35 protein-coding genes (1 of these 35 running past the window's edge) are annotated in these 57671 nt (G+C 68.1%); 7 read left to right on the top strand and 28 right to left on the bottom strand.

The window, feature by feature from the left end:
• The 25 genes from ABD017_RS16290 to lptF form a co-directional block, all read right to left on the bottom strand.
• On the bottom strand, positions 1 to 8061 hold an 8061-nt coding region (locus tag ABD017_RS16290), incomplete at its 3' end, for a two-partner secretion domain-containing protein (RefSeq protein ID WP_343883867.1).
• Positions 8062 to 8072: 11 nt separating this feature from the next.
• The gene (locus tag ABD017_RS16295) at positions 8073 to 10079 is read right to left on the bottom strand and encodes a ShlB/FhaC/HecB family hemolysin secretion/activation protein (protein WP_343883927.1); all 2007 of its coding nucleotides are present in this window, start codon (positions 10077 to 10079) and stop codon (positions 8073 to 8075) included.
• 159 nt (positions 10080 to 10238) lie between these two features.
• The gene (locus tag ABD017_RS16300) at positions 10239 to 10568 is read right to left on the bottom strand and encodes a hypothetical protein (protein ID WP_343883868.1); all 330 of its coding nucleotides are present in this window, start codon (positions 10566 to 10568) and stop codon (positions 10239 to 10241) included.
• On the bottom strand, positions 10565 to 14239 hold the full coding sequence (locus ABD017_RS16305; RefSeq protein WP_343883870.1) for a protein kinase domain-containing protein: 3675 nt from the start codon (positions 14237 to 14239) through the stop codon (positions 10565 to 10567). Before ABD017_RS16305 ends, ABD017_RS16300 begins: the two co-directional genes overlap by 4 nt.
• A 13-nt stretch (positions 14240 to 14252) precedes the next feature.
• Positions 14253 to 14972 carry a PP2C family protein-serine/threonine phosphatase gene (locus ABD017_RS16310; RefSeq protein ID WP_343883871.1) on the bottom strand — a complete coding sequence of 240 codons (720 nt, stop codon included), beginning with the start codon at positions 14970 to 14972 and terminating at the stop codon, positions 14253 to 14255.
• Entirely contained in the window at positions 14969 to 16555 is a 1587-nt protein-coding gene (tagF, locus tag ABD017_RS16315; protein ID WP_343883872.1) for a type VI secretion system-associated protein TagF, read from the bottom strand. Before tagF ends, ABD017_RS16310 begins: the two co-directional genes overlap by 4 nt.
• Before the next feature lie 4 nt (positions 16556 to 16559).
• Positions 16560 to 20060, bottom strand: a complete 3501-nt coding sequence (gene tssM / locus ABD017_RS16320; RefSeq protein ID WP_343883873.1) for a type VI secretion system membrane subunit TssM — start codon at positions 20058 to 20060, stop codon at positions 16560 to 16562.
• A 16-nt stretch (positions 20061 to 20076) separates the two neighbouring features.
• On the bottom strand, positions 20077 to 21384 hold the full coding sequence (gene icmH, locus ABD017_RS16325) for a type IVB secretion system protein IcmH/DotU (RefSeq protein WP_425543759.1): 1308 nt from the start codon (positions 21382 to 21384) through the stop codon (positions 20077 to 20079).
• Positions 21385 to 21424: 40 nt separating this feature from the next.
• Entirely contained in the window at positions 21425 to 22762 is a 1338-nt protein-coding gene (gene tssK, locus ABD017_RS16330) for a type VI secretion system baseplate subunit TssK (protein WP_343883875.1), read from the bottom strand.
• 137 nt (positions 22763 to 22899) lie between these two features.
• Positions 22900 to 24222 carry a type VI secretion system-associated FHA domain protein TagH gene (gene tagH, locus ABD017_RS16335; RefSeq protein ID WP_343883876.1) on the bottom strand — a complete coding sequence of 441 codons (1323 nt, stop codon included), beginning with the start codon at positions 24220 to 24222 and terminating at the stop codon, positions 22900 to 22902.
• Between the two features lie 125 nt (positions 24223 to 24347).
• Entirely contained in the window at positions 24348 to 24878 is a 531-nt protein-coding gene (locus ABD017_RS16340) for a DUF6931 family protein (RefSeq protein ID WP_343883877.1), read from the bottom strand.
• Between the two features lie 28 nt (positions 24879 to 24906).
• A complete protein-coding gene (locus tag ABD017_RS16345; protein WP_343883879.1) occupies positions 24907 to 26946 on the bottom strand; it encodes a type VI secretion system Vgr family protein in 2040 nt (679 codons plus the stop codon).
• A gap of 82 nt (positions 26947 to 27028) precedes the next feature.
• Entirely contained in the window at positions 27029 to 28321 is a 1293-nt protein-coding gene (locus tag ABD017_RS16350; RefSeq protein WP_425543760.1) for a tetratricopeptide repeat protein, read from the bottom strand.
• A 98-nt stretch (positions 28322 to 28419) separates the two neighbouring features.
• A complete protein-coding gene (locus ABD017_RS16355) occupies positions 28420 to 28707 on the bottom strand; it encodes a PAAR domain-containing protein (protein ID WP_343883881.1) in 288 nt (95 codons plus the stop codon).
• A 98-nt stretch (positions 28708 to 28805) separates the two neighbouring features.
• A complete protein-coding gene (locus ABD017_RS16360; protein WP_343883882.1) occupies positions 28806 to 29888 on the bottom strand; it encodes a phosphatidylinositol-specific phospholipase C domain-containing protein in 1083 nt (360 codons plus the stop codon).
• 52 nt (positions 29889 to 29940) lie between these two features.
• Positions 29941 to 32688, bottom strand: coding sequence for a type VI secretion system ATPase TssH (tssH, locus tag ABD017_RS16365; RefSeq protein WP_343883883.1), 2748 nt, complete (start codon positions 32686 to 32688; stop codon positions 29941 to 29943).
• 97 nt (positions 32689 to 32785) lie between these two features.
• Complete coding sequence (gene tssG, locus ABD017_RS16370; protein WP_343883884.1) at positions 32786 to 33808, bottom strand: type VI secretion system baseplate subunit TssG; 1023 nt, start codon at positions 33806 to 33808, stop codon at positions 32786 to 32788.
• Positions 33772 to 35655, bottom strand: coding sequence for a type VI secretion system baseplate subunit TssF (tssF, locus tag ABD017_RS16375; RefSeq protein ID WP_343883885.1), 1884 nt, complete (start codon positions 35653 to 35655; stop codon positions 33772 to 33774). Before tssF ends, tssG begins: the two co-directional genes overlap by 37 nt.
• A 5-nt stretch (positions 35656 to 35660) precedes the next feature.
• Positions 35661 to 36164, bottom strand: a complete 504-nt coding sequence (tssE, locus tag ABD017_RS16380; protein ID WP_343883886.1) for a type VI secretion system baseplate subunit TssE — start codon at positions 36162 to 36164, stop codon at positions 35661 to 35663.
• Between the two features lie 16 nt (positions 36165 to 36180).
• On the bottom strand, positions 36181 to 36978 hold the full coding sequence (locus tag ABD017_RS16385) for a type VI secretion system accessory protein TagJ (RefSeq protein WP_343883887.1): 798 nt from the start codon (positions 36976 to 36978) through the stop codon (positions 36181 to 36183).
• Positions 36979 to 37058: 80 nt separating this feature from the next.
• Positions 37059 to 37559: an Hcp family type VI secretion system effector gene (locus tag ABD017_RS16390; protein ID WP_343883888.1), complete on the bottom strand. Its 501-nt coding sequence runs from the start codon at positions 37557 to 37559 to the stop codon at positions 37059 to 37061.
• Between the two features lie 119 nt (positions 37560 to 37678).
• The gene (gene tssC / locus ABD017_RS16395; RefSeq protein ID WP_343883889.1) at positions 37679 to 39172 is read right to left on the bottom strand and encodes a type VI secretion system contractile sheath large subunit; all 1494 of its coding nucleotides are present in this window, start codon (positions 39170 to 39172) and stop codon (positions 37679 to 37681) included.
• Positions 39173 to 39176: 4 nt separating this feature from the next.
• Positions 39177 to 39689 carry a type VI secretion system contractile sheath small subunit gene (gene tssB / locus ABD017_RS16400; protein ID WP_343883890.1) on the bottom strand — a complete coding sequence of 171 codons (513 nt, stop codon included), beginning with the start codon at positions 39687 to 39689 and terminating at the stop codon, positions 39177 to 39179.
• A gap of 383 nt (positions 39690 to 40072) precedes the next feature.
• Positions 40073 to 41164 carry an LPS export ABC transporter permease LptG gene (lptG, locus tag ABD017_RS16405; RefSeq protein WP_343883891.1) on the bottom strand — a complete coding sequence of 364 codons (1092 nt, stop codon included), beginning with the start codon at positions 41162 to 41164 and terminating at the stop codon, positions 40073 to 40075.
• Positions 41161 to 42276, bottom strand: coding sequence for an LPS export ABC transporter permease LptF (lptF, locus tag ABD017_RS16410; protein ID WP_343883892.1), 1116 nt, complete (start codon positions 42274 to 42276; stop codon positions 41161 to 41163). The genes lptG and lptF overlap by 4 nt, the downstream gene beginning before the upstream one ends.
• A gap of 97 nt (positions 42277 to 42373) precedes the next feature.
• On the opposite strand from lptF, the gene ABD017_RS16415 reads away from it, so the two are divergent.
• Entirely contained in the window at positions 42374 to 43861 is a 1488-nt protein-coding gene (locus ABD017_RS16415) for a leucyl aminopeptidase (RefSeq protein ID WP_343883893.1), read from the top strand.
• Between the two features lie 82 nt (positions 43862 to 43943).
• A complete protein-coding gene (locus ABD017_RS16420; RefSeq protein ID WP_343883894.1) occupies positions 43944 to 44363 on the top strand; it encodes a DNA polymerase III subunit chi in 420 nt (139 codons plus the stop codon).
• Between the two features lie 13 nt (positions 44364 to 44376).
• Here ABD017_RS16420 and ABD017_RS16425 read toward each other — a convergent pair whose 3' ends face one another.
• Positions 44377 to 47973 carry a hybrid sensor histidine kinase/response regulator gene (locus ABD017_RS16425; protein WP_343883895.1) on the bottom strand — a complete coding sequence of 1199 codons (3597 nt, stop codon included), beginning with the start codon at positions 47971 to 47973 and terminating at the stop codon, positions 44377 to 44379.
• A gap of 91 nt (positions 47974 to 48064) precedes the next feature.
• Between ABD017_RS16425 and ABD017_RS16430 the strand changes: the two genes are divergently transcribed.
• The 4 genes from ABD017_RS16430 (at position 48065) to ABD017_RS16445 (ending at position 52233) form a co-directional block, all read left to right on the top strand.
• The gene (locus ABD017_RS16430; protein WP_343883896.1) at positions 48065 to 49534 is read left to right on the top strand and encodes a GTPase; all 1470 of its coding nucleotides are present in this window, start codon (positions 48065 to 48067) and stop codon (positions 49532 to 49534) included.
• Positions 49535 to 49726: 192 nt separating this feature from the next.
• Positions 49727 to 50308: a cytochrome b gene (locus ABD017_RS16435; RefSeq protein ID WP_343883897.1), complete on the top strand. Its 582-nt coding sequence runs from the start codon at positions 49727 to 49729 to the stop codon at positions 50306 to 50308.
• Positions 50305 to 50850, top strand: coding sequence for a YceI family protein (locus ABD017_RS16440; protein ID WP_343883898.1), 546 nt, complete (start codon positions 50305 to 50307; stop codon positions 50848 to 50850). The genes ABD017_RS16435 and ABD017_RS16440 overlap by 4 nt, the downstream gene beginning before the upstream one ends.
• Before the next feature lie 12 nt (positions 50851 to 50862).
• Positions 50863 to 52233, top strand: a complete 1371-nt coding sequence (locus ABD017_RS16445) for a DUF697 domain-containing protein (RefSeq protein WP_343883899.1) — start codon at positions 50863 to 50865, stop codon at positions 52231 to 52233.
• A gap of 92 nt (positions 52234 to 52325) precedes the next feature.
• On the opposite strand, the gene hrpA is transcribed toward ABD017_RS16445, so the two are convergent.
• A complete protein-coding gene (hrpA, locus tag ABD017_RS16450; protein ID WP_343883928.1) occupies positions 52326 to 56405 on the bottom strand; it encodes an ATP-dependent RNA helicase HrpA in 4080 nt (1359 codons plus the stop codon).
• Positions 56406 to 56541: 136 nt separating this feature from the next.
• Here hrpA and ABD017_RS16455 point away from each other — a divergent pair, with 136 nt between their 5' ends.
• Positions 56542 to 57009, top strand: a complete 468-nt coding sequence (locus ABD017_RS16455) for a Dps family protein (RefSeq protein ID WP_343883900.1) — start codon at positions 56542 to 56544, stop codon at positions 57007 to 57009.
• Between the two features lie 53 nt (positions 57010 to 57062).
• Here ABD017_RS16455 and ABD017_RS16460 read toward each other — a convergent pair whose 3' ends face one another.
• A protein-coding gene (locus ABD017_RS16460) for an LTA synthase family protein (RefSeq protein WP_343883901.1) crosses the window boundary here: on the bottom strand, positions 57063 to 57671 show its 3' end. Its footprint extends 1383 nt past the window's final position; only the last 609 of its 1992 coding nucleotides appear in the window; its start codon lies beyond the right edge, outside the window; the stop codon is at positions 57063 to 57065.

The raw sequence follows: 57671 nt of genomic DNA on the forward strand, positions 1-57671 counted from the left end.
TGCGCTCAGCACCGAATTGACCTTCAGTATCCCCGCCGTCGTCTTGAGGCTGACGCCGCCACTGGGGCTGGTGATCTGCAGCGGGCCGTTGACGGACAACCCCGCGGCATTGACCAGGCTGAAGTTGCTCGCCTTGAAACTGCCCAGCGTGCCGACCAGGTTGGCGCCGCCCAGGGTGGTGGTGCCGGTGGACTGGCCGGTCAACGTGCCGGCCGTGATGACGCCGCTGCTCTGGCTGATATCGCCGCCCGCGGCCAACGCCACCACGGAGGCATCGATAGCGTGGGCCAGCGCCAGATCGTCGGCCGAATCCAGCGTGACGGCTGATGCCGTCAGGTCGCTGTTCACGCCCAGGGTGCCGCTGCTGGTCTTCAGACTGATGCCGCCGGCGCCGCCGGCCGTCGTCAGCGCACCGTTCACCGCCAGGTCCTGCGCGTTGACGAAGCTGAAGTTGGCCGCGTCGAAATTGCCCAGCGCGTCGACCCGGTTGGCGCCGCCCAGCACGGTGTTGCCCTGCGATGTGCCGGTCAGCGTGGCCGCCTCGATCACGCCGGTGGCGCCTTCGCCGATCGCGCCGGCGGAGGTGAGCGTGACGGTCGTGCCGCGGAGCGTACCGTTGATCGTGAGGTCGCCGGCCTGCGTGGTCAGCGCGGTGCTGCCACCGCCGTCGACCACACCGCTCACGGCCAGGGCGGCGCCGTTGGTCAGGCTGAACCCATCGGCGTCGAAATTGCCCAGCGCCGCCAGCTGGTTGAGCTGGCCCAGCGCGACACTGTCCGCGGCACTGCCGCTCAACGTGCCGGCCGTGATGATGCCTGCACTCTGGCTGATGCCGCCGCCGGAAGAAATCAGCTCGACCGTGGTACCGGTGATGTCCTTGGCCAGCGCGAGGCTGTCGGCCGAATCCAGCGAAATGGCACCACCGCTCAGGTTGCTGCCAAGGCTCAGGGCACCGCTGCTCGTGGTCAGGCTGATGCTGCCGGTGCCGCCGGTCGTCGTCAGCGCGCCGGTCGTCGCCAGGCCCTGCGCGTTGACCAGGGTGAAGTTGGCCGCGCTGAAATTGTCGAGCGTGTCGACCAGGTTGGCACCATCAAGCACGGTGTCGCCCTGCGAACTGCCCTTCAGCGTGGTCGCGTCGATCACCCCGGTGGTGTCTTCGCCGATCGCGCCCGCGGAGGTGAGCGTGACCGTCGTGCCCTTGAGCGTGCCGTCGATCGTCAGGTCGCCGCTGGTGGTGGTCAGCGCCGTGCTGGCGCCGCCGTCGACCACGCCGGTGACCGACAGCCCCTGGCTGTTGGTCAGGCTGAAACCATTGGCCGTGAAATTGCCCAGGCTGGCGATATGGTTGGTGCCGTCGAGCTGTGTGCTGTCGACTGAACTGCCGGTGAGCTCCGCGGCCGTGAGGCTGCCGGCCTCTTGTTTGATCAGCCCGCCAAGGCTGGTCAGGCTCAAGGTTCCCGTGGCCGTCACGGCATCGCTCAGGGTGATATCGCCTTGACCGCTGAGCGTTACGTTGGCGCCGCTCAGCGCACCGGGCGCGGTCAATGTGCCGCCGTTGGCCGCCAGCGTCAGATCAGCAGTGCCGGTGTCGATCGCACCGGTGGGCAGCAGCAGCGCACCGCCGGCGATCAGGCTCACGGTGCCGTTGCTGCCGTTGTTCAAGGCATCGATCGTGAGGTCGTTGGTGTCGGTGATCGACACCCCGGTACCCGTTGCCGTAACGCCAGCCTGGAAATCATTGTCGGTGTTGTCCAGCGTGATCTGATGCCCGTTCATGGCGGTGAAGTTCGACGTCCCCGCCACCGTGAACGCACCCGTACCGCCTTGAGTGATGTCGCCAGCCTGGGTGGTGACCGCCAGGCCACCACTGCCGATGTTCAGCGCGTTCGCGCTGAAGCTGCCCGCGGTGACGGTAAGGCCGGTCAGGGCCGTGCTGGCGCCCACCGCGCCACCCAGCGTGACCACGCCCGCCGTCCCGGCGTCCAGGGTCAGGCCGGAGGCGCCGTCCAGCGCGCCGTCGAAAGTGATCGCCGCGCCTGTCGTCGCACCGCCTCCGGTCGTATGGATGCCGGTGGTGGACGAACCCAGGGTCACCGGGCCGGACAAGGTGATCGCGCCACCACTCGTGGTGAGGTCGCCGGCCAGGGTCGTTTGGCCGCTGCCCTCCAGGCTGAAGGCACCACTGCCCAGCGTGGAGGTGCCCAGGGTCAACGCGTGGGTACCGTTATCCAGCGTGACGTCGTTGGCGCCGCTGTTGTTGAGGCTTACTGCACCGGTAAGCGTGTTGGCGTTGCCCAGTTGCAGCACCCCGGCCCCGGCATTGAATTGCGCCGCACCCGCACCCGCCGCCTGGGTGATAGCGCTGCCGGCCGCTTGCGTGATACCGACGCCCGATACCGTCAGCGTGCCGCTGCCTACCTGCACGTCACCCAGTACCAGCGCGTTGCTGCCATTGTCGAGCGTGACGTTGTTGGCGCCGCTGTTGGCGAGGCTCACCGCGCCGGTGAAATGATTGCCGGTATTGGCCAGCGTGATGGCATGCGCGCCCGCATCGAAACTCGACGCGCCGCTGACCGTGAACGCGCCGCCCTGCGTGATGTCGCCGGCCTGGGTCGTGACCGCCAGGCCGCCGCTGCCGATGTTCAGCGCTTTCGCGCTGAAGCTGCCTGCCGTCACATCGAGACCAGTCAGGGCCGTGGTGGCGCCAACGGCGCCGTCCAGCGTGACCGCGCCTGCCGTGCCGGCATTCAACGTCAGCGTGGACGCACCATCCACCGTGCCGCTGAAGGTGATCGCCGCGCCCGTCGTCGCGCCGCCACCGGTCGTGTTGATGCCGGTGCTGGCCGCGCCCAACGTCACCGGGCCGGACAAGGTGATCGCGCCGCCGCTGGTAGTGAGGTTGCCCGCCAGCGTGGTCGGCCCGGTGTCGGTGAGGTTGAACGTGCCGCTGCCCAGCGTGGACGTGCCCAGCGTCAACGCGTTGCTGCCGTTGTTGAGGGTGACGTTGTTGGCACCGCTGTTGGCGAGGCTTACCGCACCGGTGAGGGTATTGGCATTGTCCAGTTGCAGCACGCCGGCCCCGGCATTGAATTGCGCCGCACCCGCACTCGCCGCCTGGGTGACCGCCGTGCCGGTCGCTTGCGTGATCCCCACGCCCGACACCGACAGCGTGCCGCTGCCTACCTGCACGTCGCCCAGCACCAGCGCGTTGGAACCGTTGTCGAGCGTGACGCCGTTGGCGCCGCTGTTGGTGAGGCTTACTGCACCGGTGAGGGTGTTGGTGTTGTCCAGTTGCAGCACGCCGGCTCCGGCGTCGAACTGCGCCGCACCCGCACCCGCGGTTTGGGTGACTGCCGTGCCGGTCGCTTGCGTGATCCCCACGCCCGATACCGTCAGCGTGCCGCTGCCTACCTGCACGTCGCCCAGCACCAACGCATTGCTGCCATTGTCGAGCGTGACGTTGTTGGCGCCGCTGTTGGCGAGGCTCACCGCGCCGGTGAAATGATTGCCGGCATTGTCCAGCGTGATGGCATGTGCGCCCGCGTCGAAACTCGAGGTGCCCGCGACCGTGAACGCGCCGCCCTGCGTGATGTCGCCGGCCTGGGTCGTGACCGCCAGGCCGCCGCTGCCGATGTTCAGCGCTTTCGCGCTGAAGCTGCCTGCCGTCACATCGAGACCAGTCAGGGCCGTGGTGGCGCCAACGGCGCCGTCCAGCGTGACCGCGCCTGCCGTGCCGGCATTCAACGTCAGCGTGGACGCACCATCCACCGTGCCGCTGAAGGTGATCGCCGCGCCCGTCGTCGCGCCGCCACCGGTCGTGTTGATGCCGGTGCTGGCCGCGCCCAACGTCACCGGGCCGGACAAGGTGATCGCGCCGCCGCTGGTAGTGAGGTTGCCCGCCAGCGTGGTCGGCCCGGTGCCGGCGAGGTTGAACGTGCCGCTGCCCAGCGTGGACGTGCCCAGCGTCAACGCGTTGCTGCCGTTGTTGAGGGTGACGTTGTTGGCACCGCTGTTGGCGAGGCTTACCGCCCCGGTGAGCGTGTTGGCATTGCCCAGCTGCAGCGCGCCGGCCCCGGCGTCGAACTGCGCCGCGCCCGCAGTCGCCGCCTGGGTGATCGCGGTGCTGGCCGCCTGCGTGATGCCCTTGCCCGAGACCGTCAGCGTGCCGCTGCCTACCTGCAGGTTGCCCAGCACCAGCGCGTTGCTGCCGTTGTCCAGCGTGACATCGTGGGCGCCGCTGTTGGTGAGGCTTACCGCACCAGTGAAGTGGTTGCTTGTGTTGTCCAGCGTGATGGCATGCGCGCCCGCGTCCAAGTGCGAGGTACCGCTGATGAGCAGCGCATCGCTTGCACCACCCAGCTGGGTGATGTCGCCGGCGGCGCTCACCTCCATGTTCGCGGCATCGATCTGGCCGAGTTGCACACCGCCGGTGGCGTTCAGCGTGACATCGGTGGCGGTGATGCTGCCTGCGGTCTGCTTGATGGAGCCATCCACGCCATCGACGCTGCCATTGTCGGCGATCAGGGTCACCGTGGCACCCGTCACGTCGCCACCCAGCGTCAGATCGCCGGCTGCGGTGGACAGACTGACCGCGCCGCTGCCGGCGTCGAGCGTGCCGTCCAGGATCAAGGTGGAGCCTGGACCCGTGGCACTGCCGGTGATGGAAATATCGCCGCCATTGCTGGCCAGGCTGCTGCTTGCGCTCTGCGTGATGACGCCGCCGGAACTCAGCGTGATATTGCCAGGCACCACCGGCGTGCCGCCCGCATCGCCAGCAACAATGTTGCCCGCGATCGTGAGCAACGTGCTGTTGGCCACCCAGATATTCGCCGCGCTGAAATCGTCCAGCGCGGCGATGACGTTGGTGGACCGGTTGAGTGTGAGGTCGCCCGAGGCACTGCCGGTGAGCACCGCCGCCGTGATGAGGCCGTCGGTTTGCGTGATTCCGCCGCCGGTGGCGTTCATGGTCACCGTGTCGCCGGTGATGTCCTGCACCGACAAGCCGCCGGCGCTGCTGGTCAGGCTAACGTCGCCGGTGGTGTCCGGATTGCTGGCGTCCAGTGTGCCATTCAAGGTCACGGCGCTGCCTGTGACGGAGATGTCGCCACCATTGCTCGCCAGGCTGCTGCCGGCGTCCTGCGTGATGACCCCGCCGGCACTCAGGGTGATGTTGCCCGCCACCGCCGGCGTAGCGCCCGCATCGCCGGCAACGATATTGCCCGCGAGGGTCAGCGCCGTACTGTTGGCCAGCGAGATATTGGCCGCGCTGAAACCATCCAGCTTGGCAATCACGTTGGTGGAGCGGTTGAGCGTGGCATCGCCCGCGGCGCTGCCGGTGAGCGTGGCCGCCGTGATGACACCGTCGGTTTGCGTGATTCCGCCGCCGGTGGCGTTCATGGTCACCGTGTCGCCGGTGATGTCCTGCACCGACAAGCCGCCGCCGCCGCTGGTCAAGGTCACATCACCGGTAATGTCCGGATTGCTGGCGTCCAGCGTGCCGCTCAAGGTCACGGCATTGCCGGTGAGGGAAATATCGCCACCGTTGCTGACCAGGCTGGTGCCGGCGTTTTGCGTGATGACGCCGCCGGCACTCAGCGTGATGTTGCCCGGCACCACCGGTGTGCCGGCCGCGTCGCCGGCAACGATGTTGCCCGCAAGGGTGAGCCCGGTGCTGTTGGCCACCCAGATATTGGCCGCGCTGAAATCGTCCAGTGTGGCAATGGCGTTGGTGGAGCGGTTGAGGGTGACGTCGCCCGTGGCGCTGCCGGTGAGCGTGGCCGCCGTGATGAGGCCGTCCGTTTGCGTTATCCCACCGCCCGTGGCATTCAGGCTCACCGTATCACCGGTGATGTCCTGCACCGACAAGCCGCCGGCGGTGCTGGCCAGGCTCACGTCGCCGGTGGTGTCCGAATTGCTGGCGTCGAGCGTGCCGCTCAAGCTCATCGCACTGCCGGTGAGCGAGATATCGCCACCGTTGCTGGTCAGGCTGCTGCCGGTGCCCTGCGTGAGGGCGCCGGTGGCACTCAGCGTGATGTTGCCCGCGGTGGGTGGCACCACCGGATCGGCGCCCGCATCGCCGGGGTCGCCCGCGACGATGTCGCCCGCGATGGTCAGCGCGGCGCCATTGGTCAGCGAGAAACTGGCCGCGCTGAAATCGCCCAGCGCATCGACGGCGTTGGTTCCATCCAGCGTGGTCGCGCCCACGGAGCTGCCGGTCAGCGTGCCCGCGGTGATGACACCACCGGTCTGGCTGATCGCATCGCTCGAGTCCAGCGTGACCGTGCCCGCGCCGGCATCGAGTGCGCCATCGAGCGTGAACGCGCCGCCGTTGACGGCCAGGTCACCGCCGTTGGTGATGAAGCTGGAGCCAGCCTCGAAAACGACGCCGCCGGTTCCCGTCAGATCGCCGCCCAGCGTGTGCGTGCCGCCGGTTCCTCCGGTGGACTGGATGACGGCACCGTTCTTGAACGTCAGCGTGCCGAAGGCATCCAGCGTCAATGTGCGGTCGTTGTCGCCGTTGTAGGTGAAACCGTTGACGACGGTGATATCGCCGTCGGTCGTCTTGATGTTGACGTCGCTGCTGCCCAGCTGGGTGACGATGGTTGCCGTGTTGATGGTGGACGCGGCGGTGGCATCCCCTGGCGTGAAGGCACCGCTGGCGTCGAAGCCGCCCGGTGCCACCGGGTTGGCATCGACATCATCACTGATGGTGATGTCGTTCGGATCCAGCAGCAGCGTGCCCCACGCGCCGTGCGGTGCACGCAGGTCGGCGAAGCCGTCGAAGGCCAGGTAGCCAAGGCTGGACACTTCGGCCATGCCGCCGTTGCCGCCGGCTGCTCCGCCACGGGCGCTAATGCTGCCCTTGAAGCCGGTCGCGGTATTCGACCACAGCACCACCGAACCGCCATTGCCGGAATCCACCGCGTCGGCGTTCAAGCTCGCGCCCGGGCCGACGTACGTGACCGCCGCGGCCTGCAACCCTTCCCCACCCTGGTAGCCGCCACCCACGCGGATGCTGCCACCGCCATGGCTGCCGGAGGCATCGACATGGCCGGTGACGCTGACGTTCTGGTCCGAGAGCAACTGCACGCTGCCGCCCTGCGCGCCGGACACGTTGATGGCACCGCTGTTTTCCGTGTTGCCGCCCGCCGCCACCAGCCGCACCACGCCGCCCTGGGTGCTGATGCCGCCGGCGTCGATCACGCCGCTGTTGTTGACCAGGTTGGTGAACAGGTCTTTCGCGGCCGAGGCTTGCAGCACCACGGTGCCGCTATCGGCCTTCAGCGTGCCGCGGTTGGATACCGCCGCCTCGCTGCCGTCCAGCCGTTGTTTCAGCGCGCCGGTGACCTGGATGTTGATCAGGCCGTTGCCGTCGAAATCGAGCACAGCGCGATCGGCGCCGTCGAGGTTGATGCGGCCGTAGTTGGCCAGGATCACGCCGTCGTTGGCGACGCTGCCGCCGACCAGGCTCACCGAGCCGCCGCTGGCCGCCTGGATCAGGCCGTGGTTGACGATGCCGGCGCGCTCGCCGTGCGCGTCGAGGTTGTAGCGGCTGGCGAGAAAGTCCTTGGGCGTGAGGTCGAGCGTGCTGGCCATCAGGCCGCCCACGTTCAGCTGCGCGCTGGCGCCGAAGATGATGCCGTGGGTGTTGATCAGGAACACCTGGCCGTTGGAGCTGACGTGGCCGAAGATCTGGCTGGGGTTCTGGTCCAGGATGCGGTTCAGCGCCACCGCGTTGAACGACGGCTGGTTGAACTTCACCGAGGCATCCTTGCCCACGTTGAAGGTCTGCCAGTCCAGCGCCAGCCTGGCCGAGTTCTGGTTGATGACGGTGTTGGCGCCGTTCTGCACGATGCTGCCGATGCCGCCCACCACGGTGCCGCCGGTGGGGCCGGTGGTGGCGCCCACGGCGGCAGCCATCGCTTCGCCACCGAACACGAACGGGCTGGCCAGCAGCAGCGACAGGCTCACCGGCAACAGCTTGCGCCGCAGCCGCGCGGCGTGCGGCGGCAAGCTGGCGGCGTGCGGGGTGCGGGTCTTCGCGTCGATAGTGTTGTTCATGGTGTCACCCGTCAAAACGTGAAGCCGAAGCGCGAATAGATGTGGTAGCCGTTGTCGTCGGAGGCGCGCTGCCGACTCGTCGGCACCGAGCCGTCGAGGTGGAATTCGAACTGGTGGAATTGCGGCAGGCGGAAGATCAGCCCCGCGCCCACGCCGTTGAGGGTTACCGAGCGCGTGTTGTTGTGGCGGTTGGCGCCGGCGGGATAACCCTTGCCGTAGTCGACGAAGGCCTCGAACTCCAGCAATTCCCGCCACGGCCGGCCGTAGAACGGCGACACCTTGTCACCGAAGCCGGGCGCATCGACGTGGTATTCCAGCGAGCTGAAATAGCCGCGATCGGCCAGCCCTTCGGAGATCGGGTAGGCGCGCACGCTGTCGGGGCCGCCCAGGCCGAATTGCTCCAGCGGTATCAGCGCGTCATTGCTGAACTGGCCGGCCAGCTTGAAATACAGCCGCTGCCGATCGGTAAGAAACTGCAGGCGGGTATAGGAGAGCCTGGCGCTGAGGAAGCTGCTGGCGTGATCCGGGCTGACCAGGTCGGGCTGGCGCGAACGATCCTTCACCGACTTGCGCACGGCCAGCTGCAGCAGGTCGATGCCGTGGAAGCGCTGGTCGGTGTGGTTCATGCCGAAGCCGAGCTCGGCCACGTCGAAGCGCTCGTCGGACAGTGTCATGCCCACGCTGCTGAGCCTGGATTGCTCCTTGATGTAGCGCAGCGTGCCCTGCAGCTTCAGCGTGTCGGTGTTGACGAAGGCCCAGTCCGCGCCGCCGAAATACAGCGAGCTGGGGCCTTTCACGCCCAGCGCGGTGAAGCTGCCGGTGTTGATCTGCATCGCGCTGCGGGTGGCGCCGACCACGGCGCTGAGCCCCGGCACCACCACGGTGGGCGCGCGGTAGACCAGCGAGCCGTAGACGTTGTTGCGCGGGTTGAAAGCGTAGTCGACGTTCGCGGCCAGGCTGTCGCCGATGCCCAGCGGGCTCAGCCAGGTGGCGCCCAGCTGCGCGCGGTAGCGCCCGGTCAGCTCGTTGCCGTAGTTGTTGGCGCCGGTGGTGAAGGTGAACGGCCGTTTCGCCTCGCGCGCCACCATCACCAGGTCGGTTTCGCCGGTTTGCGCGCCCGGCTGGAAGGTGGAGGTCACCGACACGCCGGGCAGGTCGCGGTCGTACAGCAAGGCGGTGTCGACGGCGCTCTTGAGCAGCGGCTTGCCGCGCAGCTTCTCCGCCGGCGCGGCGATCACGCCGGGGCGGTAACGCTTGGCGCCCTTGACGATGATCTTGCCGATGGTGCCCTCCAGCACCCGGATCTCGATGAGCTGGTCGTCGCCCACGGTCTGCGCGGGCAGGAACGCCGTGGCCACGATGAAGCCGGCGCTGCGGTAGCGCGCGGTGATCTTGTCCGCCACCTCCTGCAGCTGGGTGAAATCCAGCTGTGCCGGCGCGCCCTCGCCGCCGCCCAGCGCCTTGAACTGGGCGTCGGCCAGCGCCTGGATCGACGCGGGCGTGATCTCGTTGTCGGGGTGGCTGCCGACACCTTGCACGCGGAAGCCGCGCACGGCGATCCGTTGCGACATGGCCGCGTCGGTGTCGCGCTCACGCACCGGCGGCACCACCTTGTCCGCCGGCGGCGCAGCGGTGGGAGCGGTTTGCGCCGCCGCGGCCGGCGCATGCGGGCGAAACGCCACCAGTTGGCTGGCCAGGTAGGCGCGGGCGCCGGGGTGGCCAGCCTGCTGCAGGACGGCAGTCACCTTGTCGGCCACCATTTGCCATTGCGCGGGGTTGAGGGTGGTGGCACCAGCGGCGGCCAGGGCGTTCCGGTACTCGGTGTCGATGGCCTGTTGCGCGGCCGCGGCGGCGGCCGCATCGCCGGGTGCGATGCCGCTGACCAGGATCTGCGGCGCGGCCATGTCCGGGGAGGCGGCGCCCGCGCCATCCTGCGGCGCCGTGACCGGCGGCGCCGTATCCTGCGCCCGCACCGTGCCGCTCAAGGCCAGCGCCAACGCCCCTGCCAGGCAAGCAATCCGCACGACATTCCCCTTGTAATCGTTGATCCTGGCAGCCTGATGGCCAGAAACTGCCATGCCCTCGTGGTACATCCGGGCCGTTTTCTGCTAATGCGTCAAACGGCGGAAAATTCGGTCAGCGGCCGTGCTGCGCCGCCACAAATCCACTGCACCGCGTCATTTCCCGTGCAGCAACGCATACAGCAGCAACGCGCAGACCACCGCACCCACGGCCAGGGCGATCAGGTATTTACGGGTCTGGCTCGAGCGTGCCGGAAACAGCATGTTCAGCGCCTCGCCGGGCGCCGTGGTGTCTGCGGCCTGGCGCCGCGCGCCGGCCGGCGGCGGCGCGATGGCGTTGCGCGCGGTGACCCCATTGCTGTCGCACAGGGCGCCGAGCACCTGGCGGCGACGCGCGCGGTAGTCCTCGCGGGTGATCCGCCCCAGCCGGTGCGCCTCGTCGAGCGCATGCAGCTCCTGGTTGGCCCTTCGTTCCTGCTCGGTCATTTCAATTCCCTGACAATCCGGAAACCCACGTCTTTCGCCGCCGCGCCCGCATCCTGGCGGTGGCTGGCCACCGTGCAGTCGGACCAGTAGCTGGTGAAACTGCCGCCACGCACCATGGTGCTGCCGCCGCTGCTCACCCATTCCCACACGTTGCCGGTCAGGTTGACCAGGCCCCAAGGGTTGGGCTCGCGCCCGCGCGCCGAGATCGGGCCGGCGGTGCCATCGTCGCTGGCGCCCGGCGGCACGCAGTTGCTGTCCGGCGCCTGCTTCCAGCCCGCGCCCGCCTCCGCGGCATGCATCCACTCGGCATCGGTGGGCAGCCGATAGACGTAGCCGCTGGCGCTGCCCAGCCACGCGGCATAAGCGCGGGCCTGCGCCAGCGTGATGTTGCTGACCGGCAGGTTGCCGCTCTCGCGATCGGCCACCGCGATGGCCGCGCACTTGCCGCTGGCCGCGCAGAAGCGGTTGAACTCGTTGACGGTGATCTCGGTGCGCGAGATCGCGTAGGGCTTGCCGCCGCCGACGCCGCTGACCACCACCAGGCTGGGGCCGCGCTTGCCGGCGATCGGGTCGAAACAGCTGCGCCCCTGCCCGACCAGCGCGGGCTGGCCGCAGGGGTCGGCGCTGGCCGGTGCCGATCCGGGCACCGCGGTGGCCGTACCGGCCACGGGCGCCTTGGCCGCGGCGACCGCCGGCGTGGTGTCTTTGCGGGGCGCGGCGGCGGGCGTGGCGGCGGTCGGCGCCGGTGCCGATACCACCGCGGTGCCGGGCGCGGCGCCAGGAGCGGGTACTGGTGACGGCGCCGTGGCGCCGGTCTTCAAGGCGTCGAGTGCGCGCGACAGGCTGCCCTCGGGCAGCTGGCCGCGCAGTTTCATGTCCGCTTCCAGCTGGTCCAGCCCGTCGGCATCGACGCGGCGCAGCTCGGCCAGCTGGCCGCCCAGACGCTGGGCATCGGCCGCCGCGACGGTCTTGCCGCGCGCCTTGGCCAGGGCCGAGGCCAGCGCGTAGCGGGCACTGGCATGGCGCAGGTCGGCGCGATCACCCAGGGCCTGGGTGGCCTGGGCCAGTACCGAGGTGGCGGTGCTGTCGCGGCCCTTGCGAAACGCCTCGCGCGCCTTGCCGAGGTAGGCATCGGCGACCAGTTGCGGGCCGTCGTGCTTGAGGAAGGCGTTGTCCGGTTGCAGCGCCTGGATCCGCGCCAGCGACTCCTGCGCCTTGGCCGTATCCCCGGCCGCGGCCGCGCGCTTGAGCGATTCGATGCGCGAGGTGACCTCGGCCGCCACGCTTTCCTGGTCGAGTTGCGCCTGCTGCTGGTGCTGCAACGCCTCGATGCGATCGCGCTGCGCCAGCAGCGGCTTGGCATCCGGCGCGTAGCGCAGGCCAAAGGCCACCAGTTCGCCGGCGCGGGCCAGGTGCAGCGGGTCGCTCTGGCGGGCGGTGGCGGTGGCGATGGCGTCGGCCAGCGCGTCAACCAGCCGCCGGGTTTCGGGGGCGTTGTCGTTTTTCAGCGTGACCATCGCGTCGGCGACAGCGGCCTGCCACTGGCCATCCATGGTCGGCTTGGCCAGCAGATCGGCCAGCGCCTGGCGTGCCTGCGGCACGGTCTGCGCGACGTGGCTGGTCGACGCGGCGGCGGCCGCGGCGGCGGTCTGGTTCAGGCTGGCCAGTTGCGCCTGGCGCCGCTGCAGCCGCGCCGAGGCGGGAAACAGCTGGCTGGCCAGCTTCAGCCGCGCGCCGGCCTCGTCGAGCCGGCCGGCCGCCAACGACTGGCCGATGGCGCTGTCGTACTTCAACTCCAGCTCGCCGTTCTTCAGCAGGCTGCTGTCGGGATCGATGGCGCGGATCTGCTTCAGCGTGGCCACCGCGCTGTCGGGCTGGTCATCGAAGATCGCGCCCTGGTCGATGCGCTGGGACAGCTGCGTGTCCAGCGTATTCAGCAGGGCGTTCTTCTGCTCCTCGATGGTGTTGCGCTTCAGGTCGAGCGCGGGCGAGTACAGCTTCAGCCGGTCGCGCAGCTCGAATACGTGCAGTGCGCGGGCGTAGGCGTAGCGGCCCTGGTCGGGGTTCCAGTACGCATCGACGCGACTCAGCAGGAAGTTCTGGATCGCATCGCCCTGGTCGGCCACGATGCGCAGGCGGTCGTCGTCGCCGAGGCGGTCGAACGCGGTGAGCGCCTGGTCTTCGTTGAGGTAATGCTGCGGATCGGTGATGGTGAAGCCGGCGATCACCCGGCGCACCTGCTGTTCGTGCAGGTAGCGCGCGACGCCCCAGCCACCGGCGGCCAGCAGCACGACAGCGACGCCGCCATAGGCCAGGTACGGCCCCAGCCGTTCGCGCCAGCCCACCTCGCGCAGGCCCTCGATGAGGTCGCTGGCGCTCTTCAGGCGCTGTTCGCTATGGAAGGCGACGGCGTCGCACAGCGTCTTGTACTGGCGCCGGCTGAGCCCCGGTACCGGCGGTGGCTTGCGGCCTTCCTTCAGCGCCACCTCGGCGCTGACCTTGTCGAACGGGTGCTTGCCGGTGAGCAGCTCGAACACCACGCAGCCCAGCGCGTAGATGTCGTCGGTGGGCGTCGGCTCGGCGCCGCGGATCATCTCCAGGCTGGCGTAGGCCGGGGTCAGCGCGCCCAGCGTGCCGGCGTCGAACACGGTCTGCTCGCCGACCGCGTCGCCCATGTGCTTGCCGGCGCGGGCGATGCCGAAGTCGAACACCTTGGGCACGCCGTCGCGGGTGACCATGACGTTGCCGGGCTTGAAGTCCGAGTGCACCACGCCGGCCGAATGCGCGCGCTTGAGCGCCCACGCCATGCCCTCGATCAGCGGCCGCACCTCGGCCAGCGGCAGGCCGTTGTAGGCGCGCTCGCGGATCAGCGTCTTCAGGTCGCTGCCGTCGATGTACTCCATCGTCATGAAGACGATGGTGCGGTCCTTGTCGAAGTCGTAGACGCGCACGATGTTGTCGTGCGCCAGCGATTGCGAGCGGCGCGATTCGCGCTGCAGCGAAATCAGCGAATCGGGGTGGCGGCGGAACTCGTCGTTCAGCACCTTCACCGCCACGTACGGATCGCGGTCGCGCGCCTCGACCTTGCGCTCGTCGCGCGCCAGGAACACCACGCCCATGCCGCCGCGGCCGATCTCGCGCTCCAACAGGAAGCGGCCTTTCAGCAGCATGCCCACGGTGGCGTAGTCACCGCCCTCGGCGTCGGCCACGCGCTGCCAGGTGTCGGCATTGAAGGTGCTGTTGGAGTGCGTGCCGGTGCCGGTGCGGCCTTGGGTGCCGGTCTGCGAGCCGTCCTGCGGTGGCGACCACGAGGCCGGCTTCACCACGGTGGCATCGTCGTAGGGCGGGGCGGCGGGGCGCGAGGCGGGCTGCACCACGGTGGCATCGTCGGCCACGGGTGGCCGCGAGGCGGGCTTGATCACGGTGGCGTCGTCGCTGGCCTCGGCCTCGGCGGCGGCCGGCGGCGATTGCAGCTTGACCAGCCTGGCCACCAGCGCGCGGGCGATGTCCGCTTCCAGCGTGCCGTCCGCTTCCATCTGCTCGACCAGCGCGACCTCGGCGCGGTGGTCGTCCTCCGCCTGCGGGCCGCGCGCCGCCACGGCGTTGAACAACGCCAGCAGTTTCAGCGTGCCGGCCTGGTAGGCGGCGATCAGTTCGGCAAGGGCTTTCATGGATACGTCTTCGTCAATCCTGGAGCCGTACGGCGACGGCGGAAATGTTGTCGCGGGCGGCGCGGCTGGTGGCCAGCTCCATCAGGCGCGCGGCCAGTTCGGGCGGGGCCAGCTGGCGGCGGCATTCGGCGTCGATCTCGGCATCGGACATTTCCTTGTTGATGCCGTCCGAGCACAGCACGAACTGCATGCCGGGGCGGCTGCCGGCCACGACCCAGTCGATGAACAGGTGATCCTCGGCGCCCACCGCGCGGGTCAGCGCGCCGGCGCCGGGCTGCGGCTGCGCCGGGGTGTTGCCGAACTGGGTAACGTCCTCCTTCATGCCATGCACGTGATCGCTGGTGATCTGGCGCAGGCGGCCGTCCTCGAAGCAGTACACACGGCTGTCGCCGACCCAGCCGCACAGCATGAAATCGCTGTGGTGCACCAGCACCACGACGGTGGAGCCGATGATGTCCACGCCACGGGTCACGGCGGTGCGGATCAGGTCAGTGTTGACCTGCACCAGCGTGTCCTCGATCGATTCGATGAAGTCGTACACGCTGCCCGGACGCGGCAAGGCGCCCAGCCGTTCGATGATCAGCGCGCTGGCGTAGTCACCGGCCGAATGGCCGCCCATGCCATCGGCCACCACCCACAGGCCGACGTCCTCGCGCACCAGGATGGCGTCCTCGTTGTGCTTGCGGATCTTGCCGGTCACGGTGTAGCCGGCGGATTGGTGGCGCATCGTCATGGCGTGATCTCGATGATGGCCAATGGCCAGTGGACCGGCGGCGAGCGGAAACCGGCCGCCGCGGCGATGCGCGCACGCGCGCCGTCGATGGAGGGCAAGGCCAGCGCCTCGGCCAGCAGTTCCGGCGGCAGCCGCACCAGCGCCTGCGTCGCCATCAGCAGCAGGCGGTCGCCGGGGGCCACCACGCAAGCCGCCTCCTCGCAGACCGGGCCGCCCACGGCGCCCAGACCGGGCGCGGCGGCGCTGACGCGGCCGAACAGCAAGTCATCGAACTCGCCGCCGTGGCCGAGGCTTTCGTCGTCGGCGGCCGCTTCGCCGGCGAACAACGCCTGCAGCTGGCCGTGGCGGCAATGCCACACGCCGGCGCTGCCGATGCGCAGCGCGGCGGCGTGGCGTTGGTTCAATTGCAGCGCCACCACGGCGCCGTCCTCGGCGATCGGATCGATCAGGTCCTCGCCGCGCCGACGCAGCGGCGCGTGCGACGCGATCAGACGCTGGCGCAAGGCGCCGATGCCGCCGGCCAGCTCGGCGACATCCAGCTCGTCGACCAGCGCATGCGCCACGGCGGCGGCCTGCCGGCGGGGATCGCGCAAACCGTCGTCGGCGGCCACCACGGTCAGCGCCGCATCGGCGCGATAGCGGACCGGGCCATCCTCCAGCACGTCGCCCAGGTGCGTGGGCAACTCATCCGGCGCCGCCACCGGCGCGATCGCCAGGTCGGCGAAGAGTTCGGACAAATCGTCCGGCAGCAAGGTGCGCGGTGCGGCGGGCGGCGGCGCGTCCGCCATCTCGACCGCGGGCGCCGGCGGAAACGCGATGCGCCGGTTCTGGGTGGTTTCCGCATCGGCGCGGTGGCCGAAGTCGCCCGCCGACTGCCACGGCGCACCCGCGTGCGCGGCATCGAGAAATGCGGCGTAGGCGGCCGGCTGCGGCAGGCCGCGCGTGGCCAGCAAGGTGGGCGGGACACGCGCCGCGCCCGTCGTCCACCACAGGCACCAGTCGCCGGCGGACGCCAGTTGCGACCACAGCCCGGCCAGTTGCGCCGCCCCCGCCGCGCCCGGCGCCAGCGGGAAACGCCAGTGACTGGCGCTGCGCCAGTCCAACGGCTGCGGTGGCTGCGGCGCGGCCATGGCGCTGCCATTGCAGGGGCCGGCCAAGTCCGCCAGTTGGCCGTCGAATGCCTCGGCCTGGATCGACGGATCGGCCTGGGCTCGCGCATGCACCTGCGCCAGCGTGTCGAACCAGTGGTCGCCCTGCAGCAGCGCCTGCGTCACCGCGTCGCTGCGGTCCAGCGGCGCGGCGATCACCATCGGGAAACAGCGTCCCACGCGGTCGCTGGCCGGCCCCAGTACGCCCACCCAGGCCGATTCCCCGCAGATACCCGCCGGCATCGCGAAGCGCCAGGTCGGGCTGGCGTGATAGGCCGCCGGCCAGTCGTGGCCCAACGCGCCGCGGGCCGCGTCCACCACATGCTCGAAGTGCTGGTCCCAGCGGTCGACGAAGCGCGCCGGCAGGCGCCGCTGCACGAAGTCCCCCACGCCGGGAAGCTTGCCGAAGAATCCTGCCCCTGTCGGATTCGGCATGCGCTCAGCCTCCGCACCTGAAGTGCTGCACCTCGGTGTTGAGGAACGGGTTGCGCAGATTGCTGGCCTGCACCGTCACCTTGGCCACGCGCCCGCCGAAGTTGAAGCTGGCCAGGAAGCGCAGGTCCGACTGCTTCTGCAGGTTCGCCGCCTGCAATGCGCGGAAGAACGCCCAGTCGCCCTGGTAGTCGAACGAGCTGATCAGCGAACCGGCGGTGTCGTAGGCGGCGATGGTGACGCTGCCCGGTTGCGGGCCCGGCCATTTCATCGCGGCACTGGTGGCGCCGCCGGGCTGGTATTCGTACTTCTGCCCGTCGACGTCGATCACCAGTTTGCCGATGGCCGGATCGAGCGTGGGCGCCAGGATGGTGAAGTCCACCTCCGGCAGGTTGCCGCCGCGGAAATACATCTGCCGGATGTCGTCCGCGGCCTGCGCCTGCTGCAGCACGCCGGGGGGGCCGGCGACCGCGCCGGGGCCGGTTTTCCACTGCCAGCTGCGACCACTGGCATCGACCAGCTTCGCCAGCGTCTGCTTGTTGAAGGTGTCGAAACGGCCGCCGTTGCCGAACAGCTCGCCGAAGTTCTGCAGCGGGATTTCCGAGCGTCCGTTGGGCGCGAACGGGTAGCGGCCCTTGATGAAGTCGGCGCAGTCGTTGCCCACCGCCTGCTGGAACTGGTCGCCCAGCGCGCCCTTGGTGCCGCTGGCCACCAGCGCCTGGCTCTTGCCGGTCAGCGCATCGACCCAGCCGGACACCGGTGGCGGCAACTGTGCCGCTTCCTGCTGCGCCATCAGCAACTGCGGGTTGGGTTGGCCGGCGGCGCTGCTGAAGTCGGTCATGGTCAGCAAGGTCTTGCTGAGCTGGTCGAGCACGCTCAGCGTGCGGTCGATCGGAGCGGCGCCTGGCGCACCGTCGGTGAGCTTGTTGAGCGTGTCGAAATGCTCGCTGATCGCCGCGCCCGGCTTCTCGCCGGCTTCGGCCGCGGGCGCGCCGTTGACGTTGGCCAGCGCCCGCGACAACGCACTCTGCGTGGCCTTCTTCGCCGCCGCCTTCTCCGCCAGCGCCGCCGCGTTTTCAGCCGCGCTGACCGGCGGCGCGCGCAGCATGTCGTGGGTGTTGTCGCGCACCACCTGCAGCAGGGATTTTAGCGGCGAGCTGGGGCCGGACAGCTTGGCCGCGATGGCGCTGGCGTCCTGGATGCTGGTGATCGGCTGCAGCTCCAGGTCGTCGAGCAGCGCGTCCCAGGTCTTGATGTAGTCCTGCTGGTACAGCGCCAGCACCTGCTGCACGAGGCGCGCCCGTTCGATCGCGTCGATCTTGCTGCCGCCGAACACCCAGTCGTCCGCGGCAAACTGCTTCACCGCCTGTTCGATGCCCTTGCCCGCCTCGTCGGCGAACATCGGCTGGGTGAACAACGCCGGCAGCGGGTCGGACAGCGCCGCGCCGCTCTTGCGCCGGAACACGTTGCCGAGCAGACCCAGCTCCTTGTCCAGCCGCAGCGGCGGATGCTCCGCGCCGGTGGCGGAGAGCTTCAGGCTGCCGTAGATCAGGGTGGACAGATCCGCCGTGCGCAGCGTGGCGCGCGCCTGCTCCACCAGGGCACTGTCCAGGGTCAGCGGATGCAGCCGCCCGGGCTCGGCCACCAGTGCCTGGAAGTGCCTGGACAACGCCTTCTGCAGCACCGGGTCGCTGGGGAAGATCTTGCGCCACTCGATGTCGGTCAGCGCAACCAGCTGGTCGGCATCCTGGTGCTCGGGCTCGCCCAGCATCAGGTAGCCCTTGAGGTAGTAGTACAGCGCCTGCGGATCGCTGGCGCTGCCGGTGAGCCCACTGCGGAACTGCGAGGCCACGCCCGGCAACAGCACGCCGTTGAGCTCGCGGATGTAGGCATCGTGCACCTCGTCGCCCACGGCATGGCCCTGGTACAGGCCGAAGCGCATCAGGAGCGGCACGTCACCCTGGTATTTGCGCGCCGTGTCCTGCACCGCCGACAACGCCTCCAACCGCTCCAGCGCCATCGCGAAATAGGCCTTCTGGCTGGGGGCGGACGAAGGGTCGCTGTCGGCCGGATAGCCTTCCATCGCGGTCTGCACCTGCGCCAGATAGGCCTTGTTGCGGCCGTAGCTGGTGGTGAACCCGGCAAACAGCAGCAGCGTCAGCAGCAGCACGCCCACGTACGAGGCGGCCTGCAGCAGGATCTTCTGCCGCTCCAGCTTCGGGTTGGTGCCGGCGAAGCCCGACTCCTTGAACAGCACGTCCTTGAGCAGGCGCTCGACAAAGAACGTGCGCCGCTGCGCACCCGGCGCCTGCACCTGCGCCGCGTCCACGCCGAAGGTGCGCGCCACCGCGCCCATCATGCGGTCGATCGGCGTGCCTTCCTGCGTGCCGGAGGTGAGGTACACGCCACGCAACAGCGGCGGCGTGCCGTACTGGTGTCCGCTGAACACGCCTTCCACGAACTGCTGCGCAATCTCGCGCAGCGCGCCCAGTTGCTGCGGGAACGACAGGATCGCCGCGCGCCGCGCGCGATCGCGCTCGGTATGCAGCCGATCGAGGATGCGCGTGTTGAGCCGGTCCAGCAGCAGGCCGAACTCGTCGGCGAAACTGCGCGCGGCGGTGCCGTCCACCGTCTTGCCGACGGGGAACGACACGCCCCACACCTGGCTGCGCAGTTGCGGGTTGAGATCGTCGAAGAACTCGGTGAAGCCGGCGATCAGGTCGCACTTGGTGAACACCAGGTACACCGGCACGCCGATGCGCAACTGCTCGGACAGCTCGTCCAGCCGGCGGCGGATCGCCTGGATATGCTCGTGCCGGCCGGTCTCGTCCAGCACCAGCAGGTCGGACATGCTCATGGCGATGATCACGCCATTGATCGGCCGCCGCTTGCGGTACTTGCGCAGCAGTTTCAGAAACTCCGTCCACGCCGAGGCGTCGGCGCCGCGGTCGGAATCCTGCGTGGTGTAGCGGCCGGCGGTGTCGAGGAACACCGCCTCGTCGGTGAACCACCAGTCGCAGTTGCGGGTGCCGCCGATGCCGCGCAGCGCTTCCTTGCCGAAGCGGTCGGACAACGGGAAATTGAGGCCGGAATTCTGCAGCAGCGTGCTCTTGCCCGAGCCCGGCGGGCCGATCACCACGTACCACGGCAAGGTGTACAAATTGCTGCCGCCGCGGCGGGTCTTGCGCAAGGTGTCGATCGCCTCCTGGAAGCGCCCCTGCAACTGCGCGCGCTCGGCGGTGCTGCGGTCGTCGCCCGCCTCCTGCGCGCCCTGCCCGGCCAGGTCGCCGGACATCTGCTTGGTCTTGCTGCGCATGCGCAACTGCTGCACCTGCAGGCATACCACCCAGACCACCACGATCAGCACGATCAGCACCAGCCGCGCGATCGAGCTGGCCAAGGGCTGGGTATCGCCCAGGCCCAGGTACGGACCGCCCAGCCAGATCAGCACCGACAGCAACACGATCCCGACGAGGGTGATGAACCAGCCGGTCCGGAACAACGTCATCAGCTTGCTCACTCGCTCAACCCTCGGGGATGTAGATGATTTCGACGCGGCGGTTGCGCGTGCGGTTGGCCGGAAGATCGGGCGGCAGGGCGATCGGCTTCGACGCGCCGGCGCCGCTGGATTCCAGCCGCGCGGCGTTGTCGATGCCCTGGCTGAGGATCTGCAGCACAGAGCGGGCGCGTGCGGCCGACAACGCGAAGTTGTCCTTGAACTTCAGCGAATGAATCGGCTGGTCGTCGGTGTGGCCGACGACGATCACCCGGCCCGGCACCTGGTTCAGCGCCTTGGTGATCGTGTGCAGCAGCGGCAACTGCGCCGCACTCACCTCGGTGCCACCGGAGGCAAACATCGACGGCGCGCTCAGGCGCAGCAGCTCCTGGCCGTCGTCGCGGTCGATGATGCTGAGCTCGCCGGCCTGTTCCTGCGGCGCCAGCAGTTGCTTGAGCGTGGGGCGCGCGGGCTTCGGCTGCGCCTGGTTCAGGCGTGCGGTATCCGGCGGCGTGGCGCTTTCCAGGCCGATCTGGGCGATCTGGGCGCTGGCCGGCGCCGACAGGTCGTTGAGGCGCGAATAGAAGTACACGAAGCCGGCCAGCAGCAGCGCGGCGGCGGCGGCCGCGATCACCCACAGCGGCACGTAGCGCACCAGCGGGTTGCGCCGATCCTCCACGCCGCGCCAGTGCGGCGCCAGTTCCTCGGCGGCCGGCGCGCGCTGCGCCTTGATGCGGCGGTAAAGATCTTCCTGGATCTCAGCCAGCCTGGCGCGACCGCCGGTCTCGATCTGGTAGCGCCCGCCGAAACCCAGCGCCAGGCAGATGTACATCAGCTCGATCAGGTCGACATGCCGGGCGAAATCCGCGCACAGGCGCTCCAGGATCTGGAAGAACTTGGCGCCGCCGTACGACTCGCCGTGGAAGGTCACCAGCAGGGTCTTCTGCGCCCAGCCGCTGTGCTCGCCCCACGGCGCGTTCAATACCGATTCGTCCAGCATCGCGCACAGCACGTAGCGCGCCGCCACCACGGTCTGCGCGGGGATACCGGCGGCCTGCGCGTGGCTTTCGAACTTGCGCACCTGGGTGATCACCTGCTCGCGCAGGTGCGCGGCATTGGGCTGCGAGGCGCTGAGGCGCAGTTGCACCGCCAGCAGCAGCAGCGGGCTGGCCGCCTGCACCAGCGGGTTCATGCCGCCGCCCAGGAACGCGCTGATCTCCGCCGGGCTGGCCTGGTCGATGCGCGGCGCGCGCGCCGATGGCGCGGCAGCGACGGCCGGTGGAGGCGCCGCCGTGGGCGTGGCCGAACGCGGCCGCACCACGGTGGCGTCGCGCATGGGATCGTCGTCGATGGGACCGTTGCCGTTGTTCATGTGATCAGCCCCTGATGGCCCACAGCTGCAGGTCGAGACCGGCGAACTCCTCGCCGAAATGGAACGCGATGCCGCCCGAGGTCTTCAGCAGCCGCCACATCGGCGAGTGCTTGTCGAACTCGAAATAGAGATAGCCGGCGTTGTACGGAATCTGCCGCGGCGCCACCGGCATCGGCGCCACCACGATGCCGGGCAGTTGCAGGTTGACCAGGTCGCGGATCTTCTCGACCGGGCCGATCTTCGATTGCGCCGGCAGTTGCCGGCGCAGGTCCTCGGACTTCATGTCGGCCTTGGCCGCCAGCACGAAGGCGGCGGTATCGAGCAGCCCCAGGTCCGGCACCACCGCCACCCACACGCCGAACTTGCGCTGTTGCAGCGGGATCGGCGTGGCGGTCTGTTCCATCACCGCGCTGAGGCTGGTCCGCAGCGCGCCGATCACCGGCTCGAAGCTTTCGCGCAGCAGCTCGTGGCGATACGGGGGAAACGCGGTAGGCCGCTTGCCCGGCGCGGTGAACGTGGCCAGCTCGCCGGCCATGCCAACCAGGGTGCGGTAGAAATCCTCCGGGTGCAGCGTGGGCGACTCGGCCAGATGCGCGATCAGCGGCTGGAACCGGTTCACCACCTGCAGCAGCAGGAAGTCGGCGATTTCCGCCGCGCCGCCACGGTCGGTCAGGGCCACCCGCGCGGCCAGCGCCTCGCCGCGCTGGTGCAGCAGGCCCAGCAGCTCGGTGAGAAAGGTCACCAGCCGCGGCACCGCACGGCAGCTCTGCGCGCTGGGCATGAACGCATCGTCCAGCACCACGCGCCGATCGGCGCGGCACTCCACGATGCGCGCCAGCGGGATATGCGTGAGCCCTTCCATCGGTTGCGACTGCGGCAACAGCCGGCTGCTCATGCCGCCCACTTCCAGCGGCGTGGTGCCGTCGACGCTGCCGGAGGCGTCGCGCACCTCGGTTTCGCGCACGCGGTAGCGGAACAGTTTTTCCGCCGGCGCTTCGGCGCGGCCGCTGTCCGGCTGCGTGGGCGAACGCAGCGGCAGGGTGAGGAACACGGTCTGGTCGCGCCAGTTGGCATCCACGTCGAGCGCCGGCGGCAGCGGATCGTCGCCGGGCATCGCGAACGGCGTGCCGTCGGGAAAGGTGCCGCGGGCGCTGCGGATGCCCAGCTTGCCAATCGCCAGCAGGTCGGTTTCCAGCTCCAGTTCGGTGAAGCCCCAGGTGTACGGGCGCAGGGCGCCGGCACGCAGCTCCACCAGGCGCTCCAGATAGCGCTCCTGCTGCTGCATGTGCTGGGGCCGCAGGAACAGGCCCTCGCTCCAAACCACCTTGTTGTTCTGCGTCATCGCTTCACTTCCGCCCATCTTGGTGAACCCTGCCGGCGCTGCCGCCGGACGTTGCCCGCCCGCACCGATGCATCGATGCGGGCGCATTCATTGCCGTGGTACCGCTTCCCCCGCCCCTGTCTTCCCCCCGCCGGCGCTCAGCGTCCGGACGCGTGACTGGCGCGCCGCGCCGATTTCAGCCGCGACAGCTGCTCCTCGTAGGCGCGTGCGAACTCGTCGCCAAACAGCCGCCGGAAGCATTCATCGGGGTCTTTCATCAGGCCCTCGAAGTTGTCCTGGTACTTTTCCCAATACTTGCCCTTGCCGCCGAACGCGGAGCGCTTGCCGCCATCGACCTCGTGCTCGAACCGTTCGGGGTTGAAATGCGCCATCAGCGAATCGAAGCCCGCGCGCACGCCCGCCAGCATCGCCATCTGGTGGCAGCGGATGTCGTCGAACGCATCCTGGAACGCCGCCGTGCCGGAGAGAAACGCCGTGTTCGACGGCGCCAGGATCTTCTGCATCGCCTCCTCGGCGGTGGGCGCGAACTTCAGCGGGTTGTTCTCCGAGCGCTGGATGATGGTGACCGGCAGGCGGAAGGTGTTCTTGATTTCCGCGCGCGCGCGCAGCACGTCCATCACGCCGTCGATCACGATCCTGAAGATCTGGTCGAGCTCCGGCGACAGGGCCGCCGCGCCCACGGCCGCCTGCGGTGCCGGCGGCGGCGCGATCGGTGCCGGGGCCGCCACGGGTACAGGTGCAGGTGCAGGTGCAGGTGCGGGCGCAGGCGCCGGTGACGCAAAGTCGCCGATGGTCAGATCCCAGTTTTCCGGCAGCGCCTGGCGTTGGCCGGTGGTGGCCGGCGGACGAAAGTGGTCGTCCAGGCCTGCGTTCTGGTTCCAATCGGAGCCGGCGCCTGTCGGTGTCTCGGGAATCAGCGGCGAGGCGGCCGGCGGCGCATCGAGAAAGCTCAGCGGATCGAGGAAGCCAGCCGCACCGCCCTGGCCGCTGCCGGGGATCAGGCTGTCACCCAGCAGGTCGGCGGGTAACGACGGGGCGGGCGCGGCAAGATCGAGCAGGCCGAAATCCAGCGGGTCGGCCGCCATCGGTGCGGGAGCGGCGGCACGCGGCGAAGGCGTGAAGACGGTCTCCGCGTTGCCGCTCTGCAGGCTCACGCCGACCTCGAAGGTATCGATCTGCAGGCGATCGCCGTCCTTCAACGCGGACGGGTCGCCCTTGATCAGCGGGCGGCCGTTGAGCAGCATGCCGTTGGTGCTGCGGTCCTCGATGAAATAGATGCCGTTGAGACAGCGGATCATCGCGTGCACGCGCGAAACGCCGGACGAGCTCAGCACCCAGTCGCAATCCTCGGATCGCCCGATGCTGCCGTCGCGCCCCTCGAACGCCTTCTGGCTGCGGCTGCCGAATTGCGCTGCCTGGTGGCCGATCACGGCAAGCAGCAATGTCTGTGACGTCGACACGTTCAAATCACCTCGAAGAATCATCAAAGCGGCGGATCATCCGCCGCTTCGTTGCCGCGCGCAGCGCACTCCTGCGCGGCCTGCGGATGCGCCAGGAAACCCCCTGGCCACGGGAAAGCGCATGGTCAATCACGTCCCGCCGCTCCGTTGTTCAGCAGCACCATGGCCCGCTCGATGAAACCGGCGCGTCGCTGCTCGAACTGGGCGGGTTCCAGCGCGGCCATCAGGTTGATCGCGGCCACCACGGCACGGGCGGTGAGGTGGTCGGCAGGCGGCACGGCGACCTCCTGCGTGGCCGGCGCCAGGCTGCCGCCAGACCAGCCCGCCGACGCGGCGATCCAGGCGCCCAGCGAGCGGTATTCGCCCGCACTGGCGAAATCCAGCGCGGCGCGACGGTTGTCTTCGTCGGGGTCGCGTACCCATGCCTCGGCCAGCACTGCGCCGGCCCTGTCCTCGACCGCCAGCGGCTGGTCGCGGGCGCACTGGCACAGCCAGGCCACGGCATAACGCTTGGGCAGCAGGCGCGCCAGCAGCTTCAAGGCCTCGGGCACCTCGCCGGCATCCAGCAGCAGTTGCACCGCCGCCAGCGGGGCCATGTCCGGGCGCAACCGGGCACTGGATTCCCCGGAAAGCTCCATCTCGGTCGATGCTCGCATTACCGCTGACACGTCGATACTCCCCCGTTCAACCAATCATGATGATGCCACCGGACAACTGTGCCATCGCGTCGCCGCTCAGGGTCAGCTTGGTGCCCTTGACCGTGGTCATCGCGCTGCCGGCGACGTCGAGCATGCCGTCGGACTTCACCTTCATGCTGGCGCCCGCGGCGATATCCATGGTGGCGCCCGACTTGATGGCCACCGACGTCTGGCCGTTCACCTTCACCGAGCTGTTGCCGGTGATGGTGATGTTGAGTCCCTTGATCTCGATCTCGCCGGAGCTCTTCATCACGATGCTGGACGAACCGGTGACCAGCTCGATCTGGCTGCCCGCCTCCAGCTTGAACTTCTGCCCGATGGTGGTGCTGCCGTTCTGCTTCACGTCCAGGGTGTCGTTGTTGCCCACCGTGTGCTTGCGGTCGTTGTCGACCTTCTCGGTCTGGTCGTGATTGACCGTGAGGGTCTGGTCGTTCTTGATGGTGATCGTCTCGTCGTGGTCGATCGCCACCACGTGGTCGTTCTCCACCTCCTCGTGCATGTCCTTCTGCGCGTGGATGAAAAAGTCCTCGCTGCCCTTCTTGTCCTCGAAGCGCAACTCGTTGGCGTCGGCCGCCACGCCGTTGAGGCTGCGGCTCTTGATGCCGCTCTGGGTCTTGTTGGCCGGCAGCGTGTACGGCGGCATGTTGTCGTCGTTGTAGACGCTGCCGATGATCAGCGGGCGGTCCGGGTCGCCCTCCAGGAAACTCACCACCACTTCCTGGCCCACGCGCGGAATGCTCACCGCGCCCCAGGTCTTGCCCGCCCACGGCGAGGCCACCCGCACCGGGCACGAACTCTGCGCGTTGGGCTTGTCCGGCTTGTTCCAGTGGAACGTCACCTGCACGCGGCCGTACTTGTCGACGGCGATGTCCTCGTCGGTGTCGCTGCCGGTGACCACCGCCGTCTGCAGGCCCACGATGCGCGGGCGCGGCGTGGTCTGCGCGCTGCGGTAGGGCTGCTTGCTTGCGATCGCCTCGAAGCTGCAGGTGAAAGGTTCGACCGCCTCGCCGTCATGGCCCGATACGTAGTCCGGCTCCACGAACTGGAGATTGGTCGAGGTCACCAGGTATTCGCGATTGAGCTCGTTGCGCGGAAAGTCCTGCAGCTCGAACAACGCGCCGATGCTCATGCCGCAGGCATCCGTGCTGCCCCTGAACAGCGCATGCGGCACGTTCATCGCCTCCATGCGCACCTGCGCGTAATGCTGGCCCTGATCGGCCAGCGCATGGCTGCCGGGGTAGTCGAAAACGTCCAGGCCGGACAGGTTGTGATAGTCGCCGCCGCTGTCCAGCGAGCGGGTGGCCAGCAGCGAGGTCCTGGGGTTGAGCGGGTCGTAGTCGGTGAGCTGGAACTTCAGCGAATTGACCGATTGCCGCGAGCTCCACGACGTGATCGACGCCGGGGCGAAAGGCGCGCGCAGCGCCGCGGGCATGTACGGAATCTTCTCCAGCCCGCGCGTGCGCGCGTGCGCACCCAGCGCATCGGCCAGCACCATGGTATGCGTGCCGGAGGTATGGGTGAAGTAGTAGTAGATGCCCTCCTGCTCCATCAGGCGGCTGAGGAAGCTGAAGTAGTCCTCGCGGTATTGCACGCAATAATCGCGCTTGGGGTAGTTGCCACTGAGGCTTTTCTTGACGTCCGCATAGCCGATCTCGCCCAGCACCGTGCTGATGATCTCGGGCACGCTCATCTTGGTGTAGATGCGGCAATCCACCTTGCGCGTCAGCAACCAGGGCTTGGGCACCAACGTGGCGCTGTAGGTGGCATAGCGCACGTTCTCGATGGTCTGGAATCCCGTCTGCGCCGCGTCGCACACGATGCCGTTGAAGTGGCGCGTATGGCCGTCCTCGGTTTTCAGCGTCGCCGTCATCGGCGTACCGAGCAGCTTGCGCAGGTCCACGTGTTCGTCCTGGCTGAGCATGTCCACGCGGTAATCGAACAGCCGCCCGAGCTGCTCGCTGGCAACCAGGCGCACAAACAACAGCTTGTCGCCAAGGTCGGTGGATAAGGTCATCGCGTGTGCCATGTGTCGCGTCTCCGGGAAATCTGTGCGCGCTGAACTGCGTGCGGCGGGGTGGTCGGCACCGGTGCCGATACGGAAATCCGCATCAGCGCATGTCGTTCCCTCCGCGCCGCGCCAGCACCACCCAGCCCGATACGATCTTGCCGTGCTCCTTGCGCAGCATGTCCGTGCCGATCGTGACGCGATCGAAACCCGCGGACTCGACGACTGCCTGCGTGTGGTCGCGGGTGTGCTGGTATCGCCCGCTGGAGGACAACGCGTAGCGGTCGCCCTCGCCCTCCAGCACCTCCAGCGTGAACGCCAGCCAGCCGCCCTGCCTCAAGGCGCCGTGCGCCGCCTCCAGCACGGGTGCCAGGTCACCGAAATAGATCAGCGTGTCCGCCGAGATCACCACGTCGTAGGCGGAGGGATGGGCCTGCAGGTACGCCGTCAGTTCCGCCACCACCAGCTCGTCGTAGCCACCACGCGCGCGCGCTTTCTCGATCATGCCGCCGGACAAGTCCACGCCCACCAGCGTGCGTGCGTGCGGGCGCAGCAAGGGCGCGCACAGGCCCGTGCCGCAACCGGCGTCGAGCACGTCGAGGCTGCCGTTGGCCGCGGGCAACACCTTGCCCAGCGCCTCGGCCAGCACTTCGGGAGCGCGGTAATCGAGGTTCTTCAGCAATTGCTCGTCGAAACTGTCGGCAAAGCTGTCGAACACGTTGCGCACGTAAGCCTCATCCGCGCGCGGCGGTGTTTCCGCGCCGCCGGTGGCCGCCAGCATGTGGCGCGGGATGGGGTTGTGCGGCTCGCGCTCAAGCCAGTCGCGGTAGACCTCCCTGGCCTCGTCGTGGCGGCCAAGGGTGTACAGCGAAATACCCAGCCCCTCCAGCGCGCGCAGGTTGCGCGGGTCCAGCCGATACGCCTCGCGGAAACACGCGATCGACTGCTCGATGTGTTCCACGTTCTGGGCGTAATTGCGCAGGAACAGGCCCATCATGTACTGCCCGTGGGCGAACGTGGGCGCCTTGCGCAGAAGTTCGCCATAGGCCTCGAACGCGTCGTCGGGCCGCTCCTGCACTTCCAGCACGAAGGCCAGGTTGCACAGCGCGTTGTAGTGCGTGGGCCCGCACTCCAGCGCGCGCCGATAGCAGGCCTCCGCCTCGGCCAGGCGACCGCACTCCTTGTGGATGTTGCCCAGGTTGTTGTGCGCATCGGGATGCCTGGGCGTGATCTTCAACGAGGTATTGATCAACGCGACCGCCTCGTCGCTGCGGTCGCGCTGGTGCATCAGCACCCCCAGGTAGTGCAGGGCGTCGGGCTGCGCCGCGCGCAACTCCAGCACCTCGCCATACAGCCGTTCGGCCGTGTCCAGGTCATGGGCCTGGTGTGCCTTCATCGCGCGCTCCAGCACCACCGCATACGCCGGCTGTGCCGGCGCCGGCGCCCGCCAGCTCACGTTCGCATTGCTCGATACCACGCGCTTACCCCTTCCCATCAGCCTATCAACACCTTCATGCAACCCAATACGATCACGCCGCCATGCGCCGTGCTGTCGCCCATGCGCGCGGCCGGCTTGCCGCCGATGAGCACCTTCGGCGAACCCGCCACGATGGAGTCGGGCGGACCCACGCAAACGGCCATGTCGCCCACGCAGGCCGCAGGCAGGCCGCCAATCAGCACTTTGGGCGCACCGGGCGCGGAAATCGGCCCGCCCACATGCGGCACCGGTCCGGTGGTCATCGGACAGGTGTGCAAGTCGGTGAGACGGGCGGCAGGTTGCATGGTCAATCCCCGGAAAGATTCATTGAAAACGACTCGCTGTGCGGTTGTTGCCGCGACCTGTCATCGGCTGTCGTCGACGGCATGCATGGCTTTGATGCTCAACCGGTCACCAACAAGTCGTCGCGCAACTGCCCGATCATGTCTTCAGTCGCAAGGTTGAGGTTCCAGATCGTGGCGCAGCGATTGGCGTCGGCGAAATCGATCATGATGATGTTGGGCATGAAGGACTTCGATACCCGATCGACGGTCTGCGGCGGAAAACCCTTGGCACGCCACTGCTGGTGCAGCACGCCCGCCCTGGCGATGATGTGGCTCTTGACGCCGGCCTTCCATGCATCGGTCAGCGCCTTCTGCGACGACGTCCACATGCCCTTGTCGCGCTTCTCGATGCTGTAGAAGAGCTTGTGCAAGCCTTCTCCAGGGTTGCTGGTAAGCGTCCAGTACATCATTCCCAGCAGTTCCGGGCTACTGATCGGCCCCTGCGAGAGGATGTTCAGCTGCTTCTTGATGTTCTTTTTCTTGTCGCCGGTATTCGAGTAGTTGCCGAAATACTGCAGACCCCACATGTACGGGCTGTATTGGGCGTGCCCATCGCCTTTCTTGTTGAACATCGCCTTCACCGGAAGGATGCCGGGCGTGTTCTTGAGTGCGGTGGGAAACTTGTTGAAATCACCGCTATCGAATACCACGATGACCTTGCCCTGCAACGAGGCAATCGTGGCCACGTTGAGGTTGACGTTGCTCGCAAACCGCTGGTCACCCAGCTTCAAAATGCACTGGTTGGCTACCTCTTCCATGTCACCGCACTTCGAGAAGCGCAGGATGAGAAACTCCTCCGGGTTCTTCATCACGAACTCGCGCGCCTGGTCGAGCATCTGCGAGAGGCGATCGCCACCCACGCCACCGCCCGTCGCCGCTGTCTGGTACGAACCCAGCTTTTTGTCTTTCTCTCGGCTGAAGCCTGGGGCGTGATAGGCCCTTTGCTCCAGCTTGCCATTGGTCTTGATCTTGATGATGCGCAAGTCGAAATAGCGCACGCCCGCCTTCGCCTGCTCGCCAATGCTCAGGTTCTGCGTCTTGACAACGCTGCCAAGGTCGTTGCCGTAGATGCCCGCATCATGCGTACCCGGGAATACCACGTCACACAACCGCTTGTTGGCAAAAGCTCCAAACCCCGCCATAAGCTCGACTCCTAGATAGGGAAACTGGGATCAATCGGGTTCACGCGATGCGTCAGGCAAACCCGTACGAAAATTCACCGTCTTCCACCGCCACCTGCACCTTCGCGACCTGCTCGCCCGCGATCATCTTCGTGAGGAATGCGCGCGAGATGTCCGGCAGCATCGAGTTGGTGAGGATGGCGTCGATCATGCGGCCGCCCGATTCCGTTTCGGTGCAACGCTCGACCACCAGCTTCACCACGTCCTCGCTGTAGTCGAACGGGATCTTGTAGCGGGCTTCGACGCGTTTCTTGATGCGGTTGATCTGCAGCTTGACGATCTTGCCGAGCATTTCCGGACTGAGCGGGTAGTACGGGATCGTCACCAGGCGTCCCAGCAGGGCGGGCGGGAAGATCTTCAGCAATGGCTCGCGCAGCGCCTTGGCCATGCCTTCGGGCTCGGGCATCAGGTCCGGGTCCTTGCACAGGCCGGCGATGAGGTCGGTGCCGGCGTTGGTGGTGAGCAGGATCAGGGTGTTCTTGAAGTCGATCTGGCGGCCCTCGCCGTCTTCCATCACGCCCTTGTCGAACACCTGGAAGAAGATCTCGTGCACGTCGGGGTGGGCCTTTTCCACCTCGTCCAGCAGCACCACGGAGTACGGCTTGCGGCGCACCGCCTCGGTGAGCACGCCGCCCTCGCCGTAGCCGACGTAGCCGGGGGGCGCGCCCTTGAGCGTGGAGACGGTGTGCGCCTCCTGGAATTCGCTCATGTTGATGGTGATGATGTTCTGCTCGCCGCCGTACAGCGCCTCGGCCAGGGCCAGGGCGGTCTCGGTCTTGCCGACGCCGGAGGTGCCGGCCAGCATGAATACGCCGATTGGCTTGTTCGGATCGACCAGGCCGGCGCGCGAGGTCTGGATGCGCTTGGCGATCATCTCCATCGCGTGGTCCTGGCCGATGACCCGCTGGCCCATCAGCTTGGCCAGGTTCATCACGGTCTCGACTTCGCTCTTGACCATGCGCCCGACCGGAATGCCGGTCCAGTCCGACACCACCGAACCCACGGCCTGCTGGTCGACCGAGGCGAGGATCAGCGGATGTTCGCCCTGCAGCTCGGCCAGTTGGCCCTGCAGATCCTGCAGTTCCTTCAGCGCGGCGGTGCGCTCGTCACCGGCAAGCGCGGCTTCCCCGGTTGCGGACTCCTCGCTGGCTTCCGCGGCCTGGCTGGCCGACTCTTCCAGCGCGCTGCCGGTGCCTTCGACCGGCGCCGAGGAACCGCGCAGCTTCGAACGGATGTCGAGGATTTTCTCGACCAGCTCCTTCTCCCTGATCCAGTTCGCCTCCAGCGTTTCCAGGCGTGCCTTCTGCGCGGCCAGCTTCTCGTTGGCGCTCTCTTCGCGTGCGGTCACGTTGACGCCGACGTTCTTCTCGCGGGCGATGATCTCCAGCTCGGTTTCCAGTGCCTGGATGCGCTTGCGGGTGTCGTCCACCTCGGCCGGCACGGCATGCTGGCTGATGGCGACGCGGGCGCAGGCGGTATCGAGCAGGCTGACCGATTTGTCCGGCAACTGGCGCGCCGGGATGTAGCGATGCGACAGCTTGACGGCGGCTTCCAGCGCCTCGTCGAGGATCTGCACCTTGTGGTGCTTCTCCATCACGCTGGCGACCCCGCGCATCATCAGGATCGCCTTCTCCTCGCTGGGCTCGTCGACCTGCACGGTCTGGAAGCGGCGGGTCAGGGCCGGGTCCTTCTCGATGTGCTTCTTGTATTCGGCCCAGGTGGTGGCGCCGATGGTGCGCAGGTTGCCGCGGGCCAGCGCGGGCTTGAGCAGGTTCGCCGCATCGCCGGTGCCGGCCGCGCCGCCGGCGCCGACCAGGGTGTGGGCCTCGTCGATGAACAGGATGATCGGCCTGGTGGAGGACTGCACTTCCTCGATCACCTGCTTCAGGCGGTTCTCGAACTCGCCCTTCATGCTGGCGCCGGCCTGCAGCAGGCCCACGTCCAGTGCGCGCAGTTGCACGTCCTTCAGCGGCGGCGGCACGTCGCCGATGGCGATGCGCATGGCGAAGCCCTCGATCACCGCGGTCTTGCCGACGCCGGCTTCGCCAACCAGCATCGGGTTGTTCTGGCGGCGGCGCATCAGGATGTCGACGAGCTGGCGGATCTCGTCGTCGCGGCCGACGATCGGATCCATCTTGCCGTCGCGCGCCTGCGCGGTGAGGTCGATGGTGAACTGCGCCAGCGCCTCCTGCTTGCCCATCTGCGCCGGCGACATCGCACCGCTGGCCTCGCCCGGCGCGCTGCCCCCGCCCATCCGGAAGCCGTCGCTGGCACTCTGGCCGTCCTCGGGCGAGCCGGCGACCACCTCGGCGAACTTCTCCACCAGCGCTTCGGGCTTGATCTTGTCGAACTCGGCCGAGATGGCCACCAGCGCGTTGCGCAGGTGGCGCGTGCGCACGACGCCCACCATGAGATAACCGGTGCGCACCTGGGCCTCGCCGAACATCAGCGTGGCGAACACCCAGCCGCGTTCGACCGCCTCCTCCACGTCGCTGGAGAGATCGGAAATCGACGACGAACCGCGCGGCAGCCGGTCCAGCGCATCGGTGACATCGCGCGCCAGGTTGGACGGGTTGAGGTTGAACTGCTTGATGATGCGGTGCAGGTCCGAATCCTGCAGCTGCAGGATCTGGTGGATCCAGTGCACCAGCTCGACATAGGGGTTGCCGCGCAGCTTGCAGAACACGGTGGCACTTTCGATGCCCCGGTACGCCAGCTTGTTGAGCTTGCCGAACAATGCGCTGCGACTGATTTCCGCCATGATTTTTCTGTCCCCTGGTTTGATTGGCTATCGTGGCCCGCGATCACCGATGGCGGCGGCCGCGAACCGTTCCTGATCGAATGGCGCCAGCGCGCCGTTACCCTGCCGGCCTGAGGATGACCTGATCGGCGTCGCCATCGTGCTGGCGTCGACCCATCCACGTGCTCAACCCCAACCTGCCGGCCTGGCCCAGGCGCGTCACCGGCACCTCGTCCCGGTTCAGCACCAACTGCACATCCCACGCTTTCTCTTCGCCGATGTAGGTTTTCACCGCCGCCACCAGTTGCCGCAGCGCCTCGCCACCGGGCAGAAAATTGTTGAACTGCGCGCGGTTCAACGGCCCCAGCCGCAGCCGGAACCGTTGCTGCGCGCCCCATACGTATTCGCCCATCACCGCGGTGAGGCCCAGGCCGGCGACCTCGCTGGAGCGACCCAGCCGCAGGTGCGCCGTCGGCGGCAGGCGCATCCATTCGGCCACGAATTCCACGATGCGCACCGGGATGCGGAAGAACTGCTCCAGCAGCGTGCGCAGGCCTTCGGCATTGCGCGTCTGCGTCAGCAACCGCCCGGCGAAGAAACGCTTGTACTGGTCGGGCATCGCATCGCGGCCCTCCAGGCCGGGCGTGGCCAGGCCCACCAGTGCGCCCATGTACAAGCGGAAACGATCCTCCCGCGGCCGGTCGAACTGCACCGTCGGCTGCGCATCGGCCCATGCCCGGTAGAACAGGCTGGTCATGCGGTGATGGAAGATGTCGGCGAACGCGATGAAGGTGGAGTCCTTCGCGTTGTGCTGGCGATCGAGCGCGTATTCGGTCAGGTGCAGCGGCAGCGGTGCGTTGGGGCCGAACAAGCCGAAGAACAGGCCGTGCATGCGCGCGGGCGCGCCTTCGCCGCCGGGCTCGAAACGGTCGATGGCGCGCGGCGCGAACGACAGCGACGGCGTGTGGCACAGGCGCACCATGTCCTCGGCGGGCTTGGTCGATTCGCCCAGGCGCGGCTGCTCCGGATAGGCGCACTCGAGCCGCCGGATGGCTTCGAAAAATTCGAAGTCCTCCGGCCGGTCGCGCAGCGCGTTCTGCAGCGCTACAGCGTCTGTCGTTTGCCGAGCCGCACCGGCCATCGGGCCACCTCGTTGCGTTCCAGGGTGCGCAGCACGGTTTCGATAAACGAATTGACCGAAACGTAGCGCGCGAAAAAGTGCTGCATGACCGAACCCAGCAGGAAGGCGCCAGTGCCTTCGAAGGCGCCGTCGTCGCAGGTGAGCGTGATCTCAAGGCCGCGCCCGAACGTGATCGGACCCGGCACCGGGATGCGCCGCACGATCGGCTGCGAGCTGACCGCCTTGATGCCCTCGACCTGGCGCCGGGCGCTGGAGTCGAACTCGTCGCAGTAGAGCGTCAGCATCTCGCGCAGCGCGGCGGCGCCGTCCTCGTGGCCGTCGCCCAGCAGCGAGACGTAGTTGAGCTGCAGGTGGCTCAGCAGCCGCCAGGCGGTTTCGCCCACGGCCACCGACGCGCGCGGCTTGGTCGGGCCGGCGACACAGCGGATCGACTCCACCGGCGCACCCACGTCCAGGGTGAAATCGGTGTGCGACTTGCCCACCGGCATCTGCAGCGGCAGGTCGCGGTTGGTGCACAGCAACTGCATGCCGATCTGGCGCAACTGGGTGGAGTACGGCGCGTCGGCCGCGTCCACCAGCGAGATGAACATCTCGTTGCCCACATAGCTGGAACGCGCGCCATGCAGCTTCTGCCGCGACGACAGCAGCCGCGGCTCGCGGCGCACGGTGTAGAACGCCGCGTTGCCGCTGTGCCAGGTGCGCTCGTCGCCGCCGTAGAACGGCTGGAAGCGCTGCTCGGGCTCCTGCCGATCGCCGAAGCCCTCGACGTTGCTGACGCTGTGGATCTCGAAATCCATCGGCCGCGTGCGGTCGGCCAGCACGTGGTATTCGGTCTTGCCCTGCTGCAGGTGGATGCGGTCGGCGCGGCGCGGGAACAGGTTGATCGCCGGCGTGCAGAACAGGCGGAAATTGCCCGCATCCACGGCGTTGTGCAGCCGGCTCACGCTGCGGTCGAACAGCACCACGATCTCGAACTCGGCGCTGCCCGAACGCGCCAGCACCTTGCGCAAGCCGGTGAAAACGGCAAACAGGAAGCGCTCCGGGCAGGCGAAATATTCCTGCAGCAGGCGGTAGCCGCTGAACGAGCGGCCGCTGTACGGGATCAGCGCCTCGCTGTCGTCGAAGCCCTTGTCGCGGATGCTGGCGGCGTCCAGATGCGTCTCGATCGGGCCGCTGGTGCCTTGCGTGCGCACCACCACGCCCACCGCGTTGGCCAGCAGTTGCTCGTACAGCCGCTTGGGCAGTTCGTCGGCGCCGGCGATGAACAGCGGCAGCTCGTCCAGCGTCAGCATGTTGGCCTGCGCGCCGGCGGTGACCTGGAACTTCAGCCGCAGGCCGGCCCGAACGGTCTTGTCGGACGGAATGGCCACGCCCGCCGCGGCGATGGCCGCGGGCGTTTCGAAATACTTCGCTTCGGTGATCTGCAGCGGCCACAGGGTGACGTCATGCGCCGTGCGGTACTCGCACGCAGTGCGGTCGTCGCGCCCGATCAGGCTGCGCATGGCCGTATCGCGCGGCACGACGTGCCCGGTCGCCAGCGCGCTGTCCTTCAGGTCCGCCTGCAACTGCACCACCGCCATCGAAGGCACGGGCGCCAGGTAATGCGGATAGATCATCTCCATCAGGTGCTGGGTGAACACCGGCTGCTGCGCATCGAGCTTCAACTGCACGCGCGCGGCCAGGAACGCGAAGCCTTCCAGCAGCCGCTCCACGTAGGGGTCGGCGCATTCGAAGCCCTCCATGCCCAGCCGCCCGGCGATCTTCGGATACTCGCGCGCGAACTCGCCGCCCATCTCGCGGACGTGCTGCAATTCCCGGTTGTAGTAACGCAGCAGGCGCGGGTCCATCGGAGTCAGCCAAAACTTTCGGATACGTTGAACGTGCCTGTTTCCAGGTCCACTTCGGTCTTCAGGTAGAGATTGAGCGGAATGGGCTGCGCCCACATTTCCGATTCGATGTTGAACACGAGCGACTGGTGATCCATGCGCGCGCGATCGGCCTGCACCGTCACCCTCAGCGTGCTGGCGGTCAGTCGCGGCTCGAACGCCACGATGGCGTCCTTGATCTGGCGCTGCAGCGTACTGGCGTCCACGCCGGCCAGAACCATGCCGGTAAGGTCGGGAATGCCGAAGTTCAACACCGACCGGGCAACCTCCGGATAGAGCGCCAGGTCGACGTCGTTGTCCAGATGCACGCAGTTGAGCAGCCAGGAAATGTCCCGCGTCACGCAGTCACGCAAGCGGGTGGCCGAGATCACCCGTTTCTCGCGGCTCTCGTCGGACTTGCCCGGCTCGTCGTCGGTCAACCGATCGAGCAGCGAGGGTTGCAGTCGCTCCTGGGTGGTCAGTTCGGCCATGGCTCGTGCGCCCTGGTCAAACGCTGTCGAAGGAAATGGTGCGCACGTCCAGCAAGGGGTATTCGCCGGCATCGGTGGCGAACATGCGCTGCCCGGAGCCCACGTAGAAGTCGTCGGCGGGGCTCAGCCAGTCGGTCTTGCGGGCCAACACCGCGTCGCTGTCGGCCGATTGCTCCGAACCGGGGTATCGGCAAGGAATGAAGCCCACCGCCTGGCCGCCGTTGGTCCAGGTGATCTGCACCGGCGCCCATACCTTGTCGCGCAAATCGGTGGGCGATTCGAATTTCAGTGTCTGCAGACGCGCAAAAGGCACCCAGGCGTAGCTGCCGTTGACGACGATTTCCAGGCACGGGCCAAAGCGCGGGTCGGCATCGGCGATCCATTCGAACGGCGTGTCATCGATACGGCCGGCCACGGCCGGCGCCTGCTCGAACGCCTGCTCACGCAGCGGTGCTGCCTGCTGGTGCTTGCCCTGCGCATCCAGCTTGAACGCCTGCAGCAGCAGCGCCACCCATTGTTCCGGTTCACCTATCAACGAGGGCGAACGCTCGCCCTCCACGACCTGTGCGCGCATCAGCTCGCCCTGCAACGCCTGGGTGTAGGCGTTGACCATCAACGTGTTGCCGGGGTCGAGCTCGCCACTGACCTTCAACTGGTTCTGCGCCCGCTCCCATTGGCCCAGCAAGGCGAGCAGCTGGAACAGGAACACGCGGGACTTGGCATCGGCAGGCTTGCCGCGCACCTGCGCCGTCAGCTGCTGCAATGCCTCGTTTACCCGGCCAGCTTGCAGCAGGTTCTGGGGATCTGCATCCACGATCAATCACCACTGGGTAGGAAGAACGAAGTCCGTACAAACACCCTGCTGGCCCGAAACCGGGCCAGCAGGGCGGTACATCAGGCCGCCGCGACCTTCTGCATGTCGTAGGTGAAGTCCTTGGTACCGCCATCCTTGGAGCCGTCGTCCTTCTGCGGCTGGTACATGAACTTGAACTTGCCGAAATGCAGCGTGATGTTTTCGGTCAGCTTGTCTTCGCCACCGCTGCCACCCGTGCTCAACGAGGTGATCAGCACGCCCTCGCTCAGCTCCAGGGTGAGGAAGTCGGTCTGCTCGCCGGTGGCATTGGTGACATACAGCCACGCCTGCTCGACGCGGGCGCCGGTGCAGACCGCGTTCAGCAGCGCATTGGAGCTGCCGTCCACGTACTTGGTGATGGAAAGATCCTGCACGTTCGCCTTGCCGCCACCGCCGCCACCGCCCTGGTGCAGGTTGCCGGAGTTGGAGGCACCCCACGACCATGCCAGCACCGGAATCTCTTCCTTGTGCTTGGCATGGGTGGAAGTGCCCTTGATCTCGACCTTGCCCTTGGCGAATTTGATGTGCATGTCAAAAGCCATGAAACCTCTCCTCTGTTTCCTGATTGATAAAGGATTACCGTCCGACCGAGACCTGCGCTCGACGCGATCGATGCTCCTGTCGCGGGTACATCATTTGAACCGTGGCTCGACGCCGGGTATCAGGCCTTGGCCGCGGAGGGCAGGCGCGAAACCAGTCGCAGCGACACCGTCAGGCCCTCAAGCTGGTAGTGCGGCTTGAGGTAGAACTTCGAGGTGTAGTACCCCGGCGCGCCTTCCACTTCCTCCACCACCACCTCGGCCGCCGACAGCGGCTTGCGTGCCTTGGTTTCCTCGCTGGAGTTGGCCGGGTCACCATCGATGTAGTTGGTGACCCAATTGGTCAGCCAGCTCTGCATCTGCTCGCGGCTGCTGAACGAACCGATCTTGTCGCGCACGATGCACTTCAGGTAATGCGCGAAGCGGCAGCAGGCGAACATGTACGGCAGGCGCGCGCCGAGGGCGGCGTTGGCGGTGGCGTCCGGATCGTCGTACTCCTCCGGCTTGTTCAGCGACTGCGCACTGATGAAGGCGGCCATGTCGGAGTTCTTGCGATGCACCAGCGGCATCAGGCCCATCTTGTCCAGCTCGGCCGAGCGGCGATCGGTGATCGCGATCTCGGTGGGGCACTTCATGTCCACGCCGCCGTCGTCGGTGGGGAAGGTATGCGCCGGCAGGCCTTCCACTGCGCCGCCGGACTCGATGCCGCGGATGCGCGAGCACCAGCCGTAGGCCTTGAACGAGCGGTTGATGTTGACGGCCATCGCGTACGCCGCGTTCTGCCAGGTGTACTTGGCCGAGTCGGCGCCGGCGGTGTCCTCCTCGAAGTTGAACTCCTCGACCGGGTTGGTGGCCGCGCCGTAGGGCAGGCGCGACAGCGTGCGCGGCATGGCCAGGGCCAGGTACTTGGAATCCTCCGATTCGCGCAGCGAACGCCACGCGGCGTAGTCGGGCGTGGAGAACACCTTGGCCAGGTCGCGCGGGTTGGACAATTCGTTCCAGCTGTCCATGCCCATCAGCGTCGAGTTGGCCGCCGCGATGAACGGCGCATGCGCCGCGGCCGCCACCTGGGCAATGCCGCTGAGCAGTTCCACGTCGGGCGGGCTGTGGTCGAAGTAGTAGTCGCCGACCAGGCAGCCGTACGGCTCGCCGCCGAGCTGGCCATATTCTTCTTCGTACATCTTCTTGAAGATCGGGCTCTGGTCCCACGCGGTGCCCTTGTAGCGCTTCAGCGTCTTGCCCAGCTCCTTCTTGGAGATGTTCATCACGCGGATCTTCAGCTGCTGGTCGGTCTCGGTGTTGTTGACCAGGTGATGCAGGCCTCGCCAGGCGCTTTCCAGCTTCTGGAAATCGGCGTGATGCATGATCTGGTTGATCTGCTCGCTGAGCTTGCGGTCGATCTCGGCGATATAGGCGTTGATGGTCTGGGTGACGTCGTCGGAAACGATGTCGGCCTTGTTCAGCACCTGCTCGGCCAGCGTGCGCACGGCGGATTCGACTTCCTCCTTGGCGCGCTCGCTCTTGGGTTTGAACTCCTTGCTCAGCAGCGCGGCGAAGTCGCCCGCTTCGAGGGTTGCGGTGGCGCCGCCCTGTTCGGCCTGTGTTTCGGTTGCCATGTGTTTACTCTCCGTCCGTGTCGGCAGGCTTGGCCGCCGATACCAGCGATTGCAGCAGTGCGGGGTCGTTGATGGCCTGGGCGATCAGCTTCTCGGCGCCGGCCTTGCCGTCCATGTAGGTGCCGAGGTTGGCCAGCTGGGTGCGTGCCTCCAGCAGCTTGGCCACGGGGGCGACCTTGCGGGCCACGGCGGCGGGCGAGAAGTCGTCCATGCTCTCGAAGGTGATGTCCACGTTGAGGTTGCCCTCGCCGGTCAGCGTGTTGGGCACGGCGAAGGAGACGCGCGGCTTCATCGACTGCAGGCGGTTGTCGAAATTGTCGACGTCGATCTCCAGTGCCTTGCGCTCCTCGATCGACGGCAGCTCGCTGTTGTTGACGCCGGACAGGTCCGACATCACGCCCATCACGAACGGCACCTGGACTTTCTTCTGCGCGCCGTAGACCTCGACGTCGTACTCGATCTGCACGCGCGGCGCCCTGTTTCTGGCGATGAACTTCTGACTACTCTGCTTGGCCATGCTTTATGTCTCCTCGGAGGAAGGGCAACTTGTTGCTGGGCGCGGGGTTTCCGGCATTCGGGCGCATGGACCTGCGGCGCGGCGCCATGCGTCCGCGACCACACTCTCTACGTGCCAGCACCCCGATATCCCCTCGTTCGTATGCGTCTGCATCACGTCCGTACCGCAAAACCGCCGTTGGCGACCGCGGAACGTGCCGCAAGAGAGCGGCTTCACGCAAAAATGTCGCTCCACCTGCTACTGCGCGGACGGGACGAATATCCCGTCAACTCCCCAACGACTCGTTTAGCTTACATTCATGAACGAAAACCGCGCAAGCGGCCGCCGCAAGGTGCGCGTCCCCGAAAATCATCTTATTTTTCAGGCGCTTGAGCGCGGTGTGATCAGGCGCTGCGGCGGAAATAGAACCAGGCGCCCAGCGCCAGCACGATCGCCGGCAGAAGATTGGCCGGCAGCGCGGGCACGCCGTAGACCGTGCCGAAGTTGACCAGCGCCTGCTGCAGGAAATACCAGCCGATGGCCAGCAGCATGCCCACGAACATGCGCTTGCCCAGGCCGCCGGAACGCAAGGTGCCGAACGCGAACGGCATCGCGCACAGCACCAGCACCAGCACGTTGAGCGGATACAGGGCGCGGCCCCAGAACGCCACCGCGTAGCTGCCCGGGCTTTCGCCGTTGCGCTCCTTGTAGGCCATGTTGCTGAGCAGGTCGCGCATCGACAGGTATTGCGGCTGGATCATGTTCTGCGCCAGCACCTGCGGGTCGAGGCTGGACTGCCATGGCTGGCTGTCGCTCCTGCTCGTGTGCACGCCCTGCGCGTCCAGCACGCTGCTGCGCACGTCATGCAGCATCCATTGGCGACCTTCGTGTTCGGCGGTGCGCGCCCAGTCGAAGCGGCGCAGCTGGCCGTCGTCGGCCATGGTGAACACGCGCACGTCCGCCAGTTGCACGGTGCCGCGGGCGCTCAGCATGGCCGCCTTGGCATTGATGATGTTGTTGCCGTCGCGTGCCCACAGGCCGCTGTTGGTCGCCATGCCGAGGTTGCCGGCCTTCAGCCGCAGCTGCATCGCCTGCGCCTGCTGGTCGCCCCACGGTGCGGCCGTTTCGCCCAGCACCACCACGCCGACGATCAGCACCGCGACCACGCCGGCGGCGGACGCGGCGATGCGCAGGCGCGACATGCCCGCCGCCCGCAGCGCCGTCAGCTCACCGGTGGACGCCAGCCCGCCCAGGCCCAGCAGACCGCCGATCAGGGCCGCGTTGCCGAACATCTCGTAGGCGCGGCGCGGAAAGGTCACCAGCACGTAGACGATGGCGTTGTCGAGCGTGTAGCCGTTCTTGCCCACGTTGTGCAGCTGGCGCACCAGCTGGGTCATGGCATCGAAGCCGGTCAGCACCAGCCACACCATCAGCAGCGAGCCGAGCACGCTCATGCCCACCAGCCGGTCGACGCGCTTGATCGTGAACGTGCTCATGCGTTGCCCGCGGCCGGTCGCAAGGTGGCGGTCTTGCGCGGGCTGTACTGCTTCCACAGCAACCACGCGGCGAACAGCACCACCAGCAGATGCAGCCCCCACAACGGTGCCTGATTGTGCCAATGGCCCTTGCCGATCTGCGCCCGCCCCATCGCCAGCAGCAGGTAGTACAAGTAGAAGATGATCACCGCCAGCAGCAGCCGGCCGTAGCGCGGTTCGCGCGGATTCTGCCGCGACAGCGGCACCGCCAGCAGCAACAGCACCAGGGTCAGCACCGGCGCGTTGGAGCGCCAGGCGAATTCGGCGCGCGCGTCGGGGGCGTCGGTGCGGGCAAGCGTCCAGCTGTCCAGCGCGTGTACCGGATCGTCGTCCTCGTCGCCCTGCACGTCCGAAAGCGCGGTGTCGTTGCGCGCGTAATGCATGCTGCGCCAGTCGTCCGTGCCCAGCGGGATGTCGTACTGCCAGCCCTTCTCGAAGGCGATGAAGCGATTGCCGCCGTCGCTTTCCTGGTACAGCCGGCCGCTGTCCGCGCTGATCAGCTTGATGTGCGGCTGGCCATCGCTGTCGCGCTGGGTGGCCACGAAGGTGCGCCCCAGCCGGCTGCCGTCGCGGCTCAGGCTCTCGACGAAGATGATGCCGCCCTTGCCCGGCAGATCGGTGAAGCGGCCCGCGTCCAGCCCCACCGCGATCACCGAACGGTTGGCGGCGGCCACCATCATGTCGCTGGTGCGCACCGCCCACGGCCCCAGCCACAGCGACACCACGGCGGTGATCGCCACCAGCACGCCGCTCAGCAGCAGCACCGGTTTCAGCAAGCCGCCCGCGCCCATGCCCGACGAAGCCAGCACGTGCATCTCGCTTTCGCGGTACATCCGGCCCAGGCCCATCAGCACGCCGATGAAGCTGGCCAGCGGCAACATGTTGGTGAGCCCGTCGAGCGTGCGCAACCCCAGCACCTGGAACATCACGCTGGCGGGAAAGCTGCCGCCGGCCACTTGCTGCAGCACGCGGGCGAACGCGCTGCCGGCCACGATCACCAGCAATACCACCACGGTCGCGGCCACGGTTTGCGCCAGTTCACGCAGGAAATAGCGGTCGAGGATGCTCAGCATGCGATAGACTAACCCGCTCTCCAGCCGTGCCCAGACCGGCCGGCAAACCGCGAGTTTAGCCTGTCCGGCCGCGCCGGGCCCACGCAGGAATCTTCCGATGACAGTGCAGTTCAGCCTTGGCGCGGCCGCGCCCGAAACCGTCGACAGCGACTGCGTGATCGTGGGCGTCCACGAGCAGGGCGTGCTCACCGACGCCGCCGCGCGCATCGATGCGGCCGCGGCAGGCGCGATCAAGCGCCAGCTGGAAAGCGGCGACATCAGCGGCAAGGCCGGCAGCTGCGTGATGCTTTTCGCGCCCGCGGGCGTCACCGCCAGGCGCGTGCTGGTGGTGGGCCTGGGCGCGCAGAAATCGTTCGATGGCGCGCGCTTGCGCAAGGCCTGCGTCGACGCGGTGCGCGCACTGGCGAAATCGCCCGTTGCCGACGCGGTGTCGTATCTCACCGAAGTGGACGTGCCCGGCCGCGACAGCGCCTGGCGCGTGCGCATCGCGGCGCTGGCGGCCGACCACGCCGCCTACCGCTACACCGCCACGGTCACGCCGCGCGACAAGAACGCGCTGCCGAAGCTGGCCACGATCACCTTCGCCGCCGGCGACGACGCCCAGGCCGGGCTGGATCAGGCGCGCGCCATCGCCGAGGGTGTGCGCTTCGCCCGCGACCTGGCCAACCTGCCGCCGAACATCTGCAACCCCACCCATATCGCCGCGCAGGCGCAGGCGTTTGCCGATGCCCACGCGCAAGTCACCTGTACCGTGCTCGATGAAGCCGAGATGGAAAAGCAGGGCTTCGGCTCGCTGCTGGCGGTGGCACGCGGCTCGGCCAACAAGCCGCGGTTGATCGCGCTGGAATACAAGGGCGGCAACGAGGCCGACCCGCCCTACGCGCTGGTCGGCAAGGGCGTCACCTTCGACTCCGGCGGCATCAGCCTGAAACCCGGCGCCGGCATGGAGGAAATGAAGTTCGACATGGGCGGCGCCGCCGGCGTGCTGGGCGCGTTCGTGGCCGCGGTGAAGATGGGGCTGAAGATCAACCTGGTCTGCGTGGTGCCCAGCGTGGAGAACATGCCCGGCGGCGACAGCTACCGCCCCAGCGACGTGCTCACCAGCCTTTCCGGCCTCACCATCGAAGTGCTCAACACCGATGCCGAGGGCCGGCTGATCCTCTGCGATGCGCTGACCTGGACCGCGCGGCAGTTCAAGCCGCAGGCGATGGTCGATGCAGCCACGCTCACCGGCGCCTGCGTGGTGGCGCTGGGCAAGCACGCCAGCGGCCTGATGAGCAAGCACGATGACCTGGCCGCGGAACTGCTGGCCGCCGGCGAGGAAACGCTCGACCGCGCCTGGCGGTTGCCGCTGTGGGACGACTACCAAAGCCAGCTCGATTCCGGCTTCGCCGACGTCGCCAACATCGGCGGCAAGAGCGCCGGCGCCGTCACCGCCGGCTGCTTCCTGTCGCGCTTCACCGAAGGCCAGCGCTGGGCCCACCTGGACATCGCCGGCACCGCCTGGGACGAAGGCCGCAAGGGCCTGGCCACCGGCCGTCCGGTGGCGTTGCTGGCGCAGTGGCTTGTCGACCGGGATTCGTGATTGGGGATTCGGGATTGGCAACAGCCGAAGCCCGCACTCTACCGAATCCCCAATCCCCAATCCCCAATCCCGGCTCTAAACCATGCGCGCCGATTTCTACCTGATCGCCAAACCACGCTTCCGCGAGCAGCCGCTGCTGCTGGTGTGCGAGCTGGCCAGGAAGGCGTTTGCCGCACAGCAGCCGCTGCTGATCCTCACCCGTGATTTCGCCCAGGCCGAGGCGGTGGACGAGTTGCTGTGGTCGTTCGACGAGGACAGTTTCATCCCGCATCAGCTGGCCGGCGACGAGGACGATGCCACCACCGCGGTGCTGATCGTGCCGCTGGGCATGGAAACCGCCGATCGGCCGCTGGTGCTGAACCTGCGCGACGCCTGCGCGCCCGGCAACTACGAGCGGGTGCTGGAGGTGGTGAGCGCCGATCCGTCCGCGCGCGAGGGCTCGCGTGCACGCTGGAAGGAATATCAGCGGCGCGGCTTCGAGGTGCGCAAGTTCGACATGTAGGCCGCCCGGCCCCTCAGCCGGGCTCGACTTCCTCGAGGTCGATATTGGCGTAGCAGATCAGCGCCGCGGCCAGTTGTTCGCCGGTCACCGGCTTGCGCAGGAAGCCGTCCATGCCGGCGGCGCGTGCCAGCGCCTCGTCCTCGCTGCTGGAGCGTGCGGTCACCGGCACGATCGGGAGGCGCCGGCCATCGCCCTCGCGCTGGCGGATCAGCCGCGCGATCTGGAAACCGTCCACGCCGGGCAGGTCCAGGTCCAGCAGCACCACGTCGAAGCGCGAATGCGGCAGCTCGGCCAACGCCGCCAGGCCGTTGTCCACGTGGCAGACCTGGTGCCCTTGCTGCTCCAGCAATCCGCGCAACACGGCCGCCACGATGGCGTCGTCTTCCACCAGCAGGATGCGGCGCGCACGATCGCCGCCGACCGGCGTGACCGACGCCGCTGGCGGCGGTTCGGGCAGCGGCAGGCGCACGCGGAACACGCTGCCGTGCGCCATCCGTGATTCGACCTCGATACTGCCGCCCATCATGTCGGCCAGTTCGCGGCAGATGGCCAGGCCCAGCCCGCTGCCGGCGCGCCGCTGCGGGCCCGCTTCCTGCTCGAACCGTTCGAACAGGCGCGCCTGGCTGGCCTCGGGAATGCCCGGGCCGGTGTCGCTGACGCTGAAAAGCAGGCCATCGGCCGCACGTTGCGCCCGCACCGTCACGCTGCCGCGCTGGGTGAATTTCAACGCGTTGTTGGCCAGGTTGAGCAGGATCTGCTTGACCCGCACCGCGTCGCCGATCACCCGCTCGGGCAGGTCGTCATCCACCTGCAACACGAACCGCAGGCCCTTGGCCAGCGCCAGCCCCTGCTCCAGTTGCGCCACGTCGGTGACGAGCTGGCGCGGGTCGAACGGCGCCAGCTCCAGCTCCAGCCGGCCCGCCTCGATGCGGGCCAGGTCCAGCGCATCGTTGAGCAGCTTCAGCAACATGCCGCCGGAGCGCTGCATCGCCTGCGCATATTCGTGCTGCTGCGCGTTGAGCGGCGTGCTCAACAGCAGCTCCGCCATGCCCATCACGCCGGTCATCGGCGTGCGGATCTCGTGGCTGAGCGTGGCCAGGAACTGCGTCTTGGCCGCGCTGGCCTGCTCGGCCAGCTCGCGCTGCTGCTCGATGAGCTGCAACCGGTAGCGCTGGGCCATGCGGTTGCGCCATGCGCGCAGGCCCAGGCCACCCACCAGCGCCAGCACCGCCACGTAGATCGCCCACGCCCAGCCGCGTGCCCAGGGCGGCGCCTGCACGTGGATGCGCAGCGGCGTGGCCCGATGGCCCCAGACGCCGTTCGGGCCGGCGGCCATCGCCTCGAGCGTGTAGTCGCCCGCCGGCAGGCCGGCAAAATCACGTTCGCCCCGATGGTCCACGTCCACCCAGCCGGTATCGAACCCGGTCAACCGGAAGCGGTAACGGTTGGCGTCCGGGTTGACGTAGGAGGCCACCCGCATTTCCACGCGCAGGTCGCGGTCGCGCCAGTGCAGCGACACCGCGGTGCTGTCGCGCGGCAACGGCTCGACCGCGCCATCGCGCTGCACGCTGAGGCCGGCCAGGATCACCGGCGGCGGAGAGCCGGCGGGCGTCGAGGCCGGAAAGCGCGCCGGCTGGAACGCCACCACGCCACCACCGTTGGCGGCGAATACCATGCCGTTCGACGCGGTGGCCACGGCGCCGCTGCTGAAATCGGCGTTGGTCAACCCCTGCGCCGGGCCGAAGGATTTCAGCTGCCGGGTGTCCGTGCGCAGTTGCCACAGGCCGGGGTTGGCGAATATCCACAAATGGCCACCCCGGTCGATGCGCAGATCGGTGAGCACCGACGCGAACGGCTGCGCGCTGATGTCGATGCTGTCGTCGTGGCGGGCCTTGCCATCGGCGTAGCGGTAATGGTCGAGGCTGCGGCGCGTCGCCAGCCAGAGGCCGTCGGCATCGCGCGCGAAGGTGAGGATTTCCCGCCGCGGCACCGCGGCGATCAGCGCCATCTGCCGCTGCGCCGGGTTCCAGCGCCGCAACCCGTCTGCGCTGGCGTACCACGGGCCATCGGCGTCGCAGGCGAGCTGGTCGACGTACTGCGCCTCATCGGTGGGGTCCTCCAGCGGGACCGGCGCTATCGCGTCGCTGCGCGGGTCGATCACGAACAGACCCTCGCCCCACGAGGCCACGTAGATCCGGTCGTCGGGCGCGGCGCAGAGCATCACCGGCCGGGTCATTCCCACCCGGACGATGTCGATCGGTTTCAGCGTGCCGTGGTCGAACAGGTGCAGCTCGCCCGGGCTGGCGATCCACAACCTCCCGCGCGAATCCTCCGCCAGCCACACGATCTGGCCGCGCACGCCGCGCACCACGTGCTGGACCTTGCCGGTGGTGGCGTCCAGCTTGTCCACCCAGCCGTTCTCGCCGCCCACCCACAACTGGCCGTCGCGCGCCTGCAGGATCGCCGATGCCGCGATGTTGGACAGGCTGGCCGGATCGTCCGGCACGTGGGTGAAGCGGGCAAAACCGTTCCAGCCCGGCGGCAGGTAGGCCACGCTGGACTGCTCGAAGGTGATCCACAGGCCGCCCTCGTGATCGAGCGTGGTCTGCCAGATCTTGCTGCCCGGCAGGCCGCCCGGCAGCAGCGGCTGGCCGGGAATCGTCTGCAGCTTGCCATCGCCGGCATCCAGCAGCAGGCCGTCCACGGTGCCGATCCACAGCCGGCCCTGCGCATCGCGCGTGCTGCTGGGGACGCGCCGCGACGCCAGTTGCGCGTTCGCCACCGGACGCGCCACGCCGTCGGCGCCGATGATCAGCAATCCGCCGGTGACCGCCACCCGCACCTCGCCATGACCGCCGTCGATGTGCCACACCGTGCCCACGTCGCCTTCGAACGCCGGATCGATCGGCACCCGCGCCACCGTGCCGTCGCCGTGGCGCAGGTAAAGGCCGCGCCTGGCGCCGATCCACAACATGCCGTTCGCATCGGCCAGCAAGGCGCGGGTCTGGCCGAACGACGGCGCCTTTTCGCCCGCGCTGTCCAGCGCAAGATGATCGAAGCCGGTGCCATCGGGCCGCATCCGGTCGAGGCCGTCGTCGGTGGCCACCCACAGCGTGCCGTCGGTGGTTTCGGCGATGCTCCACACCTCGTTGCTGGAAAGGCTGTGCGGTTTGGCCGCGTCGTGCTGCCACTGGTGGAAGCGACCGCTCCGCTGGTCGTAGGAGATCAGCCCGCTGGAAATGCCGCCGGCCCAGATCCGGTTTTCGCAATCCACGAACAAGGCGTAGGTGGCGTTCGCCGGCAACGATGCCGGGTCGGCGTCCGAGTGCCGGAAGGTCTTGAAGCCGACGCCGTCGTAACGCACCAGGCCGGCCGCCGAGCCAAACCACATCAAGCCGTTGCGGTCCTGGGCCACCGAATACACCGGCCCGCTGGGCAGCCCGTCGGCCACGCCATAGCGACGAAACTGCGGCGTGGGCAGGGGGCTGGCGTGCGATGCGGCGGTGGCGGGGGTGTGCGGTGCGGATGCCGGGGCCGCCTGCGCGCCGCCCGCGGCAAGCGCCAGCAAGGCGGCCGCACGCGCTGCGTGTCGCAGGAACATTGCCGACATGGATGTCCTCCCCGGCGGCCATCATGCCAAAAGCGGTCGCATGCGGCGAGCGCCGACCGTGTAACGGGCGAAGGCCGACTAGAATGCCCGCATGCCCCGACGCTTCCGACTTCTGCTCACCGCATTGGCCCTGGCGGCGCTGCTGTGGCTGCTGTTCGCCGCGGCCGAGCGCGCGCTGGCGCTGGCGCAACGTTTCCTGGCGCTGCCCGCGGCGCTGCAATGGACGCTGGGCGGCGCGCTGGCGATCTTCGCCGCCGCCGGCCTGTCCGTGCTGTGGTGGCTGCTGCGGCCGCGACGCCGGCGCCGACCCCCGCCCGCGCCCGATCGCGCCAGCCTGGAGCAACGGATCGATCAATTGCGCCAGCGCGGCGCCGACACCGGCGCACTGGGCAGCGAGCTGGCCGAGCTCGATCGCCGCCGCGCCAGCGAGCGCGTCTACGTGGCACTGTTCGGCGAAATCTCCACCGGCAAATCCAGCCTGATGCGCGCGTTGGCGCCGCAGGCGATCGCCGCCAGCGACGTGCGCGGCGGCACCACCCGCGAGGTGCGCCACCACGACGGCCGCCTGCCCGACGGACGCACGCTGGTGCTCGCCGACGTGCCTGGCAGCCGCGAGGCCGGCGGCGAAGCGCACGAAGCCCTGGCCCGCGAGGAAGCGCTGCGCGCGCATGCGGTGGTCTATCTGTGCGCCGGCGATCTCAACCGCCAGCAGGCCGACGAGCTGCGCTGGCTGGCCGATTTCGGCAAGCCGCTGCTGCTGGTGCTGAACAAGGCCGACCAATGGAGCACCGCCGAGCGCGAGCAGTTGCTGGCCCACCTGCGTCAGGTGTCGCGCGGCATCGCCAGTGCGGTGCTGGCGATCAGCGCCGGCGGCAGTGAACGTTTCCAGCGCACACTGGCCGACGGCCGCACGGAAACCGTCGAGCGCCAGCGGCAACCGCAGATCGAGCCGCTGCTGCGCGCCCTCGCGCGGCTCACCGCGGCCGGCGCCGGTAGCCTGGAGGGCCTGCGCGAAAACGCCGTGCTGGCGGGCCTGCACCAGCGCACCGGGGCACTGGAAACGCAAAGCCGCGCCGAGGAAGCCGAGCGCATCGTGCGCAAGTACGCCGGGCGCGCCGTGGTCGGTGCGCTGGCCGCAGTGGCGCCGGGCAGCGACCTGGTGATCCAGGGCGTGCTCGCCACCGGCCTCGTCCGCGCGCTGGCGCAATTGCACGAGGTGCCTGTCAGCGAGCTGCAGATCGAGGATTTCGTACGCCAGGCCCGGCTCACCGTGCGCACCGGCAGCTCGATCGTGCTGGCCGTGGCCGGCAACGCGCTGAAGGCATTCCCCGGCCTTGGCACGCTGGGCGGCGGCGTGCTGCACGCCTTTGCCTACGCGCTGATCTTCGATGCGATGGGCCGCGCCCTGTCCGCCTCGCTGGCCGAACGCCACACCCTCGACCAGGACGACGCCGGCGCCCGCCTGAAGGCCCTACTCACCGACGCCGACGGCCCACGGTTGCGCCAACTGGCCACACTCACCCTCGATGCCGTGCGCGAACGCGAACCGCCGCGTCCCTAGCCTGTGCCTGGTCCGTAGGAGCGACTTCAGTCGCGACGCTTCTGCTCTGGGCTCCGAAGAAAGAGCGTCGCGACTGAAGTCGCTCCTACAAGCGGCCGCTGCTGAAGAACACAGCGTTTCGCTCCCGCCGCTGGCACCATCGCCACCTATCGGCCAGACTTCGACCATTCATTCCCGCCTGCAGGACATCCCATGAAACTGCGCAGCAACACCGATCGATGGGGTGCGATCGCCAAGGCTTTCCACTGGACGATCGCGCTGGCGATCCTGGGCAACGGCGTGTTCGGCCTGCTGATGGATCTTTCCCGCTCGCCGATGCAGAAGATCAACTGGCTGGCGCTGCACAAGTCGATCGGCCTCACCGTGCTGGCGCTGGCGCTGCTGCGGCTGCTGTGGCGAAGTTTCGATGGCCGGCCGCGCGAAATGCCGGCGCCGCGCTGGCAGCAGTGGTCGGCCCGCGCGGTGCACGCGTTGCTGTACGCGTTGATCGTGGCGATACCGCTCAGCGGCTGGTGGTTCAACTCGGTCACCGGCAAGCCGCTGCAATGGTTCAAGCAGTTCAACCTGCCCGCGCTGGTGCCGAAGGACGACACGCTGCGCCACTTCGCCCACGGCGTGCACGAATACCTGTTCTGGTTCCTGCTGCTGGTGCTGGTGGCGCATGTGGGCGCCGCACTGAAACACCACGTGTTCGACAACGACAACGTGCTGCGCCGGATGCTGCCATTCGGCCGCCTGCGCGCGCTTCCACCCGTCAAAGGAGACCGCCGATGAAACGCCTTGTCCTGCTGTTGGCGCTGGCCTTGCCCGGCCTTGCCGCCGCCACCGATTACGCCGTGCAGCCGGGCGCCAGCACGCTGGGTTTCACGGGCACGTTCCAGGGCGAAACCTTCAACGGCCATTTCGACGCGTGGACGGCGGCGATCCGCTACGACCCCGCCGACCTGGCCCATGCGGCGTTCGATGTCACGGTGACCCTGGCCAGCGTGAAGACCGGCGACAGCGACCGCGACAGCGCCCTGCCCGGCAGCGATTTCTTCGACGTGGCGACATTCCCCACCGCCCGTTTCGTCACCACCGGTTTTCGCCGCAGCGGCGCGAAGGTCATCGCCGACGGCAAGCTCACCCTGCGCGGCGTGACCAAACCGGTAAGCCTTGAGGTGACGTTCCAGCCGGCCGCCCAGGGCGCCACGCTGGATGTGGATGGCGTGGTGCATCGGCTCGATTTCGGCGTGGGCGGCGGCGAGTACGCCGATACGTCGGTGATCGGCGCCGACGTGAAGGTCACCGCACACCTGCAACTGACCGCGAAATAACGGCGCACGGCGTTGGCTATCGACAGCTTGTGGCGGCGCCTGCGCGGACTCGTGCATTCGGCGCCGCGCGATCCGGGCGCGGTGCCGCAAGCGCGCACCTCCGGCGGTTCGTCACGCGTGGCCGACAGCCTGCGCAGCCTGCTGGACGACCCCACCATTCCCGCCGCGGTGCGCAGCGAGCTGGCCGCGGATTTCGGCCGCATCGAAAGCATGCTGGCCAAGCTGGAACGCGGCGAACTGCACGTCGCCGTGTTCGGTCGCGTGTCGGCGGGCAAGTCGGCGCTGGGCAATGCGCTGCTGGGCCGCCACGCATTTCCGGTGGGCGTCTTGCACGGCACCACTACCGAAGCCGGCCATGCCCCGCTGGACGAGGCGCAGCACGACGGCCTGGTGCTGATCGACACGCCGGGCATCAACGAACTCGATGGCGAAGCGCGCGAGCGCCTGGCCTTCGACGTGGCCGAGATCAGCGACCTGGTGGTATTCGTCTGCGATGGCGACCTCACCCGGCAGGAGCTGGACGCACTGAAGAATCTTGCCGCCACCCAGCGCCCGCTGCTGCTGGCGCTGAACAAGGCCGACCGCTACGGCGCCGACGAACTGGCCAGCCTGCTCGATCACCTGCGCCAGCGCGTGGCCGGCCTGGTTCGCCCGCACGATGTGCTGGCCGTGGCCGCGCTGCCGGCGGCGCAACGCGTAGTCGACGTGGATGCGCAAGACAGGGAAACCGTGCGCGAGCGTGCGCCGGCACCCGACGTGGCCGCGCTGCGCGAACGCCTGCTGGCGATCGCCGCGCATGAGGGCAAGACGCTTTCGGCGATCAACGCCGGCCTGTACGCGGGCCGGCTCACCGACCAGGTGAGCGCGCGCATCGCGCAAACCCGGCAGCAGGTCGCCACCCGGCTGATTCGCCATTACTGCCTGGCCAAGGGCGTGGCGGTGGCGTTGAACCCGGTTCCGGTGGCCGACCTGCTGGCCGCCGCGGGGCTGGATGCGGCGATGGTGGTGCAGCTCTCGCGCCTCTACGGCCTGCCGCTGACGCGCGCCGAATCCGGTCGCCTGGTGGCGGTGATCTCGGCGCAGCTGGCCGCCTTGATGGGCGCGATCTGGGGCATGCAGCTGGTCGCGTCCGCGCTCAAGGGCATCAGCGCCGGCTTGTCGGTGTTCGTCACCGCTGCCGCGCAGGGCGCGCTGGGCTGGTACGCCACGGTGCTGATCGGCCGCGCCGCCGAACGCTATCTGGTCGGCGGCAAATCCTGGGGCGAAGCCGGCGCCAAGCGCGCCGTCGCCGACATCGTGGCCAGCCTGGATCGCGACTCGATCCTGCGCGAGGCGCGCGGGGAAATCCTGAAGCGGCTGAAGTCGCGGCCGACGCGCGGATGAGCACTGGCAACGGATCGGGGTCGCGTTACCTGTAGGAGCGACTTCAGTCGCGACCACGCACGTGGACATCCGCGTCGCGGCTGAAGCCGCTCCTACAAGAGCTCCAGCGCCTTGGCCAGGCGCTTGGCCGACACCGGCTCGGCGGTCTTCAATTCCTGCGCGAACAGCGACACGCGCCATTCCTCGATCAGCCAGCGCAGTTCGGCCAGCGCCTGCGCATCGGTGCCGGCAGCGCGGTGTTGCAGGTACGCGCGCCAGTACGGCAGCACCTGCAGCATGCGTTGCTGGTCCCTGGCCGGGTCCTGGCGCAGGCGTTCGGCGCGCAGCCGCATGCCTTTGAGATAGCGCGGGTAGTGGGCCAGCCGCTCCGGCGACAGCTCGCGCAGGAAACCGGGCGTGAGCAAGGCATCGAATTGCTCGTGCAGGTCGTCGTAGCTGGCGCGGGCAAAACCCATCAGCGGCGGCTGCAGCCAGGGTTTCAGGTCGGCTTGTGCCTCGATGATCGGCTCGGCCAGTTTCAGGCGTTCCACCGCGGCACCGAACAGCTCGCGCGACAGCTGCGTGCGCAGCTTCTCGAAATCGCCCGCGGTGCGCGCATCCAGTGCGTGGCGCGCCAGCAGGTCGGCGAAGCCGCCTTCCGCCAGATCCTCGCGCAGGCTGTCGATGCTGCCCAGCGGGGTGTACTTCAGCGACAGCGGATTGGCGATCGGCAAGCGCCGGCGCGCCTGTTTCGTCTCGCTCGCCAGGGCGTTGCGCAGCAGGCGCACCACGCCCTGCACATGCGCGGCGCGCGCCTCGTCGCTGCGCTCGAACACGCGCAGCGCCACCGTCTCGCCCAGGTCGACCAGCGCCGGGAACGCCGCCAGGCCGCCCTCGGAGCGTACCTGCGCGGGGATTTCCTCGAAATCCCAGCTGGCCACGTCTTCGCGGGTCAGCTCGATATCGGTCTTGCGCGAGAACGCCTCGCGCGCCTGGCCTTCCCATTGCCCGCGCAAGGCGGCCAGGTCGCGGCCGCTGGCCAGCGTCTTGCCGCGCTCGTCGTGCAGGCGATAGCGCATCAGGAAATGCACCGGCAGCTCCACTGCGGCGAAGGCTTGCGCCTCGATGTCGACGCCGGTGGTGCGTTTCAGGAAAGCGGCCAGCACGTTCGCCAGCGGTTCGTCGCGTGGCGTTTCGGCCTCGACGAAGGCGCGGGCGAAATCCGGCGCGGGCACGAAATTGCGGCGCAGGGTCTTCGGCAGGCCACGGATCAGCTCGGCCACTTTCTCGGTGAGCAGGCCCGGCACCAGCCATTCGCAACGCGCGGCCGGCAGCGCGTTCAGCATCGCCAGCGGCAGCTGCAGGGTGACGCCATCGGCCTCGTCGCCCGGCACGAAGCGGTATTCGAGCTTGTAGCGCTGCGGCCGAACGTCCAGCCACGCCGGAAACGCCTTCGCATCCAGCCCCACGCCGCCGGCCATCACGTCATCCAGCGACCAGCGCAGCGCCGCCTGCTCGGCGGGTCGCGCCTTGCGATACCAGGCATCCAGCGCGCGGCTGCTGGCAATGTCCTGCGGCAGCTTGCCCTCGAAGAACGCCACCAGGTCGTCCTCATGGCGGATCAGGCCTTCGCGCCGCTGCTTCGCCTCGATGCCCTGCGCCTCTTCCAGCACGCGCTGGTTGGCGCGGACGAAGTCCGCCTTGGCATCGATGTCGCCCCGCACCAGCGCCTCACGCAGGAAGATCGCGTGCGCCAGGGCCGGGTCCTGGCGCTGGAACGTCACCGGCCGCTTCTCCACCAGCACCAGCCCGAACAGGCTCACCTGCTCGTACGCCACCACGCAGCCGCGCTTTCTCGACCAGTGTGCCTCGCGGCAACTGCTGCGCAGCAGGTGCGCGGCCTGCTGCTCGATCCACAGCGGCTCCACCCGCGCATTCGTCATGCCCCACACACGGCCGCCCACGTCCAGGATCTGCGCGCTGAAGATCCAGTTCGGCGACGTCTTGGCCAATGCCGAACCCGGGAAGACCTGGAACTTGCGCTCGCGGGCGCTCTGGTAGATGCCTTTTTCGTCCTTGCGGCCAACCTGGGTGGGCAGGCCGGCGAGCAGGGAGCGGTGCACCGATTCATAGAGGCGCTCGGCCTCGCTCTCGCTCCCTCCCCTGTTCACAGGGGAGGGCTGGGGAGGGGTTCGCTTTTGATCTTGTGCCACAGCAGAGCGAAGAGCTTTACCCCCTCCCAACCTCCCCCTGCCAGCAGGGGGAGGAGCAGAGCGTGCTTCGTCGCGAGTAGGAATCTGCGCATCCAGCTTCCACCCCAGCTCGGCCACCACCAGCAGCAACTGCCGATGCAGTTCCCGCCACTCGCGCATGCGCATGAAACTCAGGAAATGCCGCGAGCACCAGTCGCGCAGTTTCGACTGGGTCAGCTCCTCGTGCGCGTCGTGATAGGCGCGCCACAGGTTCAGCACGCCGATGAAATCGGACTTGGGATCGGCGAACAGCGCATGCGCGGTATCGGCCTGCTGGCGCGCGTCGGCGGGGCGTTCGCGCGGGTCCTGGATGCTGAGGAAGGCCACGACGACCAGCAGCTCGCGCAGGCTGTGCAGCTTTTCGCCCTCCACCAGCATGCGCGCCAGTTGCACGTCGATCGGCAGCCGCGCCAGGGTGTGGCCGATGGCGGTGAGCTTGCGCGCGTCGTCGATCGCGGCGATCTCCGCCAACCGGCGATAGCCGTCGGCCACCACGCGGGGGTCGGGTGTGTCGAGAAACGGGAACTGCTCCACGTCGCCCAGCTTCAGCGCCAGCATGCGCAGGATCACGTTGGCCAGCGAAGAGCGCAGCAGCTCCGGATCGGTGAACGCGGCGCGGCCGGCGAAATCCGCCTCGTCGTACAGCCGGTAGCAGATGCCCGGCCCGACGCGGCCGCAGCGGCCCTTGCGCTGGTCGGCGGCGGCTTGCGAGATCGGCTCCACATGCAGCCGCTCCAGCTGGCTGCGCTGGCTGTAGCGCTTGACACGCGCGGTGCCGGTGTCGATCACGTAGCGGATGCGCGGCACGGTGAGCGAGGTTTCGGCCACGTTGGTGGCCAGTACCACGCGGCGCTTGATGCCGGGCTTGAACACGCGGTCTTGGTCGCCGGCGGAAAGCCGCGCGTACAGCGGCAGGATTTCCGTCTCGCGGTACTGGCGGCGCGACAGCAGCTGGTGCGCGTCGCGGATCTCGCGCTCGCCGGGCAGGAACACCAGCACGTCGCCGCGCGGATCGTCGTGGGTGATCTCGTCCAGCACGCTGGCGATGTGCTCGGCGCTGCCTTGCTGCATCGAGGCTTTTTGTAGGAGCGGCTTCAGCCGCGACGCGGCGCCGGTCGCGGCTGAAGCCGCTCCTACAGGGTCCAGCGGCCGCCAGCGGGTTTCCACCGGATACGCGCGCCCTTCCACTTCCACCACCGGCGCGCCGCCGAAATGCTCGGCAAAGCGGGCGGTGTCGATGGTGGCCGAGGTGACGATGATCTTCAGCTGTGGCCGCTTTGCCGCCAGCTGCTTCAGGTAGCCCAGCAGGAAGTCGATGTTGAGGCTGCGCTCGTGCGCCTCGTCGATGATCAGCGTGTCGTACGCGGAGAGCCACGGATCGCCCTGGGTTTCGGCCAGCAAAATGCCGTCGGTCATGAACTTGATCAGGCTGCGCTCGGACACCTGGTCGTTGAAACGCACCTGGAAACCCACGATGTCGCCCACCGGCGTGCCCAGCTCCTCGGCCACGCGGCGCGCCACCGAACGGGCGGCCAGACGGCGCGGCTGGGTGCAGCCGATCATGCCGGCCTCGCCGCGGCCGGCGGCCAGGCACAGCTTGGGCAGCTGGGTGGTCTTGCCCGAGCCGGTCTCGCCGGCGATCACCACCACCTGGTGCTCGCGGATCAGCTTGACGATGTCGTCGCCGCGGGCGCTGATCGGCAGCGATTCGTCCAGCCGGATGGCCGGCCTGGCGGCGACGCGGGCGCGGCGTTTTGCCGCCGACCGCTCGATATCCGCGCGCAGCGCCGCCACCTTGTTCTCGTCGGGCCGGCGCGACAGTGTGCGCCAGCGGCCCAGCAGACGACCGAAGTCGCGGCTGGTCACCGTGTCCAGCTGCCGGCGCAGCTGGCGCAGGCCGGGATCGGCGGATTCGGAAGCGGGCGGGTCGGAGGCGTTCATCGAACCGCGCATGATAACTGCTGGCGGCGGCCTGATAGCTGAAAGCTATCGGCGGCATGCAAAGGTTTCATTTCACCAACAGCGGTGGGCCCGCTACTGTGGGTCCATCGCATTCATCACCAGGAAGGAGCAGCACATGGCCATTTCCATCGGTATCGCCAAGAAGGATCGCGAAACGGTCGCCAAGCATCTCTCCAAGCTGCTGGCCGACACGTATTCGCTGTACCTGAAAACCCACAGCTTCCACTGGAACGTCACCGGCCCCCAGTTCACCAGCCTGCACGCGATGTTCGAGACGCAGTACAACGAACTGTGGCTGGCCGCCGACGAGGTGGCCGAGCGCATCCGCACGCTGGACGTGTTCGCGCCCGGTTCCTACAGCCAGTTCGGCAAGCTCTCCTCGATCAAGGAGGAGGCCGGCGTGCCGGAGTGGAAGGAGATGGTGAACCAGCTGGTGGAAGGCCACGAGATCGCCGCCGCCACCGCCCGCGAGACGATCAAGGCCGCCGATGCGGCCGGCGACGAAGGCACCGCGGACATGGTCACCGGCCGCCTGAAGGAACACGAGAAAACCGCCTGGATGCTGCGCTCGCTGCTGCGTTGAGCTTTCCGCGCTTCCACAAAAAAAACCCGGCGTGATGCCGGGTTTTTTGTTCTTCAAAGCTGCCGCGTCACGCAGCAATCGGGCGTGTTCACCTTGATCGGCACCACCGCCGGCTTGGCCACGCTGGCGCCCGCAGCGGGCACGGCATGCTGCATGGCCGGCGGCGGCAACACGTAGCGCTGGTTGAAGTAGGCCCAGCTCGGCCATAGCGCGTGCGCCAGCGCCAGCTTGTCCAGCGTCGGGTCCAGCGGCACCGGGGTGAGCGTTTCGGCGCCGACGTCGTAGTGGAACTGCTTCGCGCCCTGGTGCGGCTGCAGCACCACCAGCTGGTCGTATTTCAGGTAACCGTAGTTGTCGCCGTACTGCATGATCGCGCGGTCGGGATAGCGCCGCGTGAGGTCGGCGCCCAGCATCGGGTGCACGCTGCTGATGCCGATCAGCGACAGCAACGTGGGCGCCAGGTCGATCTGGCTGACGATGTGCTCGTCGCGCTGCACCGGCACGCCCGCACCAAGGATCAACGCGGGAATGTGGAAATGCCGCACCGGCACCAGGCTGGCGCCGAACACGCGGGCGTCGTGGTCGGCCACGATCAGGAACACGGTGTGATCCCAGTACGGTGATTTCTTCGCCCGCTCGAAGAACTGCCCGATCGCCCAGTC

The organism is Rhodanobacter caeni (assembly GCF_039523575.1).
Taxonomy (GTDB): Bacteria; Pseudomonadota; Gammaproteobacteria; order Xanthomonadales; family Rhodanobacteraceae; genus Rhodanobacter; species Rhodanobacter caeni.

Excerpts from the sequence above, each read along its gene's own strand:
- tssK (WP_343883875.1), bottom strand. The coding sequence starts at position 22,762 with ATGACGCAGAACAACAAGGTGGTTTGGAGCGAGGGCCTGTTCCTGCGG.
- tssC (WP_343883889.1), bottom strand. The coding sequence starts at position 39,172 with ATGGCAACCGAAACACAGGCCGAACAGGGCGGCGCCACCGCAACCCTC.
- ABD017_RS16430 (WP_343883896.1), top strand. The coding sequence starts at position 48,065 with ATGCCCCGACGCTTCCGACTTCTGCTCACCGCATTGGCCCTGGCGGCG.
- icmH (WP_425543759.1), bottom strand. The coding sequence starts at position 21,384 with ATGCGCGACGCCACCGTGGTGCGGCCGCGTTCGGCCACGCCCACGGCG.
- tagF (WP_343883872.1), bottom strand. The coding sequence starts at position 16,555 with ATGCCGAATCCGACAGGGGCAGGATTCTTCGGCAAGCTTCCCGGCGTG.
- tssB (WP_343883890.1), bottom strand. The coding sequence starts at position 39,689 with ATGGCCAAGCAGAGTAGTCAGAAGTTCATCGCCAGAAACAGGGCGCCG.
- ABD017_RS16310 (WP_343883871.1), bottom strand. The coding sequence starts at position 14,972 with ATGACGATGCGCCACCAATCCGCCGGCTACACCGTGACCGGCAAGATC.
- tssF (WP_343883885.1), bottom strand. The coding sequence starts at position 35,655 with ATGGACCCGCGCCTGCTGCGTTACTACAACCGGGAATTGCAGCACGTC.
- ABD017_RS16340 (WP_343883877.1), bottom strand. The coding sequence starts at position 24,878 with ATGCGAGCATCGACCGAGATGGAGCTTTCCGGGGAATCCAGTGCCCGG.
- ABD017_RS16355 (WP_343883881.1), bottom strand. The coding sequence starts at position 28,707 with ATGCAACCTGCCGCCCGTCTCACCGACTTGCACACCTGTCCGATGACC.
- lptG (WP_343883891.1), bottom strand. The coding sequence starts at position 41,164 with ATGAGCACGTTCACGATCAAGCGCGTCGACCGGCTGGTGGGCATGAGC.
- ABD017_RS16300 (WP_343883868.1), bottom strand. The coding sequence starts at position 10,568 with ATGACCGAGCAGGAACGAAGGGCCAACCAGGAGCTGCATGCGCTCGAC.
- ABD017_RS16345 (WP_343883879.1), bottom strand. The coding sequence starts at position 26,946 with ATGGCACACGCGATGACCTTATCCACCGACCTTGGCGACAAGCTGTTG.
- hrpA (WP_343883928.1), bottom strand. The coding sequence starts at position 56,405 with ATGAACGCCTCCGACCCGCCCGCTTCCGAATCCGCCGATCCCGGCCTG.
- tssE (WP_343883886.1), bottom strand. The coding sequence starts at position 36,164 with ATGGCCGAACTGACCACCCAGGAGCGACTGCAACCCTCGCTGCTCGAT.
- ABD017_RS16440 (WP_343883898.1), top strand. The coding sequence starts at position 50,305 with ATGAAACGCCTTGTCCTGCTGTTGGCGCTGGCCTTGCCCGGCCTTGCC.
- ABD017_RS16390 (WP_343883888.1), bottom strand. The coding sequence starts at position 37,559 with ATGGCTTTTGACATGCACATCAAATTCGCCAAGGGCAAGGTCGAGATC.
- tssM (WP_343883873.1), bottom strand. The coding sequence starts at position 20,060 with ATGACGTTGTTCCGGACCGGCTGGTTCATCACCCTCGTCGGGATCGTG.
- tssH (WP_343883883.1), bottom strand. The coding sequence starts at position 32,688 with ATGGCGGAAATCAGTCGCAGCGCATTGTTCGGCAAGCTCAACAAGCTG.
- ABD017_RS16425 (WP_343883895.1), bottom strand. The coding sequence starts at position 47,973 with ATGTCGGCAATGTTCCTGCGACACGCAGCGCGTGCGGCCGCCTTGCTG.
- ABD017_RS16415 (WP_343883893.1), top strand. The coding sequence starts at position 42,374 with ATGACAGTGCAGTTCAGCCTTGGCGCGGCCGCGCCCGAAACCGTCGAC.
- ABD017_RS16455 (WP_343883900.1), top strand. The coding sequence starts at position 56,542 with ATGGCCATTTCCATCGGTATCGCCAAGAAGGATCGCGAAACGGTCGCC.
- ABD017_RS16305 (WP_343883870.1), bottom strand. The coding sequence starts at position 14,239 with ATGAAAGCCCTTGCCGAACTGATCGCCGCCTACCAGGCCGGCACGCTG.
- lptF (WP_343883892.1), bottom strand. The coding sequence starts at position 42,276 with ATGCTGAGCATCCTCGACCGCTATTTCCTGCGTGAACTGGCGCAAACC.
- tssG (WP_343883884.1), bottom strand. The coding sequence starts at position 33,808 with ATGGCCGGTGCGGCTCGGCAAACGACAGACGCTGTAGCGCTGCAGAAC.
- ABD017_RS16360 (WP_343883882.1), bottom strand. The coding sequence starts at position 29,888 with ATGGCGGGGTTTGGAGCTTTTGCCAACAAGCGGTTGTGTGACGTGGTA.
- ABD017_RS16420 (WP_343883894.1), top strand. The coding sequence starts at position 43,944 with ATGCGCGCCGATTTCTACCTGATCGCCAAACCACGCTTCCGCGAGCAG.
- ABD017_RS16350 (WP_425543760.1), bottom strand. The coding sequence starts at position 28,321 with ATGAAGGCACACCAGGCCCATGACCTGGACACGGCCGAACGGCTGTAT.
- ABD017_RS16435 (WP_343883897.1), top strand. The coding sequence starts at position 49,727 with ATGAAACTGCGCAGCAACACCGATCGATGGGGTGCGATCGCCAAGGCT.